Genomic DNA, 55,103 nt, shown 5'->3' with positions numbered 1-55,103 from the left:
TCTAAAAAATGGGATAAGGATAAGAAGGGATGGATTGAAAAACCCCCAACCATGTGGAACGGTATCAGGGCGCTTAACTCAATTATTAAAGTAACTAATAATATAAAGGAAAATACTATTTCCGTATCTGCCGACTTCCATGACCCGCAGACAACAGTCGTCCTGGTTGATGACATCCTCTCTACCCTGTCCGAACATATGAGCAACGAATCCAAAAAATCTGCACTGATAAAGAGACGGTATCTTGAAGATCAGCTGAGATCTACCTCTGACCCGATTATAAGGCAGAAGATATATAACCTTATCTCTCAGCAGGTGGAAACCGCAATGATGTCTGAGATGAATGAATATTTTTCATACAAGGTCATTGATCCCCCAAGGGTGCCTGACATGAGGATACTGCCTAAGAGACGCCAGACTGTTATCCTGAGTTTTATTGTTTCTTCATTCATAGCTATTTTTCTGGCATTTTTTTTAGAGTATATAAAGAAATTAAAGGAGGCGTAGATGTTCAGGTCGAAAGGCTTACGGAGTCATTTAACTATCGGGGCTGTTTTTCTTACCTTTTTCTGTCATTTACTTTTAAAAAATGTATCTGCCCAGGAAATATCTCCGGATAAAATACCCCCTCAGTTCCAGTCTGTTGTACCCCCTGGATTTGATATGAAATCCCTTACACCTGAGCAGCGTAAGTTAGTTGAATCTGAGCTGTCTAAGAAAAGTCGTCAGGCACCTGCTGAAAGTAAGGAGATGTCCACAGGGGGAGGTGGAGCAGAGGAGATACAAACAGGAATTGAGTTTATCCAGGAACAAGATGAGGAAACGGAGGCACAAGCTGTAAAACGGTTTGGCTTTGACTTTTTCAGGACTGCAAGAAAAAGGATCATTGCAATTGAGAATATGATCAGCAAGGGACAGAGGCCGCTGGTCTCACAGAAAGATGCCGTCGCGGGATTTGTAGGACCTCTTGATATGGTCTCATCTCATACCAATGCGACCATCCCTCCCAATTATATGCTTAGCCCCGGAGACAGGGTAACAATCTATTACTGGGGGGATCTTATAGAACTGACTGAGGTAAAACTGTCTCTTGATGAAAAAGGGGGGGTATCTGTACCCAGGGCTGGAAGGATCGTTGCGAGGGGCATGACCATCTCTCAGTTTCAGGACGCAGTAAAGGAACAGTTGCAGAGGGTCTATGGAAAGAATCTAAGCCTGATCGCCTCGTTAGAAAGCCTCAGGAGTATTCAGATATTTATAACAGGTGAGGCATTTCGTCCCGGCAGTTATGCGGTAAGCTCGGTAACGACGCTTTTTAATGCCCTTTATGCAGGCGGCGGTCCGTCCAACTTCGGCTCATTAAGGGATATCAAGCTGATCAGAAACAATAAGACTGTAAATGTAGACTTTTATAATTATCTGTTGAAGGGGGATAGTAAGGATGATTACCCGCTGATTGCAGGGGATACGATCTTTATCTCAAAGGCAGGCAAACAGGTCTCTATCGCAGGTGAGGTAAACCGTCCCGGTATTTATGAGTTAAAAGAAGGGGAAAGATTAAAAGAAATCATCTCCCTCGGAAACGGCATAAAGCCTACCGGGATGCTGAGTAATGTTCAAATCAGGTCCGTTATCCCGAACAAGGAAAGGGTTGTAGTTGATCTTGATATAAGCAAGGGCGCTGTTTCTTCAAATTATGAACTCTTTGATGGCGATTCGGTTGTAGTGGCCGCTGTCTCTCCTGATGCAAGAAATATTGTCACAATCAAAGGTTCGGTTGAGAGACCGGGCGTATACGAATTAAAAAAGAACATGAAGGTTTCTGATCTCTTTTCTGATACCAACAAGCCTCTTGGCGGGGCATATATGGAAAGGGCCGATATTCTAAGGCTGAACGAGGACAAAAAAACCACGTCATTGATCACTGTCAATCTCGGCAAGGCCCTGTCAAAGGAGCCTTCTGATGATATAAGGCTTGCACCCCTGGATGAGCTCACAGTCTACGCTAAGTGGGATATCAGTTTCTTTCCCCCGCAGTATGTCACAATATCAGGTGCTGTCCAGTCACCCGGCAATTATTATCGCTCAGATGGAATGACGATTAAGGACCTGCTCGTAATGGCAGGCGGTGTATTGCCCAATACCTTTCTGGATAGCGCAGACCTGCTGAGATATGACTTTGAAAAAGAGACTTATGCAAATCTGTCTGTGGATTTAAAAAGAGTTCTTGAGGGGCAGGAGGCGGAACCTTACGTTTTGAAAGACAGAGACACGTTAAGGATTTATTCGTTGCAGGATTTGGAGTTTACAGCCCCGCATGAGGTATCTATTGCAGGCGCAGTGCAACGGCCCGGTACTTATACACGCTTTGAAGGCATGAGGCTCAGTGACCTGCTTCGCCTGTCAGGCGGGGTATTGCCGGGCAGCTACGAAATGATAGAGGTTGCAAAGGCGCGCAATGAGGGAGAGGTAAAAATAATAAAGGTAAATCTGGCCGCCCTTGCCAATGGCGACGAGGGCCAGGACCTGTTATTAAGTGATTCAGACATAATAATGGTAAGGATGAAGTCAGAGTTCTACGACAGACCTGCATGGATTACAATAGGAGGCGAGGTAAAATACCCGGGCGTCTACCCCCTTAAAGGGAAAGAGGATAAAATCCGTGACCTTATAGAAAGGGCCGGGGGTTTGACGAAGTACGCCTATGCAAAGGGAACCGTCTTCACACGAAAAAAAGAAAATTTCCCGTCTGATGAGCAGAGAAGGGATCTGCTCCTGGCAAATAATCTCACAAATAATTTAAATGAGCTTGAATATTACCGGCAGTTGGCGAGAAACCAGTGGCTTTTAGGGAAAGATGTCAAGGATAAGGATAAGTTTCAGCCTGTCGGTGGGACTGCGGCCCCCGTGGTTGCAACAAGCGGGACACCGTCAGAGGCCGCCGCAATAGGGCTTGCACCTGGTGTTGCCCAGTCGGCAGGACAGGTTGCCGGCGGGATTATGGAAACCTTTGAAAGAGCGCCGGCAGTGGTGAGCAGATCAAGAAGGCTTGGCGAAGCAGACCTGAATCAATCAGAGCGGGTAATCTTGAACCTTGAAAGGGCATTAAAGGGCGGAGAAGATAATATCATATTGATGGATGGCGACACCATAACCATACCGCAGCGTGTTGAAACGGTAAGTATAGTAGGCGCTGTAACGAGGCCCACATCCGTACAATACAGGGCTGATTCAAAACTCGATTATTATATTGACAAATCCGGCGGTTTTTCAGTAGATGCTGATAAAAAGGGGGTAAAGGTAATGAGGGTGGATGGAAGTATAATCCCTGCAGACAAGGTTAAATACCTTACGGAAGGGGACATAGTTTATGTACCTGCACGGGTAATGAGCCTGGATATCGTGGAAAGGATAGATAAGATTATTGATGTTGTTAAGTATACCCTGGTCACCACGGCAAGTGTTGTTGTATTTGTCACATTAATTGGATTATTTTAATGACCTCACCTTTAACAATTTATGTTATAATGTGATTCTTAAGATGGATAGTTCCTTAGAAAGGCAGTTAGTCCTTATAGAGTCTTCAATTGATCGGGGGGAGTATAAGAAGGCCTCCTCGCATCTCGATAAGGTATCATCTATTCATATCGGAAAGAAAGATGTCCACTCAGAGATAGGTCTGCTATATGGGAAAATTGCAGACTCACAGAGTGAATATTCCGCAGCCATAGAATTCTATAAACATTCCCTTCAGGATGCCGTAGCCTCCGGATATAGTAACGGACATGGGAAGTCATTAAGGCGTATCGGGGCGATTTACTCCAAAAAGGGGAAGTATGCAGAGGCTATAAATTGTTTTGAAGAGGCGCTTTCAATATTTAAAAAATGCGGGGATAAGACTGAAGAGGGCGGGGTCTATAATAACATCGGCACGATAAAGGCCATTCAGGGCAAGGCAGAAGAGGCTGACGGTTATTTTAAAAAGGCCTTAAAAATTCATAAGGCGCTTGGCAGGACACTTGAGATCGGACATGATTACAGCAGTTTTGGAATCCTCTTCAAATTCCAGGGCGACTACAAAAAGGCCATGACTTATTATGAGAAGGCCCTTGAGATTTACAGGAACGAATCATACAGGCTTGGGGAAGGAAATATCTACGCAAATATCGGAAATGTCCTGAGCAAGAGGGGGAATTACAAAAGCGCCCTCGAACATCATAAGCGCGCACTTGCAATCCACCGCCGCCTTCAGAACCGGATTTGGGAAGGCAATGACTACACCAACATAGGGAATATATACAACATACAGGGAGACCGGAATAACGCCGTACGCTACTACGAGAAGGCGCTGAAGATACATTCCGACCTGGGTCACAGGCTTGGGGAGGCAAATGACCATGCAAACCTTGGGACTATCTATGCTGAGATGGGCAAATATGACAAGGCATTGAGTTTTTACAAAAAGGCGTTGACTATCCACAGGCATTTGACTAACCGGCTTGGTGAAGGAAGCGATTATGCCAACATCGCAAATATATACAGCCATAAAGGGGGCTATTCGAGGGCCCTCGAATATTATCATAAGGCCCTCAAAATACACGAGGAGTTGAACAACCAGGTAGGTGTCGGTAGTGTATATACGAATATTGGTAATACATACTGTCATCAGGGTGATTATGATAAGGCCCTTGATTTTCATCAGAAGGCCCGCCGGATCCACCAGAATATGGGAAACATGCTCGGAGTGGGAAATGTCTATGCCAACATAGGAAATATTTACAGCAGCAAGGGGGATTTTGACTCTGCCCTTAAGTACCAGGAGATGGCGCTTGATATATTTAAAGAAATAGGAAATACGAGCGGTGAACAGGGGGCGCTGGCAAATCTTCATGTAAGCCTCGGAAATATTTACAGCAGCAGGGGTGAATATGATAAGGCCCTCGATTTTCTTCTTAAGTCGGTTGATATATATAAACATATGGACAACAAGACCGGTATAGGGAATGCTTATGCCCAGATTGGGTCTGTCTACAGCAGCAAGGGTAATTATAAACGGGGATTACATTTTCTTAATAATGCCCTTAACATACATCTCAAACTCGGCGACAGGATATCCACAGAACTGGATTACCTGGGCATAGGGACTATTTATATAAAGTGCGGGGAATACAAGAAGGCGCTTCATTTCAATAAAAAGGCCTTGAACCTCCACAAGTCAAAGAAATAAATGGATTATATAATCCTCTGTCAGGATGAGCTCCCTTACTTCTTATTGCTCTTAAAAAACCTTTCTTCCAAAAGGGACACGATTCATTTTATTGTAAATAGTCAGTCCCTGTTTGAAAGACTTCAGGGTCAGGGGGTATCGGCTGAGATATGCTCATTTAATAAAAAGCTGGACAGGTTTTTCAGAGACCTGCAGTTAAAACCTAATAGCTGCCTTATCATATCAGTTAAGAACAGGACATTTTTATCAAATATATTGAAGATAGTGGCAAGGTATCACCCCTATCAGCCAACGATTATAATTGAAGAAAAAGATATTGATCTGCCTGATCAGCTCAGCGCAAAGGTACTTAAACCGTCTTTGATATTTACAGAGCTTTGCCTTCCGAGGATAGAGGAGGCCTTCACAAAAAAACATATCCATGAGATAAGAGAGCTGTTTAAAGATAAAGACAAGATTCTCCTGCTTATACAGTCAGACCCTGATCCTGATGCAATAGCGAGCGCCCTTGCCTTTCGCCACCTCATAGGACGCAACAGATCAACGGCACATATAGCATCTTTTGGAGAGGTGACAAGGCCTGAGAATGTGGCGATGCTCAGGCTGCTGGATATAGAGATTGAGAAGATCACACCGGATGTAATTCAAAAATATGACAGCCTCTGCATGCTGGATGTTCAACCTCCCCATCTGTTTACCAATAGTAATCAGTGCATAAACATGGTAGACGTGGTAATAGACCACCACCCGGATAAACCCGGTTATCTGGCAAAGATAAAAGACATCAAGGCCAACTACGGGGCAACATCTACTATCCTCACTGAATACTTGAGGGCCGTTGATTTCAGTATCTCTCAACGCCTCGCTACTGCCCTCCTGTATGGTATAAAGAGCGACACACTGCTGCTTGGAAGGGGTGTTGACCCTGCGGACATCAAGGCATTCTCTTATCTGTATCCCCTTGCAAACACGAATATCCTTCGGAAGATAGAGCGCCCTGAGGTTTACCCTGAAGATATAGACTCCTTCAGCAATGCCCTCAAGAAGAGGAAAATAATTAATAATATATTATTTTCCCACCTCGGCAGGGTGAGGCGTGAAGATGTAATACCTCATTTTGCAGACTTTTCTTTACAAATAGAGGGAGTAGAGTGGTCAGTTGTCTCTGGAATATTCAAAGGCAATCTGATAATATCTGTCAGAAATGTCGGATATGTCAGGAGTGCCGGTGTAATCATGAAGAATGCGTTCAACCAGCTTGGCAGCGCCGGCGGGCACAGTCATATGGCAAAGGCCGTGGTCCCGTTAAAGAACTTTTATAAATTTTTTGGCGACAAACGTGAATCAACTATAAGGGACCGGATAATAGATCTATTCCTTGCCGGTTTTGAAGAGACAACCAAAGAACAGGAGGGTTAAACGATGATATGCAACATTTTTTACAAAAATCTTGAACCTATGCCGCAGGTAGAGGCAATGCTTGAAAAAAAGGTCAGCAAGGTTGAAGAGCTTCTTTCGAGCTTTGATGATGATACGATACGCCTTGAAGTAACTTTTGAAAAACAGGCACGTCGGGAGGAGTATTATGTTTCACTGACCCTTGCCGTTCCAAAGAAAACGTTGCGGGCTAAAGACGAGGGGTTTGATGCCTTTAATGCAATGAATCTTGCCTTTGATGAACTGCTGAGGGAGGTCAAGAAGTTTAAGGATATGATGAAAAAAGAGCACACATATAAAATACGGCGGGCGGAGAAAAAGCCCCGGAAGACGGAGTAATAAGAAGCAATGAGCAATGAGTTAGCAAGTAAAAGTGAAGGAAAGAGTAAAAAAAGAACTGACGACAGGATAACAGACCTTTTTTCTGACAGCATCAGGGTAAAGGAGCAGTTCGTGTCGCAATATGCCTCTCTGATCATGGAGGTCTCTGAACTGATTGTCTCCTGCTTCAGGAATGGTAATAAGCTCTTATTGATGGGAAATGGCGGAAGCTCTACTGATGCCTCTCATATTGCAGGTGAATTTATAGGCAGGTTTAAGAATGATCGCCCGCCACTCCCTGCCATAGCTCTTAATACAGACACGGCAGTTTTAACCTGTATAGGTAATGACTATGGATTCAACCATGTCTTCAGCCGTCAGGTAGAGGCCCTTGCGAGAGCTGGAGATGTTGTAGCAGCGATAAGCACAAGCGGAAATTCTCCTAATATTTTAGCGGCTGTGGAAACCGCCAAAAAGATGGGGATTATAGCTATCGGCCTGACCGGAGGCAGCGGCGGCAAACTTGCATCCATTGTGGATTATGCCTTCATAGTCCCGTCGAAAGATACCGCCCGGATACAAGAGGTACACATTACCCTGGGCCATGTCATCTGCCAGGTTGTAGAAGACGTAATGTTTGGAGACCCTTCTTGAGCCAGTGGCTCATAAGTATTTAGATTATGATTCTCAACATATCAGAATTATCCTCAAGGGTTAAGTCTTTAAAACAGGCTGGAAAGCGCATTGTCTTTACAAACGGCTGTTTCGATATCATTCATGTAGGTCATGTCCGGTATCTTAAAGAGGCGCGGGGTCTCGGCGATGTGCTTGTTGTCGGTTTAAACAGTGACGAGTCTGTCAGGTCAATAAAGGGTAATAACCGTCCAATTGTCCCGCAGGGAGAACGTGCAGAGGTACTTTCATCACTCAGGGCTGTAGACTTTGTAGTTGTTTTTGATGAGCCTGACCCTTACAATGTCATTGCAGAATTGAAACCAGATATACTTGTTAAAGGTGGTGACTGGCGTATAGAAGACATTATCGGCAGAGATGTTGTGGAATCCTGCGGCGGTAAGGTCTGTACCATTCCGTTTATTGAAGGGGCGTCTTCTTCACGGATTATTGAGGATATAATAAATAAATATAACTTAAATCCCCCTTAATCCCCCTTTTTCAAAGGGGGAAATTAGTTTCTCCCCTTTCTTTAAGATAGGAAGGAAATTATCTCCGACTTTCTTTTAGTAAGGGGGAGATTGTGCCCCACTTTAGTAAAGGGGGGTAAGGGGGGATTTGATTCTTGCACTCTCTTGTCAGATCTTTTTTCTAAAATTTTAAATAACATAACAAAGGGGGTTCTGAGACAAGTTCAGAATGAAGGGGAGGCTGTATCCCCGGGTGAACAGGTATCTAAAATCAGCGGCCTCTGGGGGTCATCAAAGGCCCTCTTCCTGACAGAACTCTTTGATCGGACAACTCACTCTATATTCGTAGTTACCCCGGACGGTGAAACAGCAGAGGCTTTGCTTACGGACCTCAGGTTATTTTCACGATTCTTCCTCTCCCCTCCCGACTTATTCTCATTTCCTTACTGGGAAATCCTTCCGTATGACACCATACTTCCACATACTGACATAACACACATAAGGATGTCAGGATATCTTGCATTATTATCAGGAAGGCGCGGGATCTTTGTGAGTCCGGCTTATTCCATGATCCAGCAGGTGATAACACCCGGCACATTACAGGGTCTGATTAAGAAGATCGAGCCTGGTATGGAGATGGACAAAGAGGCGCTTGCAGCACACCTGGTTGACATAGGTTATGAGCCTTCTGACCTGGTGGTTCATCGTGGATTATTCTCTCTTCGGGGCGGTATAGTTGACATATTCTCTCCCGGAGAGGAATACCCTGTCCGGGTAGAATTCTTTGGGGATTCTATAGAGTCATTGCGGAGTTTTGATCCTGAGACACAGAGATCTGTAAGTCAGATGGAGTCTGCTGTTATTATGCCGGCAAAGGAGCTGCCACACCTTGAGAACCACCGCAAACAGCAGGCGTCCGGCGGTTCGCTTTTTGAATATCTTTCTGATGAAGATACTTTAATATTTGATGAGGCGGCAGAGATCAAACAAAATTCCTCAGAATACTGGTCTCAGATCCTGGAGATTTATAAGGACGCCCTGCTCCAGGGACGCCGTGTTGCGGAGCCGGAGAAATTATATTTTCCATGGGATGAGATTGTAGATATCCGAAGCCTGTTTAAGAATAAGATAGATATTGAGTCTATACCTATTGAAGGCACTGCTTCTGTTTCTATTAATTCGACATCATTGCTGCTTACAGAGACACGTTCAAATCCCCCCGTACCCCCCTTTTCTAAAGGGGGGAATATAAGTCCCCCTTTGAAAATGGGGGATACGGGGGGATTTTCATTTTCCTTAAAAGATATCGCAGAAAGGCTGGACATTCTAAGGAAAGAGAACCTCCTTGTACTTGTGTCACCTACAGACGGGCAGGCGGAGCGGTTCAGGGACTTATTTATTGAGTATGACGTTCCTGCAACCATTACTGATACGGCTAATTTGTCGCAACTGTTACGCAAGGGAGCCGAAAAGGTTCCCTCCCCTTCAAGGGGAGGGTCAGGGTCGGGATGGGGTTCTCTTCCGGTACACATCATAACAGGCCACCTCTCTTCGGGGTTTTTTTATCCGGATGCATACCTGATATTTATAACAGAGGAAGAGATCTTCGGTAAACGGGGCAGGCGGCGGCCGCCTCCAAAGCAGAAGTCCCGCCCCTTTCAGACGTCATTTCAGGATCTAAATAAGGGTGACTATGTGGTCCATCTCCAGCATGGTATAGGACAGTATGACGGGCTTGTGAGAAAGATACTGAGCGGTGGAGAGGGTGATTTCCTATGCATAAGATATTCGGGAAATGACTATGTCTATGTCCCTGTTAACAAGATGGACCTGGTTCAGAAATATGCCGGTGCAGAGGGACATGCCCCGCACATTGACAAACTCCAGGGGTCTCAGTGGGAAAAAACCAGGAGACGGGTAGAAAAGGCGATTGAAGAAATTGCCGAGGACCTGGTAGAGCTGTATGCAGCACGTATGGTTGTAGAGAGGTCTCCATATCTGCCGGAAGTCCACCTTATGACGGAATTTGAGTCTTCCTTTGAATTTGAAGAGACACCGGACCAGCTGACTGCAATTGAAGATGTAATGAGGGACCTTGGCACACAAAAACCCATGGACCGGCTTATCTGCGGGGATGTTGGCTATGGAAAGACAGAGGTTGCGTTAAGGGCCGTCTGTAAGGTGGTCATAGAGGGTAAACAGGCCGCAATACTTGTCCCCACGACTCTGCTGGCCCAGCAGCATTATCAGACATTCGCCCGCCGGTTTGCATCTTTTCCTGTTCGTGTAGAGATGCTGAGCCGTTTCAAGACTCTTAAAGAACAGAAGGAGATTATCAGGGGACTTGCAGAAGGCACTATTGACATTATTATTGGGACACACGGCCTGCTGCAGAAGAATATTTCATTCAGAAATGCCGGCATATTTATCGTTGATGAGGAACAGAGGTTCGGGGTGTCGCAGAAAGAGAGGCTAAAACAGATACGCAAGAGTGTAGATGTCCTGTCCCTCTCAGCAACGCCTATTCCCAGAACCCTCCAGATGGCGCTGCTTGGAATCCGTGATTTAAGCGTCATTGAGACACCTCCGGAAGACCGGCTTGCCATCCATAGCGTCATAATCCCTTTCGATAAAAGGATAATAAGGAGCGCCATCCTGCGTGAATTTGACAGGGGGGGGAGTGTCTATTTTGTTCACAACAGGATAGAAAATATAGCAGGCATCGCAAATCTACTGCAGGAGCTCGTACCGGAGGCACGGATAGGGGTGGCCCATGGACAGATGAGAGAGAAACTGCTTGAAGATGTCATGATCAAGTTTATTAATGGTGATTATAACCTCCTTGTCTGTACCGCCATAGTTGAGTCAGGTCTTGATATACCTGATGCAAACACTATCATCATCAATCGTGCAGATATGTTCGGTCTTGCAGATCTGTATCAGCTCAGGGGACGTGTCGGCCGGTCCGGTCACCAGGCCTACGCATATCTGATAGTGCCTGCAGATGAGGCCCTGACGTCAGATTCTAAAAAAAGGATAAAGGCTATACAGGAACTTACCGGTCTTGGCGCTGGTTTCCGTCTCGCAAACAAGGACCTTGAGATACGGGGCGGAGGCAATCTGCTTGGCCGCAAGCAGTCAGGTCACATTTCGTCTGTAGGTTTTGAGCTCTATACCCAGATGCTTGACCGGGCGGTCAAGCATCTACGGGGTGAAAAGGTAGAGGAGGATTTTATCCCTACAATAAATCTGAGGATAGCGTCTTTTATACCTGAGGAATATATAAGTGATTCATCACAGAGGCTTTCTCTGTATAAGAGACTCTCATCAATTAGAGAAAAAGAACAGATCTTTTCTATACAGGAAGAGATGCTTGACCGTTATGGTCCGGTGCCTGTGCAGGTGGAAAACCTTCTAAAGATTATAGAAATTAAATTGTCAGCCTGTATGACCAGGGTTTCTAAGATAGAAGAAGGTGAGAACGGCATAGTCTTTACTGTTGACCCTGAGGTTACTAAGAATAACAAGGATATATTGCAAAAACTCCTTAAAATCTATGCCAATAAAATCCAGTTTCTCTCAGAATACAAGTTTCAAATGTTGTTGAAAAATAAAGAGACTGTATCAATGTTTTCTGAAATAATAAACTGCTTGAAAGTTGTAGGGGGGTATGTTTAAATATTACATTTATTTAACGCAAAGGAGATATGATGAAGAAAAGAGTTTTATTTTTATCTGTAGTAATGTTTTCTGCAATGACCTTAACGTTTACTTCCTGTTCGCAAAAGAAGGAGGCTGCCAAGGTCGGCAGCAGCGAACCGGTACTGGCTAAGATCAATAATACGGAGATTACACTGGCAGACTTCAATGAGCGCCTTAAGGAATATCCATCTGTGGCACATGGTGGAACCCTTGACATGGAGACCAAGAAAGGTTTTCTGGATAATTTGATTGTACGGGAACTATTATACCAGGAATCTCTCCGTGAAGGCCTTGACAAGGACAAGGAAACAGCAGCTATGCTCGAAGAGATGAAAAAGAGGCTGCTCGTTGAAAAGTATTTTAAAAAAGAGCTGGATGGAGATATGAAAATTTCAGAAGAGGAATTAAAAAAATATTATGATGAGCACCCTGACGAGGCAAAGGCCCCGGTTGAGATCAGGGCAAGTCACATACTTTTAAAGACTCGCGAAGAGGCAGAGGCTGTTCTGGCAAAACTTAAGGCCGGCGCTAAATTTGAAGATCTTGCAAAGTCATCTTCTATTGATACAGGGAGTAAGGTACGCGGCGGTGATCTTGGTTATTTTCACTCAGGGGTTATGGTACCTGAATTTGAAGAAGCGGCTTTTAAATTACAGAAAGGCGAGACAAGCGGTCTTGTTGAGACACGTTTTGGTTTTCATATCATCAAGGTAACTGACAGGAGGACCGGAAAAGAGAAAAGTTTTGATGAGGCTAAAGCAGAATTGGAACAGAAGCTCTTAAAGAAAAAGAAGAAGGAAAAATTTGATAATCTTGTAGCCGGGCTTAAATCAAAGGCAAATATTACTATTAAGGAAGACCTTTTAAAGTAAAAATGAAATCTATTAAAATCATTTTTATAATTTTTCTATTCTCATTTACCATTCTTCATAATTCATATGCATCTGAAGACCGTATTATTGCTGTAGTTAACGATGATATTATCACTCTAAGCGAATTAAATACAGCAGATACCAGGATATTTAAGTCAACATCCTTGTCTTTCTTGATTGAAAAAAAATTACAGCTTCAGGCGGCAAAAAAAAAGGGGATGTCGGTAACCAATAGTGAGTTTGAAGATGCACTTAATGATGTAAAAAAAATGAACGGATTTTCTTCCGATGACGAGATGAGGAATGCTTTATTGAAAGAGGGTGTCTCATTTGAAGATTATAAGAGAGAATTATCCGAGCAGTTATTAATACTTAAGGTTATAAACAGGGAGGTTAAATCCAAGATTTCTGTAAGTGACAAGGATGTAGAAAATTATTATCAGTCACATAAAGGTAATTTCAAGGTCCAGGAGAGCATAAGAATTGGTTATGTAAATGTGCCATTGAAAACATTAGACTCTGAGGATGAGGAAAGGTCGGCATTAAGAAAGATTACAAGTATTCTTACTGACCTTAAGAATAACATATCCCTGTCTGAACTCAAGAGAAGGTATTCTGATTCAAAGGATATAAACTTTGTAAATGACCTTGGTTTCGTTAAGAAGGGTGATTTAATGCCTGAAATTGAAAATCCTGCCTTCAATCTGAAGGAAGGCGAGATCAGTGATGTAATAAAGACCTCAAAAGGTTTTTACATAATTAAGAAGATTGAAGTAAAAAAGACTGAATTTAAACCCATAGATGCGGTTAAAGATATAATAAGGGATGCTGTATTTCAGGATAAGAGTGAGAGTGCCTACAAAGACTGGATATATAATCTAAAAACCTCTTCTTATATTAATATTTATATATAAAAGATAGTAATAGTAGTAAGGGTTGTTAATTTGTTGATAGTTTTGTAACGTTATGTAAAATAAAGGTAATAATTGATATAAACATGTGCAAAAGAAGATGCGGTATTAAGTTTAATCACGTTGCCTTTACTTTAATAGTCTGTTATAGTATAAAATCCTTCATTAAGTCTCGCAAAAATAAATAAGCTGCATATGCAGTGCTTTACAACTCTTTGTAATATATGTAATTAACACAGTTATTAACACCTGTTAATAACTGTGTTTGTAAATTGGTTACAGGATGTTTAAATGGATATTTGGGAATTAAGTCTCTCTGAAATAGAAAACATAATAACAAAACAGAGTTTTGATAACTGGTTTCGTAACACCAGGCTCCACTCTTTAAAAGAAGATTTTATGGAGGTAGGTGTTCCGAATATATTTCTTGGCAACTGGCTGCGGGACCACTTTATGGATGTTATTAAGAATACGGTAAAAAAAGTTGCGGGAAAAGAAATTGATGTAGATTTCGTAGTCTGTGAGGATATGAAAGAGGCTCTTACAGACTCAGCTCCTGCCGTAAGCCTGAAGAAAAAGAAAGATGAAAGACTAAATCCAAAGTATACCTTTGATTCATTTGTAATTGGCCCGAGCAATCAGTTTGCTCATGCTGCAACAAGGGCCGTTGCTGAAAATCCCGGCGCCGGTTATAATCCATTATTTATATACAGCGGTGTTGGTCTTGGAAAGACACACCTTCTCAATGCCATAGGAAACCATATTATGGCGGAAAAACCTTCATACAGGATTCTTTATGTATCTTCCGAGCAATTTACCAATGAGGTTATTCAGTCTATTCTTAACAACAAGACGACTGAACTGAGGAATAAATACAGAAACAACATAGATGTTTTGCTGATGGATGATATTCAGTTTATAGCCGGCAAAGACCGGACTGTTGAAGAATTCTTCTACACCTTTAATACCCTGTATGAGGCACATAAACAGATAGTTATTACAAGTGACCGTTTTCCCAAGGATATACAGCATATAGATGAAAGACTCCGTTCAAGGTTTGAATGGGGATTGCTGGCGGATATACAACCGCCGGATATAGAGACGAGGATTGCCATACTTAAAAAGAAGGCAGCAGGGGAATTCCCTCATGTAAATTTTCCGGATGATGTTGCAATGTTTCTGGCTGAGAATATTAAGACCAACGTTCGGGAGTTGGAGGGGGCATTGATAAGACTGGGTGCCTTCTCATCCCTGACAGGGCAGGAGCTTTCCTATGAGCTTGCAAAGCGGATATTTAAAGATATTATCAGGGAGAGGGAAGAAAAGATAACAGTAGAGAAGATCCAGAAGGTAATAACTTCACATTTTAATATAAAGATGGTGGATCTTAAGTCAAAGAAAAGGACAAAGACACTGGTTATTCCGCGGCAGATAGCTATGTACTTAAGCAGGGAGATCCTGAAGATGTCTTTTCCTGAAATAGGAAGGCTGTTTGGGGGAAAGGACCATTCTACGGTTATATATTCCTGCAATCTGATTGAAAAACAGAAGGTGGATGATCCCAATATGGTTTATTTGATAGAGGATTTGATCAAGAAGATTAAAGAGTAAAAAACCGGGTATTTTTGAGAATAATTTGGTTACATAGTTAAATATTTAGAAGGAAGGAGCATATATGAAACTTCAAATTGAAAAAGGTGTCTTATTGTTAGGGCTTCAGAGGGTTCAGGGTATTATTGACAGGAGAAGCACTGTGCCAATACTGTCCAATATCCTGCTTGAAGGTAAGGTATCAACCTCTGAGTCCAGGCACGCAACCCTTGACATCATTGCAACTGATCTTGAAATCGGAATGAGGGGCTCTTATCCGGCACAGATCAATGGGGAAGGGGCGATTGCGGTTTCCGGGCGGAAAATTTATGATATAGTAAGGGAACTTCCGGATGGAATAGTAGATATTTCTGTTGAAGATGGGAAGCTGTTAACTGTAAGGGCAGGCAAGAGCCTTTTCAAAATAACAGGCTTTAATAAAGAGGATTTTCCAACACTTCCCGAGGTGACGGAAAATGAGATGATCGAGGTAGAATCCCGGATATTAGGGGATATGATTAATAAGACCATCTTTGCAGTTGCAGATGCAGATGCAAGACATGTCTTGAACGGCGCCTTGCTTGAATTTGAAAACGAGGAAGGAAAAATGGCTGCAATACGCATGGTTGGTACAGATGGCCACAGGCTTGCCCTGTGTGAGAGGCGCCTGGGGACGGCTGGGGCCAGTGAAAAAACAGGTAGTGCATCAAGGTCTCAAACCATCATCCCCAAAAAGACATTACATGAGATGCGCAGATTTTTGGATGTAAATGAAAATATAAAGCTTGGTATAGGCGAAAAAGAGCTTTCATTAAAGGGAGAAGACATTTTCATAACATCTCGGCTTATAGATGGAATTTATCCAAACTACAAACAGGTCATTCCAAAAGGCGGGGACCAGATCATCAGGATTAACAGGCAGATGTTTATGAATGTTATAAAACGTATTTCAGTGATGTCCCGTGAAAAGACTAAGGCATTGCTGGTCGAGTTTGCTCAGAACAAGGCAATATTGAAATCCAGGGACCCGGAAATTGGTGAGGCCGTAGAGGATATTGATATACGGTATGAGGGTAAAGGGCTCACAGTAAGCCTTAACTACCAGTATTTACTTGATGCGCTCGGTTCAATGGAAGATGAAGAAGTGATTATTGAGACACAGACCGGTCTGACCCCCTGCATAATTAAGCAGGAAAAGGACCCCTGCCATCTGTGTATAGTTATGCCGATGAGGGTCCAGGACGGCGAATAGAGCGAGGTAAAATGGAAGAACAATATACTGCAGAAAACATAAAGGTGCTGGAAGGGCTGGAGGCGGTAAGGAAGCGTCCTTCCATGTATATAGGCAACACCGGCACTGAGGGTCTCCATCACCTGGTTTATGAGGTTGTTGATAACAGCATTGATGAGTCAATGGCCGGCTACTGCGAGAACATTGAGGTTATTGTCCATATTGATAACAGTGTTACAGTGATTGATAATGGAAGGGGCATCCCTGTTGACATGCACCCCACACAGAACAGGCCGGCTGCAGAGGTAGTGCTTACTGTATTGCATGCCGGCGGAAAATTTGATAATGAGACCTATAAGGTATCAGGCGGTCTTCACGGGGTAGGAGTGTCGGTTGTTAATGCCCTGACAGAGTGGCTTGAGCTGGAGATTAAAAGGGACGGTTCTGTTTATCAACAGAGATATGAGCGGGGGACTCCGGTTACCCCCCTCAACATCGTGGGCAAGACAAAGAAGTGCGGCACAAAGATTACATTCAAGCCAGATACGGAAATATTTGAATATACAGAGTACAGCTTCGACACGCTCGCACACAGGTTGCGGGAACTGGCCTTCCTGAATAAGGGGCTTGAGATCTCAATTGCAGATGAGCGTACGGGAAAGACAGGCCTTTATAAATACAAGGGCGGGATTGTTCAGTTTGTGGATCATTTGAACGGGAACAAGAATTCCATTCATAATCCCGTATATATAACTGCTGAAAAAGGGGGGGTAATACTTGAGGCCGCCATACAGTATAACGACAGCTACGCTGAAAACCTCTTCTCTTTTGCAAACAACATAAATACCAAAGAGGGCGGGACCCACCTTATTGGTTTTAAGACAGCCCTTACACGGACGATCAATAACTATGCCTCAGGGAATAATATGCTGAAGGGTGAGACACTGACTGGTGATGATATCAGAGAGGGTCTGACTGCGGTGGTCAGCATTAAACTCCCTAATCCACAGTTTGAAGGACAAACCAAGACTAAACTTGGCAACAGTGAGATAAAGGGGCTGGTAGAAGCGGTAGTCAATGAACAGCTGGGGACATTCTTTGAAGAGAATCCCTCTATTGCGAGGAAGATAGTTGACAAGTCATTGAATGCCGCAAGGGCAAGGGAGGCCGCGAGAAAGGCAAAAGAGCTTATCAGGAGAAAAAATGCAATGGATGGAGGCAATCTGCCGGGGAAACTTGCGGATTGCTCTGAAAAAGACCCTGAATTCTGTGAATTGTTCCTGGTTGAAGGAGATTCTGCAGGCGGTTCTGCCAAACAGGGCAGGGACAGGCGAAATCAGGCGATATTGCCGCTCCGGGGGAAGATATTAAATGTTGAAAAGGCACGTTTTGACAAGATATTATCCAGTGAAGAAATAAGAACGATCATTACTGCTTTGGGCACAGGTATAGGGACTGAGGATTTTGATCTGTCGAGGGCGAGGTACCGCAAGATAATTATTATGACAGATGCTGATGTGGACGGGGCTCACATAAGAACCCTCATCCTGACATTTTTCTACAGGCAGATGCCTCAGCTTATTGAGAATAAATATATCTATATAGCTCAGCCCCCGCTGTTTAAGGTATCAAGACAAAAGGCGGAGCAGTATATCAAAGATGAGAATGGGCTTAATAGTTTCCTGATTAAGACTGCCTCGAATGAGATAGAACTGCTGGATAAGGAGAAAAACTCCTGGATAAAGGGAGAGAGGCTTGAAAAGCTTCTGAGCAAGCTGGTTACTTATAAGAGTCTTATTGATCAGATGTCAAAAAAGCAGAATGACCCTGATGTAATGAGTACACTGACACAGTCAGACATAGACAAGGAGTCATTGAAAGACCGTAATATAGTGGAAGGGCTTATTGCAAAGATCAAGGATAGGTTTACGTCGCGTCGGCCCGGAGATTCTTTAAATGTTGAGACTATAACTGATGAGGAGCACAAATCGTACAGGCTGGAGATTGAAATCAGAAGATCCGGGGTGCATCAGACAATGATTATTGATGAAGACTTCATCTCCTCACCTGAATTCAGGGAGTTGAAGGCCCTGGCACCGGGAAAGACCGGACTAGGCACTGCGCCCTATAAGGTGCGCTCTCAGGACATGGAGCATACCCTGGAGACATCTTCATCGCTCCTTTCATTTGTAATGGAAACAAGTAAGAAGGGTCTTAACATACAACGTTATAAAGGTCTGGGGGAAATGAACCCGGGTCAATTGTGGGAGACCACAATGAACCCGGAAAGCAGGACACTGCTCCAGGTTACACTGGAAGACAGCGTAGTGGCTGATGAGATCTTTACAATACTTATGGGAGATCAGGTAGAGCCGCGAAGGAAGTTTATTGAGGATAATGCGAGGGAAGTTAAGAACTTAGATGTGTAGTTCACGCTGAAAAATGGGGGTACCCAAATCCCCCTTAATCCCCCTTTTTCAAAGGGGGAAATTAGTTACTCACTTTTATTCAAAGGGGGAAAGCAGTTACCCCACTTTAGAAAAGGGGGGCAGGGGGATTTGAAAGGCTATTTCGAGTGAAGGCATGGAGGGAATGACTTGGCAATAGGTGGTGAAAAGAAGGTGCCGGTTAGTATAGAAGATGAGATGCGGTCTTCGTATCTTGACTATGCTATGAGCGTTATTGTTGGAAGGGCGCTTCCGGATGTAAGAGATGGCCTGAAACCTGTTCACAGGCGTGTCCTGTTTGCCATGCATGAGATGGGTGTTGCATGGAACAGGCCGTATAAAAAGTCAGCAAGGATCGTCGGTGATGTAATAGGTAAGTATCATCCGCATGGTGATGTTGCGGTATACGACACTGCTGTCAGGCTCGCACAGGACTTCTCGATGAGATACCCGCTGATTGATGGTCAGGGTAACTTTGGTTCTGTTGACGGCGACCCTCCTGCGGCAATGCGTTATACCGAGATCAGGATGGACAGGATCACCAGTGAGATGCTGGCTGATATAGATAAAGAGACCGTTGACTTCGCCCCCAATTATGATGGCTCCATGGAAGAGCCGGTAGTCCTTCCTGCAAAGGTCCCTAATCTCCTGATCAATGGTGCGTCAGGAATTGCCGTAGGTATGGCGACAAACATACCGCCGCATAATCTTGGTGAGATTGTAGACGGATTGATTATGTATATAGAAAATCCGGACATAACGGTGGATGAGCTGTCAGGGGTTATAAAAGGCCCTGATTTTCCAACGGCAGGTTTTATTCATGGCCTTACCGGCATCCGGGATGCATACAGGACCGGCAGGGGTATTGTTCAGATGAGGGCGAGGGCGCTTATCGAGACAAATCAAAGGACAGACAGGGAGAGTATCATTGTAACGGAGATCCCGTATCAGGTGAACAAGGCTAAGCTGATTGAAACCATTGCAGGTCTTGTGAGGGATAAGAGGATTGAGGGGATCTCTGAGGTGAGGGATGAGTCAGACCGCGAAGGAATGCGCATAGTAGTTGAAGTAAAGCGCGGGGAGCAGTCAGCTATTATCCTTAATCATTTATATAAACATACGCAGATGCAGAGCAGTTTCGGTATCATCATGCTGGCCCTCGTAAATAATCAGCCCAGGGTGCTGAATCTGAAAGAGATGCTCCGTTATTTTGTAGAACACCGAAGAGAGGTGGTTGTCCGGCGGAGCCAGTTTGAGCTGCGTAAGGCAGAGGCAAGGGCACATATATTAGAGGGACTCAAGATTGCGCTGGATAATCTTGATGAGATAATAAGTCTGATAAAAAGATCAAGGACGCCTGATGAGGCAAAGGGAGCCCTGATCGAGCGCTTTACCCTTTCGGTTATACAGGCCCAGGCAATTCTCGATATGAGGCTGCAGAGACTGACAGGTCTCGAGCGCGAAAAACTTGAAGAAGAATACAGACAGCTTATTGAGCTGATAGCATATCTGAATTCAGTGCTTGCAAGTGAAGCCCTCGTGATGAAGATTATAACAGATGAGCTTAAACAAATAAGAGAGGCCTATTCAGACCCGCGGAGGACTGAGATTGTCCCCGAGACAAGAGAGATTGATATAGAAGACCTTATAGTGGAAGAGGATATGGTTATTACGATATCCAACACAGGCTATATCAAGAGAAATCCGGTTACTATTTACAGAAGCCAGAAGAGGGGCGGTAAGGGTAAGATAGGGATGGAGACAAAGGAAGAGGATTTTGTTGAACACCTCTTTGTGGCATCCACCCATGACCACCTATTCTTTTTTACTGACAGCGGAAAGGTCTATAGTATTAAGGTACACCAGCTGCCCGAGGCCGGGAGGCATGCTAAGGGCAAGGCCATAGTAAATCTCCTTCAGCTCAACAAGGATGAACGCGTTACTGCTGTGCTTCCTGTAAAGGTCTTCAGTGAGAATGAATATATTGTAATGGCGACTATCAAGGGTGTGATAAAAAAGACCCCTATTAATGCTTACAGCAATATCAGGGTTGGGGGCATTATAGGAATACTGCTCGATGAAGGTGATAAATTAGGGTCTGTCAGGATTACAACAGGCAATCAGGAGATCCTGCTCAGCACTCATAATGGTATGTCAATCCGCTTCAATGAGGAAGATGTAAGGACAATAGGCAGGGTTGGCAGGGGTGTGAAGGGGATTAATCTTGATGAAGATGATTTTGTCGTGGGTATGGAGATAGTTCAGGACAATTCTTCTATCCTGACGGTAACTGAACGGGGCTATGGGAAAAGGACAAACCTGTCGGAATACAGGATGCAGAGCCGCGGAGGCAAAGGTATCCTGACGATCAAGGTCACCCAGAAAAATGGCAAGGCCATGTCAGCCATTCAGGTAACTGAAGATGATGAGATTATGATACTTACTTCAGCGGGTATGATAATCAGGATGAAGACTAAAGATATATCTATTATTGGCCGTAATACTCAGGGTGTAAAACTCATCAATATAGAAGATACTGATAAAGTTGTTGGTGTAGTAAAATTAGCAGAGAGGGAAGATGAAGAGGTTGTCTAATATACGCTATCTGTTTATTTTTTTTGTTGCTTTAACTGTGTCCTCCTGTGCACTGTCTACTCGCAGGCAGCCCTATGCAGCCGGGTATGTGGAAAGGGGTATAGCGTCCTGGTATGGTGAGGATTTCCATGGAAAACCGACGTCAAGCGGTGAGATATACAACATGTATGACCTGACAGCGGCTCACAAACTTATGCCCCTTGGTACAGTCGCAAAGATCACTAATTTGGAAAATAACCAGTCAGTAGTTGTAAAGATAAATGACAGGGGTCCTTTTGTTGAAGGCCGCATTATTGATCTGTCATACTCAGCTGCAAAGGAAATTGGCATGGCGGAGAAGGGATTGTCCAGGGTTGAGATAAAGGTTATGAAGTGGGGAGAGAATTTGACAGACTTTACGGTACAGGTGGGGTCTTTTGAAGTGGAAGAGAATGCACAGAGATTAAAGGATAAACTGAATCTTAAATATAAAGATGTATATGTAACACCATATGAATCTAAAGATAAACAATATTACAGGGTAAGGGTTGGTGCTACAAAGGATATCCGGGAGGCGGAACTCCTGGCTGAAAAGCTTTCAGGGGAAGGTTTCAAATTGTTTATTACAAGGAAAGATTAAGGGGGATGAAGGCTCTATGATAAGGTTCACTGTAAAAGAAGGCCAGGTCTTAAGGGAACGTGTGGATGCAGTACTTGTTGGTATATATGAAGATGCGGGGGAAATGAGTCCGCTTGCTGCGGAGGTGAACAGGCTGCTGGGCGGCGCAGTTGATAAGTTATTGAGCCGTAAGTCTTTTACCGGCAAACTCGAGCAGACAGAGGTACTGGAGGCAAGGGAGACGTCGGCTGCAGGTTACTTTATCTTGTGCGGACTGGGTAAAGTTGAAAATACCGGGTTGGAACAGATACGGAAGGCTATGGGCCGTGCAGTCCTGCGAGCCAGGGAGATGGGATTAAAGAAGATTGGTGTATCTACAAATTCGTTCATCTGCGAAACTGAACATATTGGTGCAGAGGATGCGGCGACGGCCATGTCTGAGGCGGCGAACCTTGCACTCTACAGATTTACTAAATACAAGGTTAAGGAAAATGGCAATTCAAAAAATATAGAAGAGATACGTTTTGTTGATGAAGGGAAAGAGACGGTGGCCGATGTTAAGACAGGCGTAGAAAAGGGTCGGATCATCTCGGATTCGGTTAATCTTGCACGCGACCTTATTAACCATCCTGCCAATGATATGACCCCGACGATACTTGCGGAGTCGGCAAAGAAAATGGCGAAAGAGGCCCGGGTAAAGTATACAGCACTTTCGAGGCCTCAAATAGAAAAACTTGGCATGGGGGCATTCCTTGGCGTATCTCAGGGAAGTCAGGAACCGCCAAGGTTCATTATCCTCGAATATAATGGCGGTAAAAAGGGGGAGAAGCCTATTGTTGTTGTAGGAAAGTCCATTACTTTTGACAGCGGTGGAATTTCTATTAAACCGAGCGAAGGAATGGGTAAGATGAAATATGATATGTCAGGGGGCGCGGCGACGATTGGTGTATTAAGGGCCGCATCCATGCTCAGGCTGCCGCTGAATGTAGTAGGGCTGCTCCCTGCGACGGAAAATATGCCGAGCGGATCTGCCATACGACCGGGTGATATACTCCGCTCCATGAGCGGGAGAACCATAGAGATAATCAGCACAGATGCTGAGGGAAGGCTTGTGTTAAGTGATGCCCTCTTCTACGCCACCAGGTATAAGCCAAGGTGGATAATAGATATTGCGACGCTGACAGGCGCCTGTGGAGTTGCGCTGGGCAGTCATGCAATAGGAATGCTTGGAAATGACAAGGATTTAAAGGATCGGACTAAAACAGCCGGTGAGAAGGTTTGGGAACGGGTCTGGGAGATGCCTTTATGGGATGACTATGCTGAGCAGATAAAGAGTCCTGTGGCAGATATGAAAAACTCCGGTGGAAGGGAAGGCGGGGTTATAACGGCTGCAATCTTTCTAAGTAAATTTGTTGAGGACTATCCCTGGGTACACCTTGACATTGCCAGCACAGAATGGATTGACAAGGACAGGGCATATGTTCCCGCAGGACCAACAGCAATCGGAGTAAGGTTGATACTGCAGATGTTAATAGATGCCTGTTAAGGTTTCAGTTTTTGGGGGAGTTGTTGATAAGATAAAGAATAGTGCCCCGCCGAAGCGGGGCACTTAATTCTACGGATTTACACTTTAGTGACGTTCTTTGCCTGAGCGCCTTTTGGACCGGATGTAACTTCAAACTCTACTTCCTGACCTTCGCTCAAGCTTTTGAAGCCTTCTTCAGTTATGGCTGAAAAATGTACAAAGACATCTTCGCCATTTTCTTGTTCAATGAAACCGTAGCCTTTTTTATCATTGAACCATTTTACACGACCTCTTGGCATTGCTTCTGACCTCCTTTTCTACAGAAATAAAAAAAACCGCAGAGGCCACTAAAACCCCTGCGGTTACCGATGGCCGACCTACTATAACTTCAAAACTACCACTTCTTATGCTTTAAAACGTTAACAATCTAACATAATAAAATATTATCGTCAAGAGGAAAAAATCCTTTAAAAAAGCTTTATGACCCGGACTCTCCCAGATATGCCTCCCTTACCTTTTTGTTTGATATAAGCGCCCTTGCATCATCGGAAAGTATAACTGTTCCTGTTTCTATAACATATCCCCTGTTCGCCAGCATGAGGGCTGCCCTCGCATTCTGTTCAACGAGGAGGATGGTAACACCCTCTCCATTAATTTTACGTATTATCTCAAAGATCTTTGAGACTACCATAGGCGCTAATCCCAGTGAAGGTTCGTCAAGAAGAAGAAGCACTGGGTTTGACATGAGTGCCCGCCCTATTGCAAGCATCTGCTGTTCCCCTCCGCTCAGTGTCCCCCCATACTGACTTCTGCGTTCAGAGAGTATCGGGAAATGACTGTAGACCATATCAATACGTCCTTTTAATTCTTTCTTATCCCTGCACAAAAAGCCCCCCATCTCCAAATTCTCAAGGACTGTAAAACGCGGGAAAATCCTCCTCCCCTCAGGGACGTGAGAAATCCCAAGCTCCACAATTTTGTGAGGCATCAGGTTTGATATGTATTTATTTTCGAATGAAATGCGTCCCCTGGAAATCTTATTAATTCCTGATATGGACATCAGTGTGGTAGTCTTGCCTGCGCCGTTTGCACCGATTATTGTAACGATCTCTCCTTTATTGACATCCAGGGAGATCCCTTTGAGTACCTCAATCAGTTCATATGAGGCGTGAACGTTTTCCAGACGCAGCATCAGTTATAGCCTTCCTCTTTCCCCAGATATGCCTCTATCACAGCCGGGTCCTTTTGTATATCAGCCGGGCAACCTTCTGCTATCTTCACCCCATAGTCAAGGACGGCAACACGGTCGGAAATACCCATAACGACCTTCATGTCATGTTCAATAAGGAGTATTGTGATCCCCATGTCACGTATCAGCCTTATGATTTCCATGAGTTGTCTGGACTCACTCGGGTTCAATCCTGCAGCAGGTTCATCAAGCAGAAGAAGTGATGGGTCACTGCCAAGGGCCCGGGCAATCTCAAGCCTCCGCCTGTCTCCATATGAGAGATTCCTCGCCCAGCTCCCGGTTTGATCACCGATGCCAACGAATTCGAGCAGTCTTATAGCCTTTGATGAAAGCCGGCGCTCTTCCTCAACAGTGTTTCGGGTCCGAAATATAGCGCCGGCGATACTTCCCTTAGTCCTGCAGAATCCGCCTACCATTACATTTTCCAGCGCTGACATCTCAGCAAAGAGCCGCAGGTTCTGAAACGTCCTGGCTATCCCGTGTCTTGTGATCTGGTGGGGCTTCAGTCTGCTGATTTTTTCCCCTTTAAACCATATTTCACCCTCGTCAGGAGACACAAGGCCGGTGATACAGTTAAAAAAAGTTGTCTTGCCAGCTCCGTTAGGGCCGATCAGGCTTATGATCTCGCCGGGAACTATATCCAGCACCACCCCATCCAATGCCTTAAGACCGCCAAAATATTTTGAAACACCTTTTGCCTCGAGGAGTGGTTTCATGTCAATGTATTGTATTAAAGTTTGACAACTTCGTAAATAGCCTTGTGACCATTACGCTCTCTGGTCTGCTTGACAGCAAATAGTGATCCTGCTACGGTAATTTTTATTATGAGGATGTTAATTGTGGAAGATGAAAGGAAGGTCTCTAATTTTCTTCGTCAGGCCCTCGAAGAAGAACAGTATGCGGTAGACCAGGCATTTGACGGCGAGAATGGCCTGGATCTCGCCGGGACCTATAACTACGACCTGATTATTCTGGATCTGATGCTCCCTAAGATGGGCGGGCTGAATGTCATCAGGGACCTCCGGAAAAAAAGGTGTCAGATACCTATACTTGTGCTTACGGCAAGGGATGCAGTCAGGGATAAGGTCATGGCCCTTGATTATGGTGGGGATGACTATCTGACAAAGCCCTTCTCCATTGAGGAGTTTCTGGCTCGCGTAAGGGCACTGCTCAGACGCCCCCCCCCGGAGCATGCAGAGGTTATCAGTGTCGCAGACCTGATGTTAAATCCGGTAAAACATGAGGTTTACCGCGGGTCCAGGAGGATAGATCTGACAAACAAGGAGTATGCCCTCCTCGAGTATTTCATGCGGAATCCAAACCGGGTACTTACCCGCACTATGATATCCGAACATGTCTGGAATATTGATTTCGATACAGAGACAAATGTCATTGATGTTTATATTACCTACCTGCGCAACAAGATTGACAAGGGAAAGCCGAATAAAATGATTCAGACGGTCCGTGGTGTCGGTTATATGTTGCGGGAGGATTTTAATGGCCATCCGGACCAAACTGGCCATATGGTTTAGCATTCTGGTAGTCGTTGTTCTGAGTATTCTTACCGGGATAAGATATACCGGATATAAACGTATCTTGCAGAGTCAGAAAGACTACTCCCTGAAGGTGGTTGCCGATGTCCTCGATTCCTCAATCCCAAGGAGGATTCCTGCAAAAGATGATGTCCAGTCAGCTGTAGAAAGAATGAATAAGGAGTATCCTGATATTGAGTTAAAGGGGATACTCATAGAGGTCTATGATCCCTCCAGGGCAATCATTTTCAGCTCGTCAATATCTGAGGCCGAGAGATTTCCTGTTACAGAAGAGATGTGGGGAAAAATATACCACAGGGAAATGAGTCTGACCACGCTTTCTATAATGGAAGGCCTCACCTCCATGCGTGTACTTACCAAGCCGATATTTAACAGGAACAAACTGGTCTACATTATACAGGTAGGAAGTTCCCTTCATGATATTCAAACAACCCTGGAAAACATATTGCTCCTGAATCTTCTCTTCATCCCGGCAACTACTATACTCCTTGGCGGAGGGGGATGGATACTTACGAAGCGGGCGCTGAAACCGCTGGATACCGTGATCAGGGCATCGCATACAATAAGTTCCGGTGATCTGCAGCATAGAATAGAAGTATCAGATAAGACCAGCCGGGAGATACGAGACCTTACGGCCGCCTTTAATCAAATGATCATAAGGCTCGAAACATCTTTCCGGCAGATCCGGGATTTCAGTGAAAATGTCTCTCATGAGCTCAGAATCCCGCTTTCAATTCTGAGGGGGCAGACTGAGCTCAGTCTGAGGAGATTGCGAAGTGGTGGCGAGTACAAAGAGACACTCGAAAGCAATCTCGAAGAGATCCTCCGGATGGAAATGATTGTTGAAAGGCTTTTGTTCCTTTCAAAGGCAGACCGGGGGGAGATTGAGCTCAAAAAAGTTGAGCTTGATGTCGAGGACCTGCTGAGATATGTCTATAATAAACTCCGAATCCCTGCCCGGGAGAAGAATGTTCATATGACATTAGATACAAACGGCCCTGTCCTGATATTGGGAGACGACCTTTTCGTAAGGGAACTATTGCTGAACCTTGTACAGAATGCCATTGTTTATACTCCAGCAGGAGGAGATGTGGCGCTATCGCTCTGCAAAAGAGATACCGTGGCTTTAGTTTCTTTTGCCGATACCGGATGCGGCATTCCTGAAGATGAGGTTCCATACATTTTTGACCGGTTCTATCAGGTTGATAAGTCACGCTCAAACCAGGGACATGGACTTGGGCTTAGCCTCTGCAAGTGGATAGTCGAGGCCCACCAGGGTAAATTGTCGGTAGAAAGCACGGTTGGCAAGGGGAGCAGGTTCACCGTGACATTTCCTCTAAAAGATTAAAATCTTCTAATTTCCTATTAATATTCCTTTAATCTTTTTAGTGTAGTCTTTATAAATTGTGAAGGCAGGCACTTATGAAACAGTCTTCAACGAGAAATAAAAGAGAAAGGGGGTGATTAATATATGAAACGCATATTACAGGGTATGATTATGGCGGTTGCTGTCCTCTCCTTTGTAAGTCTGAGCATTGCGGCAGAGGTCAAGGGTACTGTGGAGAAGATTGATGAGAAGGGTTCATTTTACTTCATAAAAGACGCTAAGGGTAAGGAACATAAGGTCCACTTTGACGCTTCTACAAAAATGACCGGAGATGTGAAGGTTGGCGCTGCTGTCGAGGTGAATGAAACTAAAGGACATGCCAAATCCATTAAGGTAGAAGAGAAAAATGAAGTAAAGAAGGATGAGAAGATGGATAAGAAATAGCGGTTAGCTTCAATCCGCATCCAACAGAAGTGGGCATGGCAGCTTCAGAAAGGATGATTATGTGGCGCAGGATTTTAATGGCGATGTTAATGACTGGAGTGTTGACCATGTCTACGGCTGGGTGCGGGGTGCCGAAGTCTGAGCATGAAAAGATCGTAAGGGAGCTGGAGAAGGCGAATCAGGAAAAGACAACACTCTCTGATCAGCTCAATCAGTTAAAAGTTGAAAATGAATCTCTTAATCAAAAGTTTACACAGTCAGAGAAAGAGATTACAATCCTTCAGAAGGAAAAGGAAGGACTTCAGGCGAGACTGGCTCCCAAAAAGTCGCCTGTTCTATCAAAGCCTAAAAAAAGCAGGTAAATGCTTAAGGTCACTATTTTACAGTAAGAGAGTCTCCCTCATCAATTCCTCTCCTCTCAGAGAGAGGGGTTGGTGAGGACTGTTGTTTCCTTCACCACCTTCAGTCTTTTTCCTTCATCAATCAGGTACTTGAACCAAACGGTGTTGCCCCGTTTCAGGCCTGAAAATGGTTCATTTTCATTGCTTTTATCCTTGTCCAGTCTTACAGTAAGCCGTCTGACGCCTGAGCCGCAAAGATAATACTCGACCTTTCCTTTTGATATCAGCGCTTCGCTTACAACCCTGTAGGAGTTGGTACCGCAGATGTCGCCGATGGAGAGGGTGTCATTTCTGATAATGAGATAGGAGAACTTGAGTGAGTCTTTTTTTAAGCCAGTCAACTTGTCTATTTCCCGTATGGTCGCCGGTGGTTCCCAGGGTATGTCTTCATGGCACCAGTCTTTAGGATTGGTGAGGGCAGCGCACGGATCGCTCAAAAGGCATGGGGAGTAGACATGAAGACCTTCTCTGATAAGGCCGTCTCTGACTTCCAGCAGTTCCCGTGACGTTTCCCTGAGGGCAGGCTCGATGATGATGCAGCTCCCGTTACTGGCAAGGTTCCTCCTTATCAGAGATATTAACAGGTTGATCCGAAAATTGATCCTCCCCCTATATGCAATCCTATCATGATCCGGAAGAAATATCTCGCTCAGTACATTGGATAGGATGATCATATCAAAAGGGCCCTCCGGAAGGGCCTTTGTCCTCCCGATCTCTGATCTTATGGCCAATAGACTGGCGTCTACCAGGGTTTGTTCCTTGAAAGTTCTGAATAACCTCTCAGCATCCCTCAGATTTTCTTCAACCGAGTCAACTGCTGTGAACTCAAGGGATGGTTTGTCTGCTTTAGAAGAGAAGAAGTCCATGACACCGAGGATAACTGTTCCGGGACCTGAACCGAGATCGAGGATTCGTAATGTGTTTTTCCGAAATATCCCTGACGGATGAAGGGACAGTTCCTTGAGGGGGATATGAACTTTATACATGTTTGCCGGGACGTAATAGAGGATATATGCATCCCGCAGGCCTTTATCCTCCAGATAGGGGAGCGGAAGTATTTCACGTTCTCTCGTAAGGAGATTCGAGAGCCTGGCCACATTTGCAGCAAGGGTATGGAGTTCTTTCTTATTCATTATTACGTTTAATCTGCTGTTTTACAATCCTTGACACACATTCTACAATAAAGTTAAACTACTTGAACATGGTGAACATCTTTTTTTTTAAAGCAGCCCTCGGTTTATATTTCCTTGGAATGGCATCATTTCTCTACTTTCTTTACAGCAGGAAGACAAGGCCGCCACGCTTATCTTTTGCCCTGACAGGCCTGGGCTTTCTTGTCCATACAATCGCACTTATAATTCGGACAGCAGAAGCAGCTTATATACCTATAACAAACCTGCATGAGGCTATGGCCTTCTTCTCATGGGCGCTTGTCCTTGCCTTTCTTCTAATAGAGTACAAGTACAGGATCTATGTCCTCGGCTCATTCGTTCTCCCTGTAACTTTTATATCACTTATCTCTTCTGCCACGCTTCCCATGAAGATAAAGATGCTCGATCCTCAGTTGCAGAGTGCCTGGCTTGGCATTCATACCATCCTCGCAATAATGGGCGCTGCGGCGTTTTCTGTGGCATTTCTTGCCGGTGTAATGTACCTTTTACAGGATTGGTTTCTTAAATCAAAGAGGTTTAATAACCTCTATTTTAAACTCCCTGCCCTTGATATGCTGGATAACCTTAATTATCGAGCCATATCCTTCGGTTTTCCTCTCCTTACCATCGGCATTATCACAGGCTCGATTTGGGCTGAATATGCCTGGGGTACCTACTGGAACTGGGACCCCAAACAGACATGGTCTTTGATAATATGGCTTTTTTATGCTGCGATGCTTCATGGAAGGATTACAGTTGGATGGCGCGGCAGAAAGGCGGCCTATCTGGCAATAATAGGGTTTGCCGGTGTGATCTTTACCTTTGCAGGGGTAAACTTTCTCCTTCAGGGGAGGCACGCCTTCTTATAAAGGGTGTGCATTAAATTGTTATGGACATCATATTAGTTGGACTTAGTCATAATACGGCCCCGGTTGAAGTCAGGGAGAAACTGTCATTTTCAGGTCAGATGCTGTCAGATGGGATCAAACGGCTCAGGGAATATGAAAATATCAGTGAATGTCTTATTCTTTCCACATGCAACCGTGTAGAGATTTATGCTATAGTTGACAAGTCTGAGATCGGTATCGCGCGGATCAAGGATTTTCTGCACTCATATCAGACGGCCCTGCCTCTGGAATCCATCTCACAACACCTCTATATTAATAAAAATGAGGCGGCCATAAAACACCTCTTCAGGGTTGCTTCAAGCCTTGATTCCATGGTAGTGGGGGAGCCGCAGATCCTTGGACAGGTAAAAGATGCCTTTGATACGGCGCTTCTTAACAAGACGACCGGTGCGATCATAAATAAGCTGTTTAAAAAGTCCATATCTGTGGCAAAACGGGTACGGACTGAGACTAAGATAGCTGAAAATGCAGTGTCTATAAGCTTTGCCGCAGTTGAGCTTGCCAAAAAGATATACAGTAGTTTAAGGGATAAGAGGGGGATGCTGGTCGGCGCAGGTGAGATGGGTGAGCTTGCAGCAAATTATCTTGTCAGCAGCGGCATCAGAGAGATAGTGGTCTCAACGAGAAACTATGACAGGGCGCTTACTCTTGCACAGACATATAAAGGCAGGGCTGTAAGGTTTGAATATTTTTTAGAGGAAATGAGCAAATCAGATGTTGTAATATGTTCAACAGGCGCCCCGGATTATGTTATCAGGGCTGAGCATATGCAGGATATTATTCATAAGAGGAAAAACAGTCCTATATTTCTTATAGATATATCCGTCCCGAGAAATATTGACCCGGCTATCAATAAGATTGATAATGTATTTCTATATGACATTGATGATCTGCAGGCGGTAGTTGAGGCAAATCGCAGGACGCGAAAAGATGAGGCAGATAAAGGGGAACAAATAATTGTGGAAGAGGTTAAGACCTTCACAAAGTGGTTTAAATCCCTTGAGGTTGTGCCTACCATCGTTGCCCTCAGAGATAAGGTTGAGGAGATACGGAAAAGGGAGATGGAAAGGGTCTCAGACAGACTTCGTACACTCACTCCGGAAGAGATAGCAGCTGTTGACGGTCTTACGAATATGATTGTTAGTAAGATACTGCATGGTCCGCTTGTAACACTTAAATCAGAAGCTGATTCGAGCAATGGCCTTTTGTATGCAGAGACGATAAAAAAGATATTTAACCTTGAGGTCAGGGTGGCTGAGGAGAACGGAGAGGATGACGGAGTATAAAAAGCAATGAGTGGAAAGCAATGAGCAATGAGAAATGATGGTGAATAAACGTTAGTGCGGGCTCGCAAAGGCGCATGAAAATAATCCCCCTTAATCCCCCTTTTTCAAAGGGGGAAATGAAGCCCCCCTTTTCAAAGGGGAAATCAGATTCCCCCCTTTAGAAAAGGGGGGTCAGGGGGGATTTGAAAGGTTGTTTTTGAATGAAAGAAATCAGGATAGGCAGCAGGGGAAGCAGACTTGCGGTATGGCAGGCAGAGCATATAAAAGCAAGGCTTGAGGCGCTGCATGCCGGAATAATAATTACAATACAAACGATAAAAACCACAGGAGATAAGATACTTGATGTCCCGCTTGCAAAGATTGGAGGCAAGGGTCTGTTTATTAAAGAAATCGAGGATGCCCTGTTTCGCAATGAGATAGACATTGCAGTTCACAGCATGAAGGATGTCCCTGCGATACTTCCTGAGGGGCTTTGTATTGGAGTTATCCCTGAACGTGAGGACCCGCGGGACGCCCTGTTGTCAAGGGATGAGAGTGGATTTTTACATCTTAAGAAGGGAGCCCGTATTGGTACAAGCAGTCTGAGAAGGATCTCACAGCTGCTTCATCAGAGGCCTGATATTATAATTCACCCGCTTCGAGGGAATATTGATACAAGGATAAAAAAGCTTGAGGCCGGAGAATTCGATGCAATTATCCTCGCTGCTGCAGGTATTCGCAGGATGGGATGGGCAGACAGGATTACGGAATATTTACCGGAAACGATCAGCCTGCCTGCGATTGGACAGGGAGCATTATGTATAGAGCACAGGGAAGCAGACAATAGAATTAAGGAAATCATAAGCCCGCTTGATCACCGGGAAACAAACATTTGCGTTCGGGCTGAGAGGGCCTTCCTGAAGCGTCTTGAGGGTGGATGCCAGGTTCCTATTGGTGCATATTCTATTATAAGTGGTAATGATACTATTATGATCGAAGGGTTCGTTGCCTCTGTTGATGGGCGGCGGATGGTAAGGGAGAAGATGTCAGGGACGACGGATAATCCCGAAGACGCCGGGACAGTCCTTGCAGAAAGCCTCCTGCTGCAGGGGGGTGAGGAAATCCTGCGGGAAGTGTATAGTTGACGTTGAAAAATCGGCGATAGAAGGATTATTGGGTGATGTAATATGCAATTAACAGGAAGAAAAATAGTCATTACAAGGCCGTCAGATCAGCAGGAGGAGTTTGCTGTAATGCTCTCATCTCTTGGCGCTGAGACTGTCAGGTTCCCGGTGATAGCAATTGCCCCGCCTGATAGCTGGGATGCTGCTGACAGGGCAATAGAAAAGATTAAGACATACGATTGGATTATATTCACGAGTGTAAATGGTGTCATCTCCTTTACGGATAGATTGATTGCACTTAAAAAAGATTTAAGTGAAACACTAAATGACATAATGATTTGTGCTATTGGTCTTAAAACTGCAGAGGTGGTTGAATCACACGGGCTTGAGGTAGATTTCATACCTGAAGAGTTTCGTGCGGAGGCAGTGGCTGATGGATTTATAGAGATGGGAAGCCCGGGAAAAAATGTACTTTTACCAAGGGCACAGGTGGGCAGGGATATCTTGCCTAAAGAACTTATCAGAATGGGGATGCATGTAGACGTTATCCCTGTTTACAAGGCAGTACGCCCTGATACTGATGCACTGAGATTAAAGACTATGTTAAGAGACAGGGAAATAGATGTAGTTACATTTACCAGCAGCTCGTGTGTAAAAAACTTTCTTGAGATTATAGGCCTGGATCACTATAAATCGCTCCTGACAGGAGTCAAAATTGCGTGCATAAGCCCCGTAACCTCAGATACTGTAAGAAAGTACGGCCTGAATGTTGATATTATTCCGGACAGATATACAGTGGCTGATCTGGCAGGGGCGATTGCAAGGCATTATGCTAAGTTTTGAGACCCTGAAACAAGTACAGGATGACAGAGGGAAGTATATTAGGACTACCCTGGGATAACGGAGGTAATTACATGGCATTTCCAAAGACCCGTCTCAGAAGGATGCGGGCTACTGAGACTCACAGACGGATGGTCAGGGAGACAAGGCTCTCGGTTGATGATCTCATCTATCCGCTCTTTGTAGTTCATGGCCGCAATGTTAAGCGTGAGATAAATTCCATGCCCGGGGTTTTTCAATTGTCCACAGACAACATTATTAGCGAAGCAAAAGAGGTCAACTCACTTGGTATACCTGCGGTGATCCTCTTTGGCATACCTGATCACAAGGATGAGACAGGGTCAGAGGCATATGCTGACGACGGGATTGTTCAACAGGCGGTCAGGGCAATCAAGGATAACATACCTGACCTTATAGTTATAACTGATGTCTGCCTGTGCGAGTACACAAGTCACGGACATTGCGGTGTTGTTAAGGATGGCCGGGTGCTCAATGACCCTACTCTGGAACTACTGTCAAGAGAGTCTGTATCGCATGTGAAGGCAGGCGCTGATATTGTTGCCCCGTCGGACATGATGGATGGCCGGGTATCAAGTATCAGGCAGTCCCTTGACAAAGAAGGGTTTGAGAATATTCCAGTTATGGCTTATGGCGCAAAATACGCATCGGCCTTTTACGGACCTTTCCGAGATGCAGCGGAATCAACACCTCAGTTTGGCGACAGGAGATCGTACCAGATGGATCCGGCAAATTCGAGGGAGGCCATGCAGGAGATCGCCCTTGACATTGAAGAAGGGGCAGACATAGTTATGGTCAAGCCAGCCCTTCCATATCTTGATATAGTATGCAGAATAAAGGAGCGGTGGGATATACCTGTTGCGGCCTACAATGTCAGCGGGGAATATGCCGTGGTTAAAGCCGCTGGACGGCTCGGATGGATTGATGAGTCCCGTGCGATGATGGAAACGCTAATTTCTATAAAGCGTGCGGGAGCAGATATAATACTTACCTATTTTGCCAAAGATGCAGCGCTTGTATTACGGGAGGATAAATAATTAATTGAATATTATCAGGGGTATTGCCGCTATTCCTAATGGTCTCGACAATACGGTCGTGACAATAGGAAACTTTGACGGGGTTCATCTTGGGCATCAGGAACTCCTGAAAAGGGTAATCAAGCGCGCCGATGAGATAAATGCCGTCAGCGTTGTTATTACTTTTGAGCCTCACCCCGCAAAGGTGTTAAGACCGGACAAGGCGCCGTGTCAATTAATATCCCTTCAGGAAAAGATAGAACTTTTTCAGTCGTATGGTATCAATGTTGTAATCTGTATTGAGTTTACTCCTGAATTTGCCGGAAAATCTCCTGATGAATTTGCAGAGGAGATTCTCTGCAATAAGATCGGTGCAAGGGTCATTATTGTCGGGGCAAACTACAGGTTTGGAAAAGGTCAGACAGGGGATATTAACTATCTGCGTCAAAAGGGAAAGATGCTGGGCTTTGAAGTCGAAGTGGTAGACCCTGTTGAAATCGGCGGGAACAGGGTCAGCAGTTCAAGGATTAGGGAGCACCTCTCTAAAGGTGAGGTTGACATGGCAGCAGGTCTTCTGGGGAGAGACTATTCAATAAATGGCGTAGTTATGCCTGGTCATCACCGCGGGGTGGTATTAGGCTACCCTACGGCAAACATCTATACTGTTTATGAGGCGATTCCAAAAAACGGAATTTATGCAGTCAGGGTCTTACGGGGGCACGTTGTTTTAGACGGTGCATGTTACATAGGAAATCAGCCGACATTTGCCGGAGAAAAGATTGGCATAGAGGTATTTCTCTTTGACTTCAACGGAGAACTATACCACGAGCACCTGACGGTTCAGTTTGTTAAATTAATCAGGGATGAAAAGAAATTTGATAACGAGGAAGAGTTAATACAACAGATAAAGGATGATGTTATAAGGGCAAAGGAAGTGTTGATAGAAGAAGCAATGAGAATGAAGAAGCAATGAGCAATGAGAATGCCCTGATAAAAAAAGTCCGGGAAACGATTAAGCACTTCAAAATGCTTGAATACGGCGATAACGTGCTTGTAGCCGTCTCCTCAGGTCCTGACTCGGTCTGTCTCCTCCATGTATTAAAGGAATTACAGGATGAAAATAACCTCTCCCTTAATATTGCTCATCTGAATCATGGATTCCGGGGTGAAGAGGCGGAGGACGATGCCAGGTTTGTTCAGGATATGGGAGATTCGCTTGGCATACCGGTTATTGCAGAATATTCGGATATCCCTGCCTATGCCAGGGCAGAGCGTATATCAAAACAGGAGGCTGCACGAGAGGTGCGTTACAGATTCCTCAGTTCCGCATCTGATAAGACCGGGGCAGACAGGATAGCCCTTGGTCATACTGCGGATGACCAGGCTGAGACATTCCTCATGAGGCTCCTCAGGGGCTCAGGGTCTCATGGTCTTTCCGGTATCCCGCCTGTCAGGGGGATGATCATAAGGCCCCTTATCGGGGTCCTTCGGAAAGAGATCAGTGAGTACCTATCCTCTTATAATATACGTTGCAGGATTGACTCCTCTAACCTGAGCCCGGTTTATCTTAGAAACAAGATCCGCTTGGAACTCATACCTTATCTTGCAAAGGAATATAATCCTAATATCATGAATACAATCATAAGGAGTTTAAATGTATTAAGGGATGAGGACATATTTCTTGAGAATTATGTTAAGACAATGTTCCGGGATGTAGTAAAAAATCAGGCAGATGGTATTATACAGTTTGATGTCAAGAGGTTTAACGCTTGTGAAAAACCGGTAAAAAGAAGATTGGTGAGATGTGCCGTAGAATTTCTTAAGGGGTCAGAGGGTATTGCATTATCCTTTCAGCATGTTGAAGAGGCCCTTTCACTGTTGTATCATAACAGGTCGGGGGAAATTAATTTACCTGCCGGAGTAGTGGCTGAGAGAAGAGGAGATTTATTCAGCATATATTTACAGTCATCGGTTATATCAACTCCACAATATGCTTTAACAGTAAGAATTCCCGGAGATACTATAGTGCATGAGGCCGGTATAAAAATTAACACTACAATACGATCGTCTCTTTTTCCGAAGAGAGGTACGCAGGATAAGGCAGAGACCGGCAGAGATACTGCATATTTTGATATTAATAAATTTACGGAACCCTTGATTGTCAGAAACCGCAGAGAAGGTGATTTCTTTTGCCCGCAGGGAATGGGGGGAAAGAGAAAAAAGATAAAAGAATATTTTATTGATTTAAAAATATCCCGAAAAGACAAAGAGAGGATACCGATACTTACTTCACCCGAAGGTATCATGTGGGTTGCCGGATACAGGATGGATGAAAGATTCGGGGTGACGCAGGCAACGGAAAAGGTACTGGAAGTCAGGGCCGAAAAAATTGCGGCATAGAGTGAAATGTAAGTTTTAAACAGAAAGGATGGAAGGCATGGAACGCATTTTTGGTAAACCTCTCATTACACAGAAGGCGATAGAAAAGAGAGTGAAAGAGCTTGGGGCGCAAATCACCGCTGATTATGACGGCAAAGACGTGCTGCTGATCTGTTTACTAAAGGGGGCCTACACCTTTTTTGCCGATCTGGTTAGAAATGTTCATTTACCAGTAATGGTTGATTTCATGATGGTGTCAAGTTATAGAGACCGGTCTGTATCCAGCGGTTCAGTAAATATCATTCAGGAATTATCAGTTTCTATTGAAGGAAAAGACGTACTTCTTGTTGAAGATATTATTGATTCAGGATTGACCCTGGATTATATATATCAGACCCTTAAGACAAAAAAACCTGAGTCGTTAAAATTGTGCGTCCTTCTTGATAAGTCTGAAAGAAGAAAGCATAAAGTTCCAATCGAATATCTTGGGTTTACTATTCCAAATAAATTCATAATCGGTTATGGCCTCGATTATAAGGACAAATATCGTAACCTGCCATATATTGCTGTCCTGGATAAGAGTGAGGTTGAATAATTCAGTTAGATGACTGATAAACCTGCGTCAGGAACCCTCTACATCGTCAGTACTCCAATAGGTAATCTTGAGGATATTACTCTGAGGGCATTGAAGGTCCTTGGGAGTGTCCGGATAATTGCTGCAGAAGATACCCGTCACACGCAGAGATTGCTTCACCACTATGATATACATACCCCGCAGACCAGTTATCATGATCACAATAAAGAAGAAAAGTCTGCAATCCTTATTGCCAAATTAAAAGAGGGCCTTGATATTGCACTGGTTTCTGATGCAGGGACCCCCGGTATTTCTGATCCCGGATATTACCTTATAAACAGGGCGATAGATGATAATATAAGGATAACACCAGTCCCTGGTCCCACTGCGTCTATTGCAGCCCTGTCAATCTCAGGGCTTCCGACAGATGCCTTTGTCTTCGAAGGCTTTCTGCCTGCCAAAAAGGCGGCACGTCAGAAAAGGTTCAGGGAGATTTGCTCAGAACGACGTACCATTATTATGTTTGATACACCCCGGCGGGTATCTTCATCACTTGAAGACATTGCAGAGATTCTGGGTAACAGGCGTGTAGTACTTACAAGAGAGCTTACCAAGATGTTTGAAGAGGTCATTAGAGGCAGGGTAATAAATGTCATGGAAAAGATCAGGGGAAGAGTCTTGAAGGGTGAGATCACTATAATAATAGAAGGAGCGCATGAAGAAACTGCTTTTGACGTTGCAGACTTGACTGGCTGTCTGAAAAGGATGATGCAGAAGGAAGGGCTCAGTCTCAAGGATGCGGTTGGCAAGGCATCAAAAGAGCTGAATCTTCCCAGGAGTAAGGTATACAGTGAGGCGCTTAAGATCCATAGATCACCTTCAATTACCACTCGTAAATAAGGCTTAAATTAATTCCCTGACAAAGGTCTCGAATTTCAGTATCGGTTGTTCCGGCACCCCTTGTTCCGTCTCCGCTGAACTTTGCATGGTATGCCAGATAATAATATCGCAGCGCTAATGCTGTCTTGTCAGACACGTTAAAGTGTTCTGCCAGACCGAAATAATATCCATAGGCATGCGGGTTTGTTCCACTGGTCACCGGGTCTTCCTCTATATCGAGAGATGGCAGGTATCCGACGTTTACGACCCCTTTCATTTTTGATGTCATAGGATAACTCGCAGTCAATGCTATGTCTATTCCGCTGTATTTGATATTGTTGAAATATTTAGAATCGCTTTTGTCTACCTCGAAATCATAGATGTGGTAGCCTACAGACCCGACTATCTCCGGACTCAAACGATCGCTTGAAAAGAAATGGCGATACTTGAGATGGGCTGTCAGCCATGAAAGCGATGCATCCGTCTTAGGAACGCTGCCAGTCTGTTTGAAATAAATCCAGGAAGCTGAGTAAGAGACATCTGCCCCCAGTGGTGCAAGAACCCAGTACTCTCCAGCCATGGTGACTGATGTGACTGGTGACGTATCACGCCTGAAGTTGAACTGATTTGAGCTGATTTTATAGTCATTAAGGAGGAGACCGGCGCTTACTGCCAGTGATCCCCGGGGCCGTCCCGGAGGTTCTTTGGTCAACCTCTGTTCTCCGGTGTTGAGCAATTCAGGCGACAGCTTTTTTTCGGCCAACAACTCATTCTTCTCTATATGACTTTCAAGGATAAATTTCTCGGATGGGATAAAATCCGCCTTACTGCCAGCTTTGATCTTAGCCCCCTTTTTACTACTGATAATCTTTCCGGTTGCTGATAGATCCTCCACCTGTGTAACCTGAATTACTCCCAGGTCTTTCCGCTTGAATGAGATAATCTCGTCGGTATAAGGATGCCGTTTCACCCCGATGATCTCAAAGAGGGACACTTTCGATCCTGTCTCAACCCCATGTTTGAGGCCCGCATCAAAGGTCACTACTCCATTTTTAACCTGTGTGATGACTGCCTTATAAGGTATTCGCCGGATCAATTTCACAACTAGTTCGCGAACGTTTTCCTCCAAATCAGCCAGAGATGCCAGCTCATTAACGGCCAGTAGTTCCAGAGCAAACATCTCCCCCCTCTTATCAAGGATCTCAAGAGAGATGTTTATCATTTCATTGGAAAGATCAACCCGGCCAACGATAAACCCGTCAGCCTGCAATATTTTGTTGATCGTGCCTAACGATTGCTGCGAGAGCGGGTGTTGAACACGAACTTTATCCTGCGGAATGATATCGAACCTCAGCATCTGCTCAAGCTCGTCTCTGACGATTTTTTCAATTTTCTCGCCGTAGTCTTTTCCTGTACGATCATCAGTATTCAGCAACGCAAGCTTTTTAAACAAGAATACATCGTTCGGTGCGTCAGCAAATACAAACGGGGGTATTAAAAAAAAGAGAACGAAGAGGCAACTTAGGGAAAAGAATAACTGAAGTGGTCGGTTGTTTATCTTTTTCATGTTACCACAACTGTTGGAATAATCAATCAGAAGAAGGGAGTTGGTCCGTATAACCCTCCACAAATATCATAGTTATTGTATAATAATCCAATCAGTATTTATACAAATAATAACCGGCTATCAAAAAATCGCCATTCTTTTATCAAAAACTCTTCGATTCCTTTGGAAGAGGGTAGTGGTTTTGACACCAGAAAACCCTGAACATTGTCACACAGTAAAGTGCCGAGTAACCTGAACTGCTCTATCGTTTCAACACCCTCAGCCATTACTTCCAAATTCATGATATGAGCCACCTGAATGATAGATGTAGCAATAGCCGCATCATCAGGGTTGTTAATAATATCACGCACAAACGGCATACCTATCTTCAGCATATCAATAGGCATCCGTTTGAGATATTCAAAAGAGGAATAACCTGTGCCAAAATCGTCAATTGATATTCTTATTCCAAGAGACTTTAATTCATGCAGTATCTCTATGTTGGACTCTATGTCTTCCATCACTGCGCTTTCGGTCACCTCAAGTTCCAGATATCCCGGGTCCAGTCTGGTATCCTTTAGTATCCTCTTTACCGTACCTACAAAATCTTTTTGCACCAGCTGGCGTATAGATAGGTTTACAGCCACTTTGACTGGCTTAAGACATTTATCTTGCCAGAATTTGTTCTGTACACAAGCTGAATGTAATACCCATTCGCCTATAGGCACAATAAGTCCGGTATCCTCAGCCAGTGGTATGAAATTACCTGGAGAAATCAGCCCTCTTTCCGGATTCTGCCAACGAACAAGGGCCTCGAGACCAATAATATTACCAGTGGAAATATTAACTTGTGGTTGGTAGTGCAGAATAAACTCTCTGTTTTCAATAGCCATATGGAGCATGCTCTTCATTTTTACAATCTCAATTGTTCTCTCGGTCATAGCTGGCTCATAAAGCTGGTAGGTGTTTTTACCTTCTTCCTTTGCCCTGTACATCGCGATGTCGGCGTTCTTAAGAAGTGTACTGACATCCTCTCCGTCGTCGGGATATATACTGATACCAATACTTGTTGTGACAAAGCAAACTTGCCCGTTCAGAACGAAAGGTTTATTAAATTCTGAAAATATACGTTCGACTACCTGAGTAATATTGTCAACCTTTTTAAGATCATCTATGAGAATTATAAATTCGTCCCCACCATGCCGGGCCAGTGTATCACAGGAGCGTGTATGCTTATTCAATCTTTCAGATACCTCTTTGAGCAGATTGTCACCTTCAGCATGTCCAAATGAGTCATTGATATGCTTAAAGTTATCAAGATCAAGGAAAAGGATTGCTGCAAGCCTTTTACTTCTTCTTCCCTGGGCCAGCAAATGGTTAAGACGATCAATGAGAAGGACCCTGTTCGGAAGTCCGGTAAGTTGGTCATGATATGCCATTTTTAAGATGGTTTCTTCGGACTTCTTTCGCTCGGAGATGTCTTCCTTTACTGCGATGAAATGAGTGATAACTCCTTTTTCATTAGTGAGTGGTGATATAGATGCGCTTTCCCAGTAGAATTCACCATTCTTTTTCTTGTTATAAAATTCTCCTCTCCATACTTTACCGGATGTGATCGTATCCCATAATTGTTTATAGTATTCTGGTTTATGTATGCCGGATTTTAAGATATTAGGACTCTGCCCGTTAACCTCTTTACTTGTATATCCTGTCAATCTTGTAAACTTTGGATTGACATATTCTATTATGCCATCGGTGTCGGTTATAACTACTGAGTTTGGGCTCTGCTCAACAGCAAGGCTGAATTTGTGAAGTAGTTGCTCATTTTTTTTAATATCTGTGACCATACGGTTAAAGCCGTCTGCCAGCGATTGCAGCTCCTTAATGGATGACACTGCCTGGCTTGGGGAATAATCCCTGTTGCCTGGGCGCTTAAAATCAGATGATAATAATTCTATAGGGTTAATAATGCGTTTAACTAACGCAAGCCCTAAAAAGGTGAATATTGAAAGAAAGCCGACGGTGATTGCTGTGATTCGGATAAGGATATTGTAAATGTGTTTTGTGATTTGCTGTTGTGGAATTTCGGATATAACACCCCAATTAACTATTTTAATGGTTGAAACTGTTCCAAATACTCTGTTTCCGCTTAGTCCCTGATAAGTCTTTTCCACATCCCAGTCACTGTTTGAAAGCAATGCCCGGATGATATCAAGATTAGTCGCCAAATGTCCAACCTCATACCTTGAATCCCTATGTGAAGTCAGTATACTCCCGCGCCGGTCTACGAGGTATGTTATTATTCCTGGCCGCGTCAGCCGCGGCTCAAGAGTATGCCATAATGTTGTTGCATCAACTTTTGCCAGCAGCATAGCTGTTGGTTGTTCAAGTGGACCTACCGGCACTGCAATATCAAATAACTGTAAACCCGCATAATTTGTGGTTGGACCGATGTACGTTCTCCCGTGCATGGGAATGACAAAGGTCGGTGACAGTTTGTCAGGAACAAGATCGTTGGATAGTAGCCATTCATAATTATCAATGAAACGATCAGATCTGAAACGATCAAAGCTGGCAACAATTTTGCCATCAATGCCGAGGATAAGCAGGGAATTGATTGCTTCTGCACGTCTCATGATAGACCTTAATTGTTCATTCAATAAATTCTTATCTCTATCCCTTTCTAAAGCGGACTCTATGGAATCACTCTCGTGGCTCAATACGGAGATAAGTCGTGAGACTTCGTTTCCCACCTGGATTGCAGCGGCATCATTGAAATGTCTTTCCTTTAACAGCGCATTCTCAAGAAAAGTAGAATAAAGTTTGAGAACAACCAACACTAATATGATAAGTGCGGGCAGCAAACCCACAAGTCCAATTAGTCCATACCATGAATATTTTAGGGATAACTTAAACTTCATTATGAAAATATTTTACTCATTTGTTTACGGATACTGCCTTTTCGACAAATCGGGTATCCATAAAGGAAGCTAAATTCTCCGGTTGTTCTTTCCAGAGACCCATATTGACTAACTTCTGTGACATTGCACGAAGATCTTCTATTGTCGGTACCATATCTGAGTAGTCTATCCAGTCAGGTGGTGTAGTCAGTACCTTTTCAAAGACTGAGGCATTGGAGCCGGTATAATCTTCCCCTATTACGGCTGCTTCATGTGGATGTGACTCTATATACTGTCCGCTTTTTACGAGGGCATTTATGAGTTCCTGAAGTTGTTCGGGGTGCTCTTTGATGAACTGGTCTGTGGCAATGAGCACATGATCCATGTGGTCTTTCCATATCTCAGGGGAGATTGCTGCCATCCAACCCACACCGATCTCGACGGACTTGTTTCCTTCCGGTTCACCTATCATGAAACCATCGATTTCACCTTGACGCAGGGAGTTTATCATGTCTCGCGGAGGCATTCCTATTATTGTGACTTTATCAAGGGAGACCCTGTGTTGTTTCAATACCATGTGCAGTAAGACATTGTGCTGGGAATAGATGTGAGGCACTGCAATGATAGTCTTCATGTCATTAAGTGCATCTATGGACTTTATCTTATTAGAGAGAATAAAGCCATTACCGTTTCTGTCGGCCTTGAGTACGATCTTGACAGGAAAACCATCACGGATCAATTTCATAGCCAGGGGTGATATAATGAAAGTCCCTGACAGCCTGCCGGCTTTCAAGTCCTTCATTACTGCGTCCCAGTCATGGTTTTGGACAGTTTTGAGACGAAAAGTAGTAAGATCATCCTGGAACTTCTTCTCAGCAACGGACAAAGGGAGATGTCCACCGCAAATCAGACGGCCTACGCTTACTTCAGGTTTCTTTACGACTTCAGCTTTACCCTGTAAATTCTTATCGCAGGAAGTGATGAAGGAAAACATAATAAACAACAGAAATAATTTACATAGACTACTTATTGTGCTTGAGTGAGACATAAATCCAGCTCCTCTTTGCGGTTTTTAGACAAGGGAATATCGTCTACGTTACTATCGGTTACTGGTCATTATAATGAGAGTCTCTGATAAGATTATCGGCGCGGTATCCGGTCGTTGCAGTTAAATAGGCGCTGTCCCTATTTAACTCCTATTTAACTCGCCTGACTGCCATTTCCCAGAGGAAAATCAGCTCTTTGCTTTTTAACAGATAGAGTATCAGTATATAGGAAATGGAACTTATTAATATACTGCCGAACAATAAACCTATTTTTGTTGATGACGGACCATTTGATGCCCAGATATCCCCTCTGGTGATCAGCCACGCGATGACTCCCATAACCAGTGTTGCCGGCACTACCTTCTTCATTGAATGGATGATCTCCATAAGATGCAGTCTCCCCAGCCTCTTCCTTAATGCCCAGATAAGAACAGAGAGGTTTGCCATGGATGCCATTGAAGTTGCGAGGGCAAGGCCGCCATGCTGAAGTGGTCCCATAAGAAGCAAGGAGACTATGATGTTTACAGCCACTGCTATTGATGCTGCCTTCACAGGGGTTTTGGTGTCCTGCAAAGAGTAGAATGCCTGGGCAGTAATCCTGGTCCCTGTAAATGCCCATAGACCCACTGAATAATATAAAAGTGCATCTGCAGTCCCGATAGTTGCCGCGTAATCAAAGGCCCGTGACTGAAACAGTACGCTTATTATCGGTATCCGGAGGACGATCAGGCCTGCCATCGCCGGCAGTGTTATGAAGAGTATTAATCTGATCGCAAATGAATAGGTCTTTCGCATCTCATCATAATCTCTCCTGACCGCTGCAGCCGATAGCGTCGGAAGCACTGCTGATGCCATGGCCACTCCAAATATGCCTAGTGGGAAATGAATAAGCCTGATGCCATAGTATAAGTAGGTAATGCTCCCCTCCTTTAATAAGGATGAAAGGACTGTATTTACAAATATGTTTACCTGTGTTACTGAAAGTCCAAGGATCATAGGTACGATCAACTTCCCTATCTGGATTACTCCGGGGTGAGTTGGATTAAAATACCACCCGAGGGTCATTTTTCGACGTGATAATGAGGGTAATTGAAAGGCAAACTGACAAATACCTCCGAGCAGAACGCCTGTGGCAAGACCATAAATAGGGACGCTGAAACGGGGGGCGAAGACATATACACCAGTTATCATGAATATCGAAAGCATTATCGAAGATAGTGAAGGTATGGCAAATGAGCCAAGGGTGTTTAAAATCCCCATTGCAAGGGCAGCGAGGGAGACAAACAGGAGATACGGGAACATTATACGGGTGAGTTGTACCGTTAAGTCGAACTTGCCCCCTGATGCCGAGTGAAAACCAGGGGCGATTACCGAGACTACAGACGGCGCCGCAATTATCCCTATGATAGTTACTATTGTAAGTATGACTATAAGGGCTGTAAAGGTTGCCCTTGCAAGCCGCTGCGCCTCTTCCCGACCCTCTTCATTGAGATGCCTGGTGAAAACCGGGATGAAGGCGGCTGAAATGGAGCCTTCTGCAAAAAGCTCCCTTAAAAGTGAAGGGACGCGGTATGCAACGTAAAATGCATCTGCTACCATTCCCGCACCGAAAGCCCATGCCACTACCATGTCACGGACAAATCCGAAGATCCTGCTGATCAGGGTAGTGACACCCATCACCGCCGCTGCCTTTGCAACCTTTTCCTGGTTATTCATCCTGAAATCCCTTTTCAAATCCCCCCTGACCCCCCTTTTCTAAAGGGGGGTAGATTATTTCCCCCTTTGAAAAAGGGGGATTAAGGGGGATTCACATCGCTATCGTCTACTCATTGCTCATTGCTTTCCACTCATTGCTTCTTCTTCACTTGACAGACAAATATATTTCATGTTACAAGATATGTCTACTTAATAATATAAAAGGAGAATGATAAAGTGGCATTAAGACATAAATCAGCCCTTAAGAGGGCAAAGCAGTCAGAGAAAAAAAGACTTAGAAATAAGGCAGCTATGTCTACCTTGAAGACACTGGTTAAGAAGGTTGTAACATCTGCAGAAGATAAGGAGACTCAGGATAGTAAGGAAAATCTCAGGTTAGCGACTGCCTATATTGATAAAGTTGCCGGCAAGGGCCTTATCCACAAGAACAAGGCCAGCAGGATTGTTTCAAGGCTTACCACCCGCGTTAACAAATCCGCAAACAGTTAACAAGAGTTTTTCCAATACAATAGCCGGTTTGATTGCTGATCCTTTTAAAAGGCTGTCTGTCTCAATCAGGCTCTCAAATATTTTGTTCAGCTCCTTCCCCGTAAACTTCTTCAGGCGCTGAGAAAACTCTCCGGCCTTAAAAGGGGGTACGCCGGCGTGAATCGCAGCCTTGTCAGGTTTTTCACCCGCATCGATCAGTACATTGGCCTTCAGCATTGTCCTGACTTCCTTAGTAATGAAAAAGAATATCTTGACTGGAGCTTCTCCCTCATCCATCGCCCGCTTCAGGGCCAGGATTGCATCATTCAATCTCCTGTCAAATATTGCATTAATAACCTCAAATACAGAGACGCTTCGTATATTGTTCGATACCTTTGTAACATCACTCAGGGATATCGTCTTTTTATCCCTGCTATATAGCGTAAGCTTCTCAATGTCATTCCTGAGCGACATCATATCGCTGCCTGCCATTTCAGAGAGCATATAGGCAGCATCATCATTTATAGCTATTCCTGAACGCTTTACCTCCTGCCTGATCCAGCCTCCAAGCTGATTCTTTATTAGCGGCTGGCAAAGTACCATAACCCCGTTCCTGCCTATCGAAGATGCAAACTTTTCGCGTTTGTCCAGTTTTACGGCTGTAAGGATCAGGCAGGTAGTGGGAGAAGGGTTATTAATATAAGAAATAAGGCTCTCCCTCTCTTTTGACGTCCATTCATCAACATTTTTTAATACAACAACCCTGTAGCTGGTCATTACAGGGAGTGTCTCAGCAATCCCTATAACGTTTGCGGCCTTTACATCTGAAGCAGATAAAATATCGTAATTAAACTCCCGGATTCCTTTATCAAGCAATCTATCACTTACAAGTTGTACCCCTTCATCAATAAAGAGCTGCTCCCCGCCTGTAAATAAATAGACAGGGGAAGGCTTAATCCCCTTGAAACGTCCTGAGAATTCTGTATAACTTATTCCAGCCACACACCACCTCCGGATAACTTATCAACTACCATCCCAATAATACCCTGTCTGCTGCTTCCTCAGAGAGGTTTCTTGCAATCTCTCTAAGCGCTGAAAGCTTTGAGACCCTTGTGACCATGACATCACTGCTGACCTTATATTCTGCAGTTGAAGTAATGTCCTTTTCCCAGAGAGGATTGACTGAAGGAACTGGTCCTTTACTTTCCCCGATCTGGAGGGGGGTATTCTCCTGTAGAATTAAATGTGTTGTTACAGTTACCCGGTATTCAACAATATATGAGGCGTCAAAGGAGACAGGTGTTTCTTTATAGGAAACAACACTCCCCTTTAAAATCATATCCGCCTTTGATTTGTCAACAACCTCTATCCTCCCATCCTTCAGAAATTCCCTTACAACTGCGACCGTAAGATCCTCCTCTATGATAGGTTCCATGGTCTTATTTTCAAAGACAGGGATAAAAAGCGATTTGACACCGGTTTTAAGATGACCGCCTGTGCCGGCCATATGGTATCCGCATGCCGTGAGGAGTAAGAAAGAGCATAAGAAGAGGCAAACCCATCCCCACCCTTTCCCTCCCCTTGAAGGGGAAGGTATTATTAGCTTCCTTTGTGAACCCATTTTTATATAACTATATTCACCAGTTTACCTTGTACAACAAATACCTTTTTTGGAGTTTTGTCACCAAGAAAACTCTTTAGCCTTTCATCCGAGAGTGCTTTTTCCCTTATTTCCTCTTCCCCTGAACCTGCTGGCACCATAATCTTACTCCTGACCTTGCCATTTACCTGTATGATAATAATCCTCTCCTCTTCAGAAGCTATCTCGTCACTGCAGGAAGGCCATTTGTATTTTAATACAGAAGGTTCATGACCAAGCATAGTCCACATCTCCTCAGAGATGTGAGGGGCAAAGGGGGACAATAGAAGGACAACGTTATCCATGGCCTCTTTCATGGCAAAAAGGAATACCTTATCCCCGGTACGTCCATCAACAGGAACAAGGTAAATATTGTTGACCAGTTCCATGATAAAACTTATTGCCGTGTTGAAATGGAATACATCAATATCATCTGTAACCTTCTTGATAGTCTGATGCACCGCTTTTCTGAGATTTTTTAAATCAGCAGGCAGTTCTCCCTCCGGGCATGAATCGGGGAGACCATTGAAGAACGGCGCCAATTCCGCTACCTTTCTGTATATTCGTGACAGGAATCTGTGGGCACCCTCTACTCCCCTGTCATTCCAGTCGAGATCTTTTTCAGGCGGTGCGGCAAACAATGAAAAAAGCCTCGCAGTATCAGCGCCGAAGGTCTCAATAATATAATCGGGATCAACGACATTACCTTTGGACTTGGACATCTTTGCTCCGTCTTTTATGACCATACCCTGCGTAAGGAGGTTCATGAATGGTTCATCGTTTTGTATAAGACCAAGGTCTCGAATTACCCTCGTAACGAACCTTGAATAGAGCAAATGGAGTACTGCGTGTTCAATGCCTCCAATATACTGGTCTACATTCATCCAGTAAGAGATATGATTGCTGTTAAAAGGGAATTTGTCCGAATGTGGTGAGCAGTAACGGAGGAAATACCACGACGAATCAACGAATGTATCCATGGTATCTGTCTCCCGTCTTCCATCCCCGTCACAAGCCGGGCACCTGGTTTCTATAAACTCCCTCGATTGGAGCAGCGGTGAGCCCCCCTTTCCTGTAAATGCAACATCTTTGGGCAGCAATACCGGAAGTTCATTTTCCGGTATTGGTACAGTCCCGCATTTGTCACAGTAAATAACAGGTATTGGTGTCCCCCAGTAGCGTTGTCTTGAAACACCCCAGTCACGGATCTTGTAATTAACAGTGCATTTGCCCATTCCCTCTTTTTCAATGTATGCTGCAATCAGTCCAATGGCTTCAGAAGACTTAACTCCGCTGAATTGTCCGGAATTTACAAGGACCCCCTCCTCCGTATATGCCGCTGTCATTGAATCAACAGAGAGTGTCCCCTCATTATTCTGGATTACAACCCTCTTTGGGATCTTATATTTCCCTGCGAATTCATAATCCCTCTGATCATGTGCAGGCACAGCCATTATGGATCCTGTTCCATACTCAACCAGAACAAAGTTCGCAACCCATACAGGTATCTTTTCCCTGGTAAGCGGGTTTATGGCGTATCGTCCTGTAAACACCCCTTCCTTCTCCACATCTGCAGAGGTCCGGACGATCTTATCCTGGCGCTTCACACGCTCTATGAAATCCCTGACACCGGTCTCAGTCTCAGTCCCCCGAATAAGTTCATTAACCAGAGGATGTTCAGGGGCAAGGCTCATAAACGTAGCGCCGAATAATGTATCCGGCCTTGTGGTAAATATCCTGACAGGGATATTACTGTCTGCAAGGGGGAAGTCAATTTCAACACCCACACTCTTTCCAATCCAGTTCCTCTGCATGGTCAGTACCCGCTCCGGCCACCCCGGAAGGTTGTCACATCCTGACAGCAGTTCTTCAGCATAATGCGTTATTTTAAAAAACCACTGTTCCAGGTTTTTTTGCTCAACAGCTGAGCTGCAGCGCCAGCAGCTTTCATCAACAACCTGTTCATTGGCAAGGACAGTCTCACATGAACCGCACCAGTTCACGCTCGACCTCCGCTTATACGCAAGCCCTTTTTCATACATCTTTAGAAAAAACCATTGATTCCACTTATAATAAGCAGGCTCACAGGTGGTAATCTCGCGCCCCCAGTCATAAGACAGCCCCATCCTCTTCAATTGATGTTTCATGTACGCTATATTTTGACTTGTCCATACGGCAGGATGAACACCCTTTTCTATTGCCGCATTTTCTGCAGGAAGCCCGAATGAATCCCAGCCCATCGGGTGCAATACATTAAAACCGCGCATGGTCTTATGCCGCGCAATCACATCTCCGATGGAATAGTTCCGAACATGCCCCATATGTATCCTGCCTGAAGGATACGGAAACATCTCAAGGCAGTAGTATTTGGGCTTAGAGGAGTCCTCTGTCACCTTAAAAGTGCCACTGTCTTCCCAGTATTGCTGCCACCTTGGCTCTATTTCTTTATGGTCATATTTTACAGACATAGACGGGTATTCTATAACCCTATGAGGAGGGCTGTCAATACGGGGAATTTCAGGTAATCTTATGCATATTAATAAAAATCAATTGCTATGATAATCTCCTCATGCTACTTTAATCAGATGAATCTGCATAACTGATATGAAACAACCCGGAAATTCAGGAGGATACCAGATGAAATCGAATTTAATTGTCGTCTTATCGTTAACAGCCGTCTTGAGCGCAGGGACCATAAACAATGTCTACTCAGCAGAAGCAGAGCATTCTGCAGCAGCCAGAGATATAAAGAAGATTGAAGAGGTCTTTGCCGGTAAGGACGCACTCAAGGGCAAGAGGATCACAATAAAGGGAGAAGTTGTAAAATTCAACAGCGGCATCATGGGGAAGAACTGGGTTCACATAAAAGACGGAAGCGGAAAACCCGGCACCAATGATTTAACTGCAACAACACAGGACATTGTCAAAATCGGAGACAAAGTAATCATTACCGGAACACTTGCCGTAGGTAAAGACTTTGGCGCCGGCTACATTTATGATGCCATTATTGAAGATGCAAGCATAACACCTGCGAAGTAGTTAACTTGATAATTCCCTTTGCCTTGAGGTAAAGACGTCAGTCGCTTATCAATATGGCCCGTGCCGGTGCACCGTCACATCCCGCCAGTTTGATTGGGAGGCAGTATAAGGTAAAATATCCCTGGGTAATTTCCGACAGATTCAAGCCCTCAATGATCACAACGCCGGCGTTAAGCAGGGCTAAGTGAGTAGGCCGGCTTTGCTTATAAGGCGCTACTGACAGGTAATCCATTCCAATCAATTTTACTCCAAGATTTACAAGAAACTCAGCACCGTCAGAGTTGATACCAGTAAAACCGGTTTGAAAAGTTGCCCCGCTGTCCTTCCAGTATCCGGAGTTGTCTGTCTTTATCAGGAGACGGAGCGTTCCGGAGGGTATTGAAGCCTGTTTCAATACAGATGATGTGATAACTTTCACGCCTGGTAGTTCAAGGACATAGGCAGGACCTGTGAGCAAATCAAGAGGGAGTTGTTCTGCTGTAGCGCCATCAGTGAGGAAATGAAATGGTGCATCCACGTGCGTACCGGTATGTACTCCCATTGCAATCCTGGAGACATTGGCGTTTGCCCCGTCTTCAATCTTTGCTACACGCTCTATGCTGACCGGGGGGTCGCCGGGCCAAACAGGCAGGTCAGGGGATATTGTAACGGATATGTCATATATTTTCATGTTTATTCACCCTAAAATAGCCTTTCAAATCCCCCCTGACCCCCCTTTTCTATAGGGGGGTAACTAATTTCCCCCTTTGAAAAAGGGGGAGTAAGGGGGATTATTTTCATTCCCCAGAGCAAATTTCTTCTTAATTTCTCCAAGAGTCATGGTGTTTAATACATCTTTTCTTGTAAGCCAGCCCTTTCTTGCTATTCCGACTCCATATGAGACATTGGCGATATCTTCTGCATGGTGGGCATCAGGGTTAATGCTGATCTTTACTCCCCGCTCCTTTGCATACTTACAGTACCTCCAGTCCAGATCCAACCTGTAGGGGTGGGCGTTTATTTCAATTGCAACACCATGTTCTGCAGCAGCATCTATAACTTTGTAGATGTCCACCTTATAACCTTCTCTTGAGAGGAGCAGACGCCCTGTAGGATGACCGAGCATGGTTGTATATGGATTAGATATCGCCGTGATAATCCTCTCAGTCATCACCTCTTCGCTCATATTGAATCCGCTGTGAACCGAGGCAATCACAAAATCGAATTTGGATAGTATTTCATCATTGTAGTCAAGGGAACCATCAGAGAGTATCTCACACTCTATTCCCTTAAATATATAGAAGTCTTTTAGCTTGCTGTTTAATTCGTCAATCTCATCATGCTGCGCACGCAATTTTTCTTCAGTGAGACCTCCTGCATAGTATGCAGATTTACTATGATCTGTGATGCCTATATACTGATAACCTGCCCCCTTTGCCAGAGTCACAGCCTCATGCAGTGTCATGTTTGCATCACTGTATGTAGTATGCACATGGAAAATCCCTTTTATATCATCGGATTCAATTAGCTCTGGTATGCTGCCCTGTTCTGCTGCCTCGATCTCCCCCTTATCCTCTCTCAACTCAGGGGGAATGTACATGAGTCCGAGGGCCTTGAATATCTCCTCCTCACTCTTACATGGTAAAGAATCTTCTCCCTTAAAGAGACCATATTCGTTCAATTTGAGGCCGAATTTCTTTGCACGGCTGCGCATCGCAGTATTGTGTTCGGCGCTGCCCGTGAAGTAATGGAGAGCAAAAGGGTACTCGCTGTCAGAAACAATTCTAAGATCAGCATTTATACCACTGTTAAGAATAACGCTTGATTTGGTATCACCTTTACCTGTAATGGATTGGACATCAGGAAGGGTAGTAAAGAAGTCCATGACCGATTCTGCACTCTTGTGTCTGGCACTTGCCACAATATCTATATCCTTGATAACCTCTTTTCTGCGTCTGATACTTCCGGCAATACTGCTCATCTTGACATCCTTATTCTTATCCAGTAAAGAAAGAAGTCGTTCAGCGTCCTTCAGGGCAACATTAAAAAGGTGATGTCCCATCCCCTTCCTGTAATACTCTATCCCTTTTAATATCTTCTCCTGAGTAGCTTCACCAAAACCATGAAGACCAACGAGCCTGTTTTCAATGCAGGCATACTCAAGCTCACCTACAGTAGATATTCCAAGTTCATCGAAAAGTGCCTTTGCCTTTTTTGGACCAACACCAGGAATCCGTATGATCTCCAGAAGACCGGCAGGGAGCTCCTTTTTAAGGTCGTCGTAGTATTTAAGGCGGCCAGTGCGATTGAGCTCAACTATCTTTTCATACAGACCCTTTCCTATACCCTTCTGTTCCGCAAGAGTGCCATCTTCGATGGCCTTATCCAAATCTTCTTCAAGCGCCTCAACAGATACTGCTGCATTATGATACGCCCTGAATTTAAAGGGATTTTCGCCTTTAAGCTCAAGGAGGATGCCTATCTCCTCCAGGATCTTACTGACATCAAGTTTATTCATTATTTACTCTAAAATGCTCCTGACTGCCTGTCATTCCTACGAAAGTTGGAATCCAGAATTAAGTCATCGTTCTGGATTCCCGCATAAGCGGGAATGACATCTACATGGTCCTTATATTCTGCCCTCTCGTTTCAACCGCGAATGCTCTTTCAACATACATTTGTCCATTACTACATGCAAACCAGCCGCTCGTGCCTTGCCCGCTGCCTCCTCATTTACAATTCCTTCCTGCATCCATATCGCCTTTACCCCGATCCTTATAGCCTCTTCCACCACAGGAAGGACATCCTCCGGCTTTCTGAATATATCTACAACGTCAACTTTTTCAGGGATGGATGTAAGATCAGGATAACTTTTTTCTCCATTCACATCCTGGATAGTTGGATTCACAGGTATAATCCTGTAACCCTGCCCCTTCAGATAGCTTGCCACTGTCAGGCTGGGCCTGCCAAGTTTATTGGATATCCCGACTACAGCAATATTTCGAGATTCAAGTAGGATTTTATCAATATCATCCATTTCAATATATTCCAATGGGTCAATTTATGTCAACAATGCAAGATGGGCAAAGCAGCTCACAAAATAACAGAAGTTGAAACCGATATCAGGGAAAGCCACACTCCGGGCGGCCGAAGTCAGGTAAGTCAGGTGAATTTTCAGTCACAAGGTGTGGTGTATCCGCCTGATGAGGGGTGATTATAAAGGCTCAACTAATTAGAGCCTGTGTATAAACTATGTTTGTCTGTCTGTTTAAATCATAACTTTCCGTTTGTTGAACAATGAATGTGGAGCTTCATCAAACGGACCGTTCAGGAGCTACGATAAGGTCTCAGTCAGGACTTAATCACTGCTTAACGATCCACACCTTGACTTCAGCAGAAACTTCCGGATGAAGTTTAACCGGGACGTGGAAGAGCCCGAGTTCTTTTATAGGTTTTTCAAGAACTACCTGGTGTTTATCTATAGTCATGCCTTCCTTTGTGATGGCTTCGGCAATATCAGCAGTAGTCACAGAACCAAACATTTTTTCACCTTCACCAACCTGTCTTGCTATGGTAACTGACAACTCACCCATCTTCTTTGACATTTCTTCAATAGCGTGCAGGTTTTGCTTCATCTTTTCTTCGAGTTCCTTCTTCTTTTGTTCCACTGTCTTGATATTGTGAGGTGTAGCCTCTACCGCCTTCTTCTGCGGAATCAGGAAGTTTCTGCTATAGCCGCTGGATACTTCTACTATCTCCCCAAGTTTGCCTAAGCCTTTGACATCTTCTTTTAAAATGACCTTCATAGTATTCCCCCATTCTCTCAGATGATAACTAACCTGACAGTTATAGCTAAGTTGGCATGCCATTGTCAATAAAAAAGATTTGACACCCATGCCTACCTTTTGTAGTATAAACAATTGTCATTCATACATGCAAGTGATGTCGTCCTAAATGCCGAAGTGGTGGAATTGGTAGACACGCTAGGTTCAGGGTCTAGTGTTCGCAAGGACATGGGGGTTCGACTCCCCCCTTCGGCACCAT

46 protein-coding genes and 1 tRNA gene are annotated in these 55,103 nt (G+C 44.3%); 32 read left to right on the top strand and 15 right to left on the bottom strand.

Annotation, left to right across the window (positions count from 1 at the left end):
• From IT392_11170 to IT392_11095, 16 genes are all read left to right on the top strand, one after another.
• Nucleotides 1–507, top strand: a 507-nt coding sequence (locus IT392_11170; protein MCC6545038.1) for a hypothetical protein, incomplete at its 5' end; no start/stop codon positions are given.
• Nucleotides 508–3,498 (top strand): SLBB domain-containing protein, encoded by a 2,991-nt coding sequence (locus IT392_11165; protein ID MCC6545037.1) that lies wholly within the window; start codon nt 508–510, stop codon nt 3,496–3,498. It abuts the gene before it with no gap.
• Nucleotides 3,499–3,541: 43 nt separating this feature from the next.
• Complete coding sequence (locus tag IT392_11160) at nt 3,542–5,227, top strand: tetratricopeptide repeat protein (protein MCC6545036.1); 1,686 nt, start codon at nt 3,542–3,544, stop codon at nt 5,225–5,227.
• Entirely contained in the window at nt 5,228–6,646 is a 1,419-nt protein-coding gene (locus IT392_11155; GenBank protein ID MCC6545035.1) for a bifunctional oligoribonuclease/PAP phosphatase NrnA, read from the top strand.
• Between the two features lie 3 nt (nt 6,647–6,649).
• On the top strand, nt 6,650–7,003 hold the full coding sequence (locus IT392_11150; GenBank protein ID MCC6545034.1) for a ribosome-associated translation inhibitor RaiA: 354 nt from the start codon (nt 6,650–6,652) through the stop codon (nt 7,001–7,003).
• A 9-nt stretch (nt 7,004–7,012) separates the two neighbouring features.
• Nucleotides 7,013–7,639: a D-sedoheptulose 7-phosphate isomerase gene (locus tag IT392_11145; GenBank protein MCC6545033.1), complete on the top strand. Its 627-nt coding sequence runs from the start codon at nt 7,013–7,015 to the stop codon at nt 7,637–7,639.
• Nucleotides 7,640–7,665: 26 nt separating this feature from the next.
• Complete coding sequence (gene rfaE2 / locus IT392_11140; protein ID MCC6545032.1) at nt 7,666–8,148, top strand: D-glycero-beta-D-manno-heptose 1-phosphate adenylyltransferase; 483 nt, start codon at nt 7,666–7,668, stop codon at nt 8,146–8,148.
• Nucleotides 8,149–8,292: 144 nt separating this feature from the next.
• Complete coding sequence (gene mfd / locus IT392_11135) at nt 8,293–11,805, top strand: transcription-repair coupling factor (protein ID MCC6545031.1); 3,513 nt, start codon at nt 8,293–8,295, stop codon at nt 11,803–11,805.
• A gap of 29 nt (nt 11,806–11,834) precedes the next feature.
• A complete protein-coding gene (locus tag IT392_11130; GenBank protein MCC6545030.1) occupies nt 11,835–12,701 on the top strand; it encodes a peptidylprolyl isomerase in 867 nt (288 codons plus the stop codon).
• Nucleotides 12,702–12,703: 2 nt separating this feature from the next.
• Nucleotides 12,704–13,615 (top strand): peptidyl-prolyl cis-trans isomerase, encoded by a 912-nt coding sequence (locus IT392_11125; protein ID MCC6545029.1) that lies wholly within the window; start codon nt 12,704–12,706, stop codon nt 13,613–13,615.
• A 288-nt stretch (nt 13,616–13,903) separates the two neighbouring features.
• The gene (dnaA, locus tag IT392_11120; protein MCC6545028.1) at nt 13,904–15,223 is read left to right on the top strand and encodes a chromosomal replication initiator protein DnaA; all 1,320 of its coding nucleotides are present in this window, start codon (nt 13,904–13,906) and stop codon (nt 15,221–15,223) included.
• A gap of 64 nt (nt 15,224–15,287) precedes the next feature.
• Nucleotides 15,288–16,454: a DNA polymerase III subunit beta gene (dnaN, locus tag IT392_11115; protein ID MCC6545027.1), complete on the top strand. Its 1,167-nt coding sequence runs from the start codon at nt 15,288–15,290 to the stop codon at nt 16,452–16,454.
• A gap of 11 nt (nt 16,455–16,465) precedes the next feature.
• Complete coding sequence (gene gyrB / locus IT392_11110) at nt 16,466–18,862, top strand: DNA topoisomerase (ATP-hydrolyzing) subunit B (protein MCC6545026.1); 2,397 nt, start codon at nt 16,466–16,468, stop codon at nt 18,860–18,862.
• Nucleotides 18,863–19,078: 216 nt separating this feature from the next.
• Nucleotides 19,079–21,475: a DNA gyrase subunit A gene (gene gyrA, locus IT392_11105; GenBank protein ID MCC6545025.1), complete on the top strand. Its 2,397-nt coding sequence runs from the start codon at nt 19,079–19,081 to the stop codon at nt 21,473–21,475.
• Entirely contained in the window at nt 21,459–22,094 is a 636-nt protein-coding gene (locus IT392_11100) for a septal ring lytic transglycosylase RlpA family protein (protein MCC6545024.1), read from the top strand. Before gyrA ends, IT392_11100 begins: the two co-directional genes overlap by 17 nt.
• Nucleotides 22,095–22,113: 19 nt before the next feature.
• Nucleotides 22,114–23,619 carry a leucyl aminopeptidase gene (locus IT392_11095; GenBank protein MCC6545023.1) on the top strand — a complete coding sequence of 502 codons (1,506 nt, stop codon included), beginning with the start codon at nt 22,114–22,116 and terminating at the stop codon, nt 23,617–23,619.
• 77 nt (nt 23,620–23,696) lie between these two features.
• On the opposite strand, the gene IT392_11090 is transcribed toward IT392_11095, so the two are convergent.
• The 3 genes from IT392_11090 to IT392_11080 all read right to left on the bottom strand — a co-directional run bounded on the left by IT392_11090 (nt 23,697) and on the right by IT392_11080 (nt 25,563).
• A complete protein-coding gene (locus tag IT392_11090) occupies nt 23,697–23,897 on the bottom strand; it encodes a cold-shock protein (protein MCC6545022.1) in 201 nt (66 codons plus the stop codon).
• Between the two features lie 179 nt (nt 23,898–24,076).
• Nucleotides 24,077–24,790, bottom strand: a complete 714-nt coding sequence (locus IT392_11085; GenBank protein ID MCC6545021.1) for an ABC transporter ATP-binding protein — start codon at nt 24,788–24,790, stop codon at nt 24,077–24,079.
• Nucleotides 24,790–25,563, bottom strand: a complete 774-nt coding sequence (locus IT392_11080; GenBank protein MCC6545020.1) for an ABC transporter ATP-binding protein — start codon at nt 25,561–25,563, stop codon at nt 24,790–24,792. The genes IT392_11085 and IT392_11080 overlap by 1 nt, the downstream gene beginning before the upstream one ends.
• Before the next feature lie 108 nt (nt 25,564–25,671).
• Between IT392_11080 and IT392_11075 the strand changes: the two genes are divergently transcribed.
• The 4 genes from IT392_11075 (at nt 25,672) to IT392_11060 (ending at nt 28,533) form a co-directional block, all read left to right on the top strand.
• Nucleotides 25,672–26,379, top strand: coding sequence for a response regulator transcription factor (locus IT392_11075; protein MCC6545019.1), 708 nt, complete (start codon nt 25,672–25,674; stop codon nt 26,377–26,379).
• A complete protein-coding gene (locus tag IT392_11070; protein MCC6545018.1) occupies nt 26,345–27,748 on the top strand; it encodes a HAMP domain-containing protein in 1,404 nt (467 codons plus the stop codon). Before IT392_11075 ends, IT392_11070 begins: the two co-directional genes overlap by 35 nt.
• A gap of 123 nt (nt 27,749–27,871) precedes the next feature.
• A complete protein-coding gene (locus IT392_11065; protein MCC6545017.1) occupies nt 27,872–28,171 on the top strand; it encodes a hypothetical protein in 300 nt (99 codons plus the stop codon).
• A gap of 35 nt (nt 28,172–28,206) precedes the next feature.
• Nucleotides 28,207–28,533 (top strand): hypothetical protein, encoded by a 327-nt coding sequence (locus IT392_11060; GenBank protein MCC6545016.1) that lies wholly within the window; start codon nt 28,207–28,209, stop codon nt 28,531–28,533.
• A 56-nt stretch (nt 28,534–28,589) separates the two neighbouring features.
• Here IT392_11060 and IT392_11055 read toward each other — a convergent pair whose 3' ends face one another.
• Complete coding sequence (locus tag IT392_11055; protein ID MCC6545015.1) at nt 28,590–29,705, bottom strand: hypothetical protein; 1,116 nt, start codon at nt 29,703–29,705, stop codon at nt 28,590–28,592.
• Nucleotides 29,706–29,776: 71 nt separating this feature from the next.
• Here IT392_11055 and ccsB point away from each other — a divergent pair, with 71 nt between their 5' ends.
• The 9 genes from ccsB to rsmI all read left to right on the top strand — a co-directional run bounded on the left by ccsB (nt 29,777) and on the right by rsmI (nt 38,747).
• Entirely contained in the window at nt 29,777–30,592 is an 816-nt protein-coding gene (gene ccsB / locus IT392_11050; protein ID MCC6545014.1) for a c-type cytochrome biogenesis protein CcsB, read from the top strand.
• A gap of 20 nt (nt 30,593–30,612) precedes the next feature.
• Entirely contained in the window at nt 30,613–31,917 is a 1,305-nt protein-coding gene (locus IT392_11045) for a glutamyl-tRNA reductase (GenBank protein MCC6545013.1), read from the top strand.
• Between the two features lie 200 nt (nt 31,918–32,117).
• Complete coding sequence (gene hemC, locus IT392_11040; protein ID MCC6545012.1) at nt 32,118–33,041, top strand: hydroxymethylbilane synthase; 924 nt, start codon at nt 32,118–32,120, stop codon at nt 33,039–33,041.
• A 42-nt stretch (nt 33,042–33,083) separates the two neighbouring features.
• Nucleotides 33,084–33,863, top strand: a complete 780-nt coding sequence (locus IT392_11035; GenBank protein MCC6545011.1) for a uroporphyrinogen-III synthase — start codon at nt 33,084–33,086, stop codon at nt 33,861–33,863.
• A 71-nt stretch (nt 33,864–33,934) separates the two neighbouring features.
• Nucleotides 33,935–34,915, top strand: coding sequence for a porphobilinogen synthase (gene hemB / locus IT392_11030; protein MCC6545010.1), 981 nt, complete (start codon nt 33,935–33,937; stop codon nt 34,913–34,915).
• A 4-nt stretch (nt 34,916–34,919) separates the two neighbouring features.
• On the top strand, nt 34,920–35,867 hold the full coding sequence (locus IT392_11025; GenBank protein ID MCC6545009.1) for a bifunctional riboflavin kinase/FAD synthetase: 948 nt from the start codon (nt 34,920–34,922) through the stop codon (nt 35,865–35,867).
• On the top strand, nt 35,864–37,294 hold the full coding sequence (tilS, locus tag IT392_11020; protein ID MCC6545008.1) for a tRNA lysidine(34) synthetase TilS: 1,431 nt from the start codon (nt 35,864–35,866) through the stop codon (nt 37,292–37,294). The genes IT392_11025 and tilS overlap by 4 nt, the downstream gene beginning before the upstream one ends.
• Nucleotides 37,295–37,331: 37 nt before the next feature.
• A complete protein-coding gene (gene hpt, locus IT392_11015; protein MCC6545007.1) occupies nt 37,332–37,868 on the top strand; it encodes a hypoxanthine phosphoribosyltransferase in 537 nt (178 codons plus the stop codon).
• A 9-nt stretch (nt 37,869–37,877) separates the two neighbouring features.
• Nucleotides 37,878–38,747, top strand: a complete 870-nt coding sequence (gene rsmI, locus IT392_11010) for a 16S rRNA (cytidine(1402)-2'-O)-methyltransferase (GenBank protein MCC6545006.1) — start codon at nt 37,878–37,880, stop codon at nt 38,745–38,747.
• On the opposite strand, the gene IT392_11005 is transcribed toward rsmI, so the two are convergent.
• The 4 genes from IT392_11005 to murJ all read right to left on the bottom strand — a co-directional run bounded on the left by IT392_11005 (nt 38,731) and on the right by murJ (nt 45,952).
• Nucleotides 38,731–40,293, bottom strand: coding sequence for a hypothetical protein (locus tag IT392_11005; protein MCC6545005.1), 1,563 nt, complete (start codon nt 40,291–40,293; stop codon nt 38,731–38,733). The two genes, rsmI and IT392_11005, sit on opposite strands and share 17 nt — an antisense overlap.
• 98 nt (nt 40,294–40,391) lie before the next feature.
• The gene (locus tag IT392_11000; GenBank protein ID MCC6545004.1) at nt 40,392–43,193 is read right to left on the bottom strand and encodes an EAL domain-containing protein; all 2,802 of its coding nucleotides are present in this window, start codon (nt 43,191–43,193) and stop codon (nt 40,392–40,394) included.
• 16 nt (nt 43,194–43,209) lie between these two features.
• The gene (locus tag IT392_10995; protein MCC6545003.1) at nt 43,210–44,220 is read right to left on the bottom strand and encodes an ABC transporter substrate-binding protein; all 1,011 of its coding nucleotides are present in this window, start codon (nt 44,218–44,220) and stop codon (nt 43,210–43,212) included.
• Nucleotides 44,221–44,368: 148 nt separating this feature from the next.
• Nucleotides 44,369–45,952: a murein biosynthesis integral membrane protein MurJ gene (murJ, locus tag IT392_10990; GenBank protein MCC6545002.1), complete on the bottom strand. Its 1,584-nt coding sequence runs from the start codon at nt 45,950–45,952 to the stop codon at nt 44,369–44,371.
• Between the two features lie 198 nt (nt 45,953–46,150).
• Here murJ and rpsT point away from each other — a divergent pair, with 198 nt between their 5' ends.
• Nucleotides 46,151–46,423, top strand: coding sequence for a 30S ribosomal protein S20 (gene rpsT, locus IT392_10985; GenBank protein ID MCC6545001.1), 273 nt, complete (start codon nt 46,151–46,153; stop codon nt 46,421–46,423).
• Here the strand turns inward: rpsT and holA are convergent.
• The 3 genes from holA to IT392_10970 form a co-directional block, all read right to left on the bottom strand.
• The gene (gene holA, locus IT392_10980) at nt 46,382–47,404 is read right to left on the bottom strand and encodes a DNA polymerase III subunit delta (GenBank protein MCC6545000.1); all 1,023 of its coding nucleotides are present in this window, start codon (nt 47,402–47,404) and stop codon (nt 46,382–46,384) included. The genes rpsT and holA overlap by 42 nt on opposite strands.
• Nucleotides 47,405–47,429: 25 nt before the next feature.
• On the bottom strand, nt 47,430–47,909 hold the full coding sequence (locus tag IT392_10975) for an LptE family protein (GenBank protein MCC6544999.1): 480 nt from the start codon (nt 47,907–47,909) through the stop codon (nt 47,430–47,432).
• A gap of 116 nt (nt 47,910–48,025) precedes the next feature.
• Nucleotides 48,026–50,509: a leucine--tRNA ligase gene (locus IT392_10970; GenBank protein ID MCC6544998.1), complete on the bottom strand. Its 2,484-nt coding sequence runs from the start codon at nt 50,507–50,509 to the stop codon at nt 48,026–48,028.
• A 169-nt stretch (nt 50,510–50,678) separates the two neighbouring features.
• On the opposite strand from IT392_10970, the gene IT392_10965 reads away from it, so the two are divergent.
• The gene (locus IT392_10965; GenBank protein MCC6544997.1) at nt 50,679–51,080 is read left to right on the top strand and encodes a hypothetical protein; all 402 of its coding nucleotides are present in this window, start codon (nt 50,679–50,681) and stop codon (nt 51,078–51,080) included.
• A gap of 37 nt (nt 51,081–51,117) precedes the next feature.
• On the opposite strand, the gene IT392_10960 is transcribed toward IT392_10965, so the two are convergent.
• From IT392_10960 to IT392_10945, 4 genes are all read right to left on the bottom strand, one after another.
• Nucleotides 51,118–51,750, bottom strand: coding sequence for a cyclase family protein (locus IT392_10960; protein ID MCC6544996.1), 633 nt, complete (start codon nt 51,748–51,750; stop codon nt 51,118–51,120).
• A 63-nt stretch (nt 51,751–51,813) separates the two neighbouring features.
• On the bottom strand, nt 51,814–53,577 hold the full coding sequence (gene polX, locus IT392_10955; protein ID MCC6544995.1) for a DNA polymerase/3'-5' exonuclease PolX: 1,764 nt from the start codon (nt 53,575–53,577) through the stop codon (nt 51,814–51,816).
• Between the two features lie 111 nt (nt 53,578–53,688).
• Nucleotides 53,689–54,096 carry a CoA-binding protein gene (locus tag IT392_10950; protein MCC6544994.1) on the bottom strand — a complete coding sequence of 136 codons (408 nt, stop codon included), beginning with the start codon at nt 54,094–54,096 and terminating at the stop codon, nt 53,689–53,691.
• Between the two features lie 325 nt (nt 54,097–54,421).
• Complete coding sequence (locus IT392_10945) at nt 54,422–54,865, bottom strand: 50S ribosomal protein L9 (GenBank protein ID MCC6544993.1); 444 nt, start codon at nt 54,863–54,865, stop codon at nt 54,422–54,424.
• Between the two features lie 150 nt (nt 54,866–55,015).
• Between IT392_10945 and IT392_10940 the strand changes: the two genes are divergently transcribed.
• Nucleotides 55,016–55,102 (top strand) — tRNA-Leu (locus IT392_10940).
• Nucleotide 55,103 lies beyond the last annotated feature (1 nt).

The sequence above is a fragment of the Nitrospirota bacterium genome, from assembly GCA_020846775.1.
GTDB lineage: Bacteria > Nitrospirota > 9FT-COMBO-42-15 > HDB-SIOI813 > HDB-SIOI813 > RBG-16-43-11.
Note: the sequence above shows the minus strand (reverse complement) of the source record. Positions and strands in the feature narration are given on the sequence as shown.

What these genes read in the sequence shown, in the direction of transcription:
- IT392_11165 (MCC6545037.1), top strand. Translation starts at nt 508, where the DNA reads ATGTTCAGGTCGAAAGGCTTACGGAGTCATTTAACTATCGGGGCTGTT.
- IT392_11160 (MCC6545036.1), top strand. Translation starts at nt 3,542, where the DNA reads ATGGATAGTTCCTTAGAAAGGCAGTTAGTCCTTATAGAGTCTTCAATT.
- IT392_11155 (MCC6545035.1), top strand. Translation starts at nt 5,228, where the DNA reads ATGGATTATATAATCCTCTGTCAGGATGAGCTCCCTTACTTCTTATTG.
- IT392_11150 (MCC6545034.1), top strand. Translation starts at nt 6,650, where the DNA reads ATGATATGCAACATTTTTTACAAAAATCTTGAACCTATGCCGCAGGTA.
- IT392_11145 (MCC6545033.1), top strand. Translation starts at nt 7,013, where the DNA reads ATGAGCAATGAGTTAGCAAGTAAAAGTGAAGGAAAGAGTAAAAAAAGA.
- rfaE2 (MCC6545032.1), top strand. Translation starts at nt 7,666, where the DNA reads ATGATTCTCAACATATCAGAATTATCCTCAAGGGTTAAGTCTTTAAAA.
- IT392_11130 (MCC6545030.1), top strand. Translation starts at nt 11,835, where the DNA reads ATGATGAAGAAAAGAGTTTTATTTTTATCTGTAGTAATGTTTTCTGCA.
- IT392_11125 (MCC6545029.1), top strand. Translation starts at nt 12,704, where the DNA reads ATGAAATCTATTAAAATCATTTTTATAATTTTTCTATTCTCATTTACC.
- dnaA (MCC6545028.1), top strand. Translation starts at nt 13,904, where the DNA reads ATGGATATTTGGGAATTAAGTCTCTCTGAAATAGAAAACATAATAACA.
- dnaN (MCC6545027.1), top strand. Translation starts at nt 15,288, where the DNA reads ATGAAACTTCAAATTGAAAAAGGTGTCTTATTGTTAGGGCTTCAGAGG.
- gyrB (MCC6545026.1), top strand. Translation starts at nt 16,466, where the DNA reads ATGGAAGAACAATATACTGCAGAAAACATAAAGGTGCTGGAAGGGCTG.
- gyrA (MCC6545025.1), top strand. Translation starts at nt 19,079, where the DNA reads ATGCGGTCTTCGTATCTTGACTATGCTATGAGCGTTATTGTTGGAAGG.
- IT392_11100 (MCC6545024.1), top strand. Translation starts at nt 21,459, where the DNA reads ATGAAGAGGTTGTCTAATATACGCTATCTGTTTATTTTTTTTGTTGCT.
- IT392_11090 (MCC6545022.1), bottom strand. Translation starts at nt 23,897, where the DNA reads ATGCCAAGAGGTCGTGTAAAATGGTTCAATGATAAAAAAGGCTACGGT.
- IT392_11085 (MCC6545021.1), bottom strand. Translation starts at nt 24,790, where the DNA reads ATGCTGCGTCTGGAAAACGTTCACGCCTCATATGAACTGATTGAGGTA.
- IT392_11080 (MCC6545020.1), bottom strand. Translation starts at nt 25,563, where the DNA reads ATGAAACCACTCCTCGAGGCAAAAGGTGTTTCAAAATATTTTGGCGGT.
- IT392_11075 (MCC6545019.1), top strand. Translation starts at nt 25,672, where the DNA reads ATGAGGATGTTAATTGTGGAAGATGAAAGGAAGGTCTCTAATTTTCTT.
- IT392_11070 (MCC6545018.1), top strand. Translation starts at nt 26,345, where the DNA reads ATGGCCATCCGGACCAAACTGGCCATATGGTTTAGCATTCTGGTAGTC.
- IT392_11065 (MCC6545017.1), top strand. Translation starts at nt 27,872, where the DNA reads ATGAAACGCATATTACAGGGTATGATTATGGCGGTTGCTGTCCTCTCC.
- IT392_11060 (MCC6545016.1), top strand. Translation starts at nt 28,207, where the DNA reads ATGGCAGCTTCAGAAAGGATGATTATGTGGCGCAGGATTTTAATGGCG.
- IT392_11055 (MCC6545015.1), bottom strand. Translation starts at nt 29,705, where the DNA reads ATGAATAAGAAAGAACTCCATACCCTTGCTGCAAATGTGGCCAGGCTC.
- IT392_11045 (MCC6545013.1), top strand. Translation starts at nt 30,613, where the DNA reads ATGGACATCATATTAGTTGGACTTAGTCATAATACGGCCCCGGTTGAA.
- hemC (MCC6545012.1), top strand. Translation starts at nt 32,118, where the DNA reads ATGAAAGAAATCAGGATAGGCAGCAGGGGAAGCAGACTTGCGGTATGG.
- IT392_11035 (MCC6545011.1), top strand. Translation starts at nt 33,084, where the DNA reads ATGCAATTAACAGGAAGAAAAATAGTCATTACAAGGCCGTCAGATCAG.
- hemB (MCC6545010.1), top strand. Translation starts at nt 33,935, where the DNA reads ATGGCATTTCCAAAGACCCGTCTCAGAAGGATGCGGGCTACTGAGACT.
- tilS (MCC6545008.1), top strand. Translation starts at nt 35,864, where the DNA reads ATGAGCAATGAGAATGCCCTGATAAAAAAAGTCCGGGAAACGATTAAG.
- hpt (MCC6545007.1), top strand. Translation starts at nt 37,332, where the DNA reads ATGGAACGCATTTTTGGTAAACCTCTCATTACACAGAAGGCGATAGAA.
- rsmI (MCC6545006.1), top strand. Translation starts at nt 37,878, where the DNA reads ATGACTGATAAACCTGCGTCAGGAACCCTCTACATCGTCAGTACTCCA.
- IT392_11005 (MCC6545005.1), bottom strand. Translation starts at nt 40,293, where the DNA reads ATGAAAAAGATAAACAACCGACCACTTCAGTTATTCTTTTCCCTAAGT.
- IT392_11000 (MCC6545004.1), bottom strand. Translation starts at nt 43,193, where the DNA reads ATGAAGTTTAAGTTATCCCTAAAATATTCATGGTATGGACTAATTGGA.
- IT392_10995 (MCC6545003.1), bottom strand. Translation starts at nt 44,220, where the DNA reads ATGTCTCACTCAAGCACAATAAGTAGTCTATGTAAATTATTTCTGTTG.
- IT392_10975 (MCC6544999.1), bottom strand. Translation starts at nt 47,909, where the DNA reads ATGGCCGGCACAGGCGGTCATCTTAAAACCGGTGTCAAATCGCTTTTT.
- IT392_10970 (MCC6544998.1), bottom strand. Translation starts at nt 50,509, where the DNA reads ATGTCTGTAAAATATGACCATAAAGAAATAGAGCCAAGGTGGCAGCAA.
- IT392_10965 (MCC6544997.1), top strand. Translation starts at nt 50,679, where the DNA reads ATGAAATCGAATTTAATTGTCGTCTTATCGTTAACAGCCGTCTTGAGC.
- IT392_10960 (MCC6544996.1), bottom strand. Translation starts at nt 51,750, where the DNA reads ATGAAAATATATGACATATCCGTTACAATATCCCCTGACCTGCCTGTT.
- polX (MCC6544995.1), bottom strand. Translation starts at nt 53,577, where the DNA reads ATGAATAAACTTGATGTCAGTAAGATCCTGGAGGAGATAGGCATCCTC.
- IT392_10950 (MCC6544994.1), bottom strand. Translation starts at nt 54,096, where the DNA reads ATGGATGATATTGATAAAATCCTACTTGAATCTCGAAATATTGCTGTA.
- IT392_10945 (MCC6544993.1), bottom strand. Translation starts at nt 54,865, where the DNA reads ATGAAGGTCATTTTAAAAGAAGATGTCAAAGGCTTAGGCAAACTTGGG.